At 55.3% G+C, this 57,671-nt stretch carries 49 protein-coding genes and 6 pseudogenes (2 of these 55 only partly in view); 25 read left to right on the top strand and 30 right to left on the bottom strand.

What is annotated here, in order from left to right:
- From P9292_RS03515 to P9292_RS03490, 6 genes and pseudogenes are all read left to right on the top strand, one after another.
- On the top strand, positions 1-571 hold the 3' end of the coding sequence (locus tag P9292_RS03515) for a flavin monoamine oxidase family protein (RefSeq protein ID WP_244797653.1). It extends 791 nt beyond the left edge of the window; 571 of the gene's 1,362 nt are visible here — the last part of the coding sequence; its start codon lies beyond the left edge, outside the window; the stop codon is at positions 569-571.
- Between the two features lie 275 nt (positions 572-846).
- Complete coding sequence (locus P9292_RS03510; RefSeq protein ID WP_244797654.1) at positions 847-1,995, top strand: porin; 1,149 nt, start codon at positions 847-849, stop codon at positions 1,993-1,995.
- Positions 1,996-2,124: 129 nt separating this feature from the next.
- Positions 2,125-2,511, top strand: coding sequence for a nuclear transport factor 2 family protein (locus tag P9292_RS03505; protein WP_244797655.1), 387 nt, complete (start codon positions 2,125-2,127; stop codon positions 2,509-2,511).
- Between the two features lie 80 nt (positions 2,512-2,591).
- Positions 2,592-3,344: an SDR family NAD(P)-dependent oxidoreductase gene (locus tag P9292_RS03500; protein ID WP_244797656.1), complete on the top strand. Its 753-nt coding sequence runs from the start codon at positions 2,592-2,594 to the stop codon at positions 3,342-3,344.
- Positions 3,345-3,407: 63 nt separating this feature from the next.
- A complete protein-coding gene (locus P9292_RS03495; RefSeq protein WP_244797657.1) occupies positions 3,408-4,874 on the top strand; it encodes an NAD-dependent succinate-semialdehyde dehydrogenase in 1,467 nt (488 codons plus the stop codon).
- 206 nt (positions 4,875-5,080) lie between these two features.
- Positions 5,081-5,516 (top strand): annotated as a pseudogene (locus tag P9292_RS03490) (IS110 family transposase); the annotation flags it as partial.
- Positions 5,517-5,614: 98 nt separating this feature from the next.
- Here the strand turns inward: P9292_RS03490 and P9292_RS03485 are convergent.
- Positions 5,615-5,842 (bottom strand): annotated as a pseudogene (locus tag P9292_RS03485) (transposase domain-containing protein); the annotation flags it as partial.
- 178 nt (positions 5,843-6,020) lie between these two features.
- Here P9292_RS03485 and P9292_RS03480 point away from each other — a divergent pair.
- The 3 genes from P9292_RS03480 to P9292_RS03470 are packed head-to-tail and all read left to right on the top strand — an operon-like array spanning position 6,021 to position 7,500.
- Positions 6,021-6,953: a hypothetical protein gene (locus P9292_RS03480; RefSeq protein ID WP_309958040.1), complete on the top strand. Its 933-nt coding sequence runs from the start codon at positions 6,021-6,023 to the stop codon at positions 6,951-6,953.
- Entirely contained in the window at positions 6,896-7,114 is a 219-nt protein-coding gene (locus tag P9292_RS03475) for a tyrosine-type recombinase/integrase (protein ID WP_244797659.1), read from the top strand. The genes P9292_RS03480 and P9292_RS03475 overlap by 58 nt, the downstream gene beginning before the upstream one ends.
- Positions 7,111-7,500 (top strand): hypothetical protein, encoded by a 390-nt coding sequence (locus tag P9292_RS03470; RefSeq protein ID WP_244797660.1) that lies wholly within the window; start codon positions 7,111-7,113, stop codon positions 7,498-7,500. Before P9292_RS03475 ends, P9292_RS03470 begins: the two co-directional genes overlap by 4 nt.
- 27 nt (positions 7,501-7,527) lie before the next feature.
- Here P9292_RS03470 and P9292_RS03465 read toward each other — a convergent pair whose 3' ends face one another.
- The 3 genes from P9292_RS03465 to istA all read right to left on the bottom strand — a co-directional run bounded on the left by P9292_RS03465 (position 7,528) and on the right by istA (position 11,269).
- Complete coding sequence (locus P9292_RS03465; protein ID WP_244797661.1) at positions 7,528-8,838, bottom strand: IS256 family transposase; 1,311 nt, start codon at positions 8,836-8,838, stop codon at positions 7,528-7,530.
- 113 nt (positions 8,839-8,951) lie between these two features.
- Positions 8,952-9,740 carry an IS21-like element helper ATPase IstB gene (gene istB, locus P9292_RS03460; protein ID WP_244797622.1) on the bottom strand — a complete coding sequence of 263 codons (789 nt, stop codon included), beginning with the start codon at positions 9,738-9,740 and terminating at the stop codon, positions 8,952-8,954.
- A gap of 2 nt (positions 9,741-9,742) precedes the next feature.
- Complete coding sequence (istA, locus tag P9292_RS03455) at positions 9,743-11,269, bottom strand: IS21 family transposase (protein ID WP_244797695.1); 1,527 nt, start codon at positions 11,267-11,269, stop codon at positions 9,743-9,745.
- Between the two features lie 730 nt (positions 11,270-11,999).
- On the opposite strand from istA, the gene P9292_RS03450 reads away from it, so the two are divergent.
- Complete coding sequence (locus P9292_RS03450; protein WP_244797663.1) at positions 12,000-12,152, top strand: hypothetical protein; 153 nt, start codon at positions 12,000-12,002, stop codon at positions 12,150-12,152.
- Entirely contained in the window at positions 12,145-13,152 is a 1,008-nt protein-coding gene (locus P9292_RS03445; protein WP_244797664.1) for a tyrosine-type recombinase/integrase, read from the top strand. The genes P9292_RS03450 and P9292_RS03445 overlap by 8 nt, the downstream gene beginning before the upstream one ends.
- A 100-nt stretch (positions 13,153-13,252) precedes the next feature.
- Here P9292_RS03445 and P9292_RS03440 read toward each other — a convergent pair.
- A pseudogene (locus P9292_RS03440) lies at positions 13,253-13,675 on the bottom strand (transposase); the annotation flags it as partial.
- Between the two features lie 7 nt (positions 13,676-13,682).
- Here P9292_RS03440 and P9292_RS03435 point away from each other — a divergent pair.
- From P9292_RS03435 to P9292_RS03415, 5 genes and pseudogenes are all read left to right on the top strand, one after another.
- Positions 13,683-14,048, top strand: a pseudogene (locus P9292_RS03435) (transposase); the annotation flags it as partial.
- 373 nt (positions 14,049-14,421) lie between these two features.
- Entirely contained in the window at positions 14,422-15,444 is a 1,023-nt protein-coding gene (locus P9292_RS03430) for a site-specific integrase (RefSeq protein ID WP_244797665.1), read from the top strand.
- Positions 15,441-16,388, top strand: coding sequence for a tyrosine-type recombinase/integrase (locus tag P9292_RS03425; protein ID WP_244797666.1), 948 nt, complete (start codon positions 15,441-15,443; stop codon positions 16,386-16,388). Before P9292_RS03430 ends, P9292_RS03425 begins: the two co-directional genes overlap by 4 nt.
- On the top strand, positions 16,385-17,380 hold the full coding sequence (locus tag P9292_RS03420) for a tyrosine-type recombinase/integrase (protein WP_244797667.1): 996 nt from the start codon (positions 16,385-16,387) through the stop codon (positions 17,378-17,380). The genes P9292_RS03425 and P9292_RS03420 overlap by 4 nt, the downstream gene beginning before the upstream one ends.
- 88 nt (positions 17,381-17,468) lie before the next feature.
- Positions 17,469-17,717 (top strand): annotated as a pseudogene (locus P9292_RS03415) (transposase domain-containing protein); the annotation flags it as partial.
- Here the strand turns inward: P9292_RS03415 and P9292_RS03410 are convergent.
- Complete coding sequence (locus tag P9292_RS03410) at positions 17,706-18,014, bottom strand: hypothetical protein (protein WP_244797668.1); 309 nt, start codon at positions 18,012-18,014, stop codon at positions 17,706-17,708. The pseudogene P9292_RS03415 and the gene P9292_RS03410 overlap by 12 nt on opposite strands.
- 142 nt (positions 18,015-18,156) lie before the next feature.
- Between P9292_RS03410 and P9292_RS03405 the strand changes: the two genes are divergently transcribed.
- A complete protein-coding gene (locus P9292_RS03405; protein ID WP_244797669.1) occupies positions 18,157-19,203 on the top strand; it encodes an IS110 family transposase in 1,047 nt (348 codons plus the stop codon).
- 310 nt (positions 19,204-19,513) lie between these two features.
- Here the strand turns inward: P9292_RS03405 and P9292_RS03400 are convergent, their stop codons facing one another.
- From P9292_RS03400 to P9292_RS03395, 3 genes are all read right to left on the bottom strand, one after another.
- A complete protein-coding gene (locus P9292_RS03400) occupies positions 19,514-19,690 on the bottom strand; it encodes a hypothetical protein (RefSeq protein ID WP_309958034.1) in 177 nt (58 codons plus the stop codon).
- Positions 19,691-20,196: 506 nt separating this feature from the next.
- Positions 20,197-20,346: an IS66 family insertion sequence element accessory protein TnpB gene (gene tnpB / locus P9292_RS43100; RefSeq protein ID WP_409015118.1), complete on the bottom strand. Its 150-nt coding sequence runs from the start codon at positions 20,344-20,346 to the stop codon at positions 20,197-20,199.
- Between the two features lie 265 nt (positions 20,347-20,611).
- The gene (locus P9292_RS03395) at positions 20,612-21,928 is read right to left on the bottom strand and encodes a cytosine permease (protein ID WP_244797670.1); all 1,317 of its coding nucleotides are present in this window, start codon (positions 21,926-21,928) and stop codon (positions 20,612-20,614) included.
- Between the two features lie 356 nt (positions 21,929-22,284).
- On the opposite strand from P9292_RS03395, the gene P9292_RS43095 reads away from it, so the two are divergent.
- Positions 22,285-22,647, top strand: coding sequence for an acyl-CoA thioesterase (locus P9292_RS43095; protein ID WP_409015121.1), 363 nt, complete (start codon positions 22,285-22,287; stop codon positions 22,645-22,647).
- A gap of 201 nt (positions 22,648-22,848) precedes the next feature.
- Here the strand turns inward: P9292_RS43095 and P9292_RS03390 are convergent, their stop codons facing one another.
- Complete coding sequence (locus P9292_RS03390) at positions 22,849-23,538, bottom strand: TetR/AcrR family transcriptional regulator (protein WP_244797671.1); 690 nt, start codon at positions 23,536-23,538, stop codon at positions 22,849-22,851.
- Positions 23,539-23,698: 160 nt separating this feature from the next.
- On the opposite strand from P9292_RS03390, the gene P9292_RS03385 reads away from it, so the two are divergent.
- Positions 23,699-24,460: a TetR/AcrR family transcriptional regulator gene (locus tag P9292_RS03385; RefSeq protein ID WP_244797672.1), complete on the top strand. Its 762-nt coding sequence runs from the start codon at positions 23,699-23,701 to the stop codon at positions 24,458-24,460.
- A 742-nt stretch (positions 24,461-25,202) separates the two neighbouring features.
- Here the strand turns inward: P9292_RS03385 and P9292_RS03380 are convergent.
- The 12 genes from P9292_RS03380 to P9292_RS03325 all read right to left on the bottom strand — a co-directional run bounded on the left by P9292_RS03380 (position 25,203) and on the right by P9292_RS03325 (position 42,203).
- Positions 25,203-25,934 (bottom strand): SDR family oxidoreductase, encoded by a 732-nt coding sequence (locus P9292_RS03380; RefSeq protein WP_244797673.1) that lies wholly within the window; start codon positions 25,932-25,934, stop codon positions 25,203-25,205.
- A 359-nt stretch (positions 25,935-26,293) separates the two neighbouring features.
- Positions 26,294-26,701, bottom strand: coding sequence for a nuclear transport factor 2 family protein (locus P9292_RS03375; protein ID WP_244797674.1), 408 nt, complete (start codon positions 26,699-26,701; stop codon positions 26,294-26,296).
- Positions 26,702-26,750: 49 nt separating this feature from the next.
- On the bottom strand, positions 26,751-27,938 hold the full coding sequence (locus P9292_RS03370) for a porin (RefSeq protein ID WP_244797675.1): 1,188 nt from the start codon (positions 27,936-27,938) through the stop codon (positions 26,751-26,753).
- A gap of 49 nt (positions 27,939-27,987) precedes the next feature.
- Complete coding sequence (locus P9292_RS03365) at positions 27,988-29,490, bottom strand: APC family permease (RefSeq protein WP_244797676.1); 1,503 nt, start codon at positions 29,488-29,490, stop codon at positions 27,988-27,990.
- A gap of 413 nt (positions 29,491-29,903) precedes the next feature.
- Positions 29,904-31,214, bottom strand: coding sequence for an IS256 family transposase (locus P9292_RS03360; RefSeq protein WP_244797661.1), 1,311 nt, complete (start codon positions 31,212-31,214; stop codon positions 29,904-29,906).
- 193 nt (positions 31,215-31,407) lie between these two features.
- Positions 31,408-32,565: an iron-containing alcohol dehydrogenase gene (locus tag P9292_RS03355; RefSeq protein ID WP_244797677.1), complete on the bottom strand. Its 1,158-nt coding sequence runs from the start codon at positions 32,563-32,565 to the stop codon at positions 31,408-31,410.
- 425 nt (positions 32,566-32,990) lie between these two features.
- Positions 32,991-34,520, bottom strand: a complete 1,530-nt coding sequence (locus P9292_RS03350; protein WP_244797678.1) for an NAD(P)/FAD-dependent oxidoreductase — start codon at positions 34,518-34,520, stop codon at positions 32,991-32,993.
- A gap of 7 nt (positions 34,521-34,527) precedes the next feature.
- Positions 34,528-35,409 carry an alpha/beta fold hydrolase gene (locus P9292_RS03345; protein WP_244797679.1) on the bottom strand — a complete coding sequence of 294 codons (882 nt, stop codon included), beginning with the start codon at positions 35,407-35,409 and terminating at the stop codon, positions 34,528-34,530.
- Between the two features lie 352 nt (positions 35,410-35,761).
- On the bottom strand, positions 35,762-37,552 hold the full coding sequence (locus tag P9292_RS03340; RefSeq protein WP_244797680.1) for a hydantoinase B/oxoprolinase family protein: 1,791 nt from the start codon (positions 37,550-37,552) through the stop codon (positions 35,762-35,764).
- Between the two features lie 2 nt (positions 37,553-37,554).
- Complete coding sequence (locus tag P9292_RS03335) at positions 37,555-39,627, bottom strand: hydantoinase/oxoprolinase family protein (protein WP_244797681.1); 2,073 nt, start codon at positions 39,625-39,627, stop codon at positions 37,555-37,557.
- A gap of 326 nt (positions 39,628-39,953) precedes the next feature.
- Positions 39,954-41,282: an aspartate aminotransferase family protein gene (locus P9292_RS03330; protein WP_244797682.1), complete on the bottom strand. Its 1,329-nt coding sequence runs from the start codon at positions 41,280-41,282 to the stop codon at positions 39,954-39,956.
- A gap of 144 nt (positions 41,283-41,426) precedes the next feature.
- A complete protein-coding gene (locus P9292_RS03325) occupies positions 41,427-42,203 on the bottom strand; it encodes an SDR family NAD(P)-dependent oxidoreductase (protein WP_244797683.1) in 777 nt (258 codons plus the stop codon).
- 306 nt (positions 42,204-42,509) lie between these two features.
- On the opposite strand from P9292_RS03325, the gene P9292_RS03320 reads away from it, so the two are divergent.
- Together P9292_RS03320 and P9292_RS03315 are read left to right on the top strand one after the other, a co-directional pair.
- Positions 42,510-43,445, top strand: coding sequence for a phytanoyl-CoA dioxygenase family protein (locus P9292_RS03320; protein WP_244797684.1), 936 nt, complete (start codon positions 42,510-42,512; stop codon positions 43,443-43,445).
- 105 nt (positions 43,446-43,550) lie between these two features.
- A complete protein-coding gene (locus P9292_RS03315; protein ID WP_244797685.1) occupies positions 43,551-43,979 on the top strand; it encodes a hypothetical protein in 429 nt (142 codons plus the stop codon).
- Between the two features lie 379 nt (positions 43,980-44,358).
- Here P9292_RS03315 and P9292_RS03310 read toward each other — a convergent pair.
- The 6 genes and pseudogenes from P9292_RS03310 to P9292_RS03285 form a co-directional block, all read right to left on the bottom strand.
- Positions 44,359-44,866 (bottom strand): annotated as a pseudogene (locus P9292_RS03310) (transposase); the annotation flags it as partial.
- Positions 44,867-45,741: 875 nt separating this feature from the next.
- Positions 45,742-46,143, bottom strand: coding sequence for a nuclear transport factor 2 family protein (locus tag P9292_RS03305; protein ID WP_244797686.1), 402 nt, complete (start codon positions 46,141-46,143; stop codon positions 45,742-45,744).
- Positions 46,144-46,185: 42 nt separating this feature from the next.
- A complete protein-coding gene (locus P9292_RS03300) occupies positions 46,186-47,409 on the bottom strand; it encodes an acyl-CoA dehydrogenase family protein (protein ID WP_244797687.1) in 1,224 nt (407 codons plus the stop codon).
- Positions 47,410-47,428: 19 nt separating this feature from the next.
- Positions 47,429-48,088: a hypothetical protein gene (locus P9292_RS03295; protein ID WP_244797322.1), complete on the bottom strand. Its 660-nt coding sequence runs from the start codon at positions 48,086-48,088 to the stop codon at positions 47,429-47,431.
- Positions 48,052-48,561 carry a flavin reductase family protein gene (locus P9292_RS03290; RefSeq protein ID WP_244797323.1) on the bottom strand — a complete coding sequence of 170 codons (510 nt, stop codon included), beginning with the start codon at positions 48,559-48,561 and terminating at the stop codon, positions 48,052-48,054. The genes P9292_RS03295 and P9292_RS03290 overlap by 37 nt, the downstream gene beginning before the upstream one ends.
- A 63-nt stretch (positions 48,562-48,624) precedes the next feature.
- Positions 48,625-50,112, bottom strand: a complete 1,488-nt coding sequence (locus P9292_RS03285; protein ID WP_244797324.1) for an APC family permease — start codon at positions 50,110-50,112, stop codon at positions 48,625-48,627.
- An 867-nt stretch (positions 50,113-50,979) separates the two neighbouring features.
- Between P9292_RS03285 and P9292_RS03280 the strand changes: the two genes are divergently transcribed.
- Together P9292_RS03280 and P9292_RS03275 are read left to right on the top strand one after the other, a co-directional pair.
- On the top strand, positions 50,980-52,086 hold the full coding sequence (locus tag P9292_RS03280; RefSeq protein WP_244797325.1) for an S-(hydroxymethyl)glutathione dehydrogenase/class III alcohol dehydrogenase: 1,107 nt from the start codon (positions 50,980-50,982) through the stop codon (positions 52,084-52,086).
- A gap of 84 nt (positions 52,087-52,170) precedes the next feature.
- Positions 52,171-52,554 (top strand): VOC family protein, encoded by a 384-nt coding sequence (locus P9292_RS03275; protein ID WP_244797326.1) that lies wholly within the window; start codon positions 52,171-52,173, stop codon positions 52,552-52,554.
- 33 nt (positions 52,555-52,587) lie between these two features.
- Here P9292_RS03275 and P9292_RS03270 read toward each other — a convergent pair whose 3' ends face one another.
- A complete protein-coding gene (locus P9292_RS03270) occupies positions 52,588-53,580 on the bottom strand; it encodes a GlxA family transcriptional regulator (RefSeq protein WP_244797327.1) in 993 nt (330 codons plus the stop codon).
- 657 nt (positions 53,581-54,237) lie between these two features.
- On the opposite strand from P9292_RS03270, the gene P9292_RS03265 reads away from it, so the two are divergent.
- Positions 54,238-55,941 carry a site-specific integrase gene (locus tag P9292_RS03265; RefSeq protein WP_244797701.1) on the top strand — a complete coding sequence of 568 codons (1,704 nt, stop codon included), beginning with the start codon at positions 54,238-54,240 and terminating at the stop codon, positions 55,939-55,941.
- A gap of 265 nt (positions 55,942-56,206) precedes the next feature.
- Here the strand turns inward: P9292_RS03265 and P9292_RS03260 are convergent, their stop codons facing one another.
- Positions 56,207-56,584, bottom strand: a complete 378-nt coding sequence (locus P9292_RS03260; RefSeq protein ID WP_244797328.1) for a hypothetical protein — start codon at positions 56,582-56,584, stop codon at positions 56,207-56,209.
- A gap of 538 nt (positions 56,585-57,122) precedes the next feature.
- Here P9292_RS03260 and P9292_RS03255 point away from each other — a divergent pair.
- A protein-coding gene (locus P9292_RS03255) for a ParA family protein (RefSeq protein ID WP_309958024.1) crosses the window boundary here: on the top strand, positions 57,123-57,671 show its start. 567 nt of this gene lie beyond the right edge of the window; the window shows 549 of its 1,116 coding nt (coding positions 1-549); its start codon is at positions 57,123-57,125; its stop codon lies off the right edge, out of view.

The following is a 57,671-nucleotide window of genomic DNA, read 5'->3' as shown; positions in this document are numbered from 1 at the left end:
GCCGACGCTTACGGGACGCATCCGCTATGTACCTGCACTTCCCGCATCGCGCGACTCCCTCACTCAGCGTATGCCGATGGGAACAGCATTGAAGACAATGGTTCGTTACAGGACGCCATTTTGGCGAGCCGATGGCCTGAGTGGTCTTGTCTTCACCGATCACGACACTCCGCAACTGGTCTACGATAACTCGCCGGACGACGGTTCATGCGGAATCCTCCTTCTCTTCACGGAAGGCATCGCGGCTCGAAAATGGAGCGAGAAAACTGCAGAGGAACGCGAAGCAGCTGCTATCGAGGTGCTTGTGAAGTGTTTCGGGGCGAAAGCAACAGAATACGAAGAATTTATCGAAAAATACTGGGTAGACGAGGAGTTTTCGCGCGGATGCTACGCAGGAACCATGCCGGCGGGCGCATGGACAAGTTTTGGGCCGGTTTTGTCTAGACCTGTTGGTCATATTCATTGGGCGGGAACCGAGACTGCCACCTGCTGGAATGGCTATATTGAGGGGGCAATTCAAGCCGGCGAGCGCGCATCGCTAGAAGCTATAACTTCAATTGATGACGCTTGATCCACCGCGTCTACCCATCGATGCACTCGGTCCGCCTGTCGATCAACGCGCGGGCCGATAGCGTTTCCCCTGGCATGCCACGAAGTGAAACTGCTGTTGGCCTCATTTAACCGGTCGCGCGTCCTTTCGTAACATTTCGTCATCCCGATTACGACGTTACCATTTGACGTCAGGTCATAGAGATGCGGCGCTGCCACCCGTTGTTTTTTTAGCTGGACTCCCCCGCAAACGATCGCAGACGGTGATCACCGATCCACCTTATTAAACAGGGCGTTATGAAAACTCAGGCTTGCTTGATCGCTGCGATGCTCGGAGTATCTGTCCAAGCGTCGGCGCAAAGTAGTGTCACCCTCTTCGGCGTCTTGGACGAAGGGGTGAACTACACGAACAACGCGGGGGGCAAGTCAGCATGGCAGACGTCGAGTATCGATCTGACGACGAGCCGGTGGGGCTTGAGGGGTGTAGAAGACCTTGGCGGGGACCTGCACGCCGTTTTCGATGTTGAAAGCGGAGTAAGCTTGGATAGTGGTCAAGCATTATATGGCGGCCGTCTTTTCGGCTACCAATCGTACGTAGGCTTGCAGTCCGATTCTTTGGGTAGTGTAACTGTCGGGCGGCAATATGATTCGGTCACTGACGTAATAGGGCTGGCCACAGCTAACGGCAATTGGGGCGGCTATCTTTTCTCCCACCCCCTGGACAACGACAACACGGATGCAACGTTCCACGCGAACAACTCCGTCAAATATCAAAGCCCCGTCATTGCGGGATTCTCTGCTACCGGGCTCTACGCGTTAAGCAATCTGGCGGGCGGGTTCGCGACAAACCGCATGTACAGCGCTGGAATCAAGTACGCCACTGATACGCTTACGATCGGAGCAGTCTTTGAGAATCTTTCAGCTCCTGGCAGTACAACGGTCGGTGCCGTGCCGTCTGATGATTATGTGACGTTTGCGGCAAACAACCAGAAGATCTATGGTATCGGGGCAACCTACGGATTAGGTCAGTCGAGCTTCGGCCTTGTCTACACTCACGTCGTTCTTCAACAACCGACGTCGTCTGTCTTCATCGGGTCACTCGGAACACCAACGGCCAATCCCGATAGCCTGCGGTTCGACAACGTGGAGATAAACTGGAAATACAATATTCGCCCGGATCTAGCGGTCGGCGCGATGTATACGTACAGCTTAGCTCATCTAGCGTTGGGTGAATCTCGTGCATCTCTGCATTGGCATCAAGCCGGGCTTCTTGGTCAATACCTTCTTTCCAAACGAACCGCGGTTTACTCTCAGGTTGTCTACCAGCAAGTGAGTGGCGGAAATACGGGAACTTCACTGGACCACGCATATATTCCTGGTTCGGCGGGACCGTCGTCTAACTCACATCAGGTGGTGGCTCGGATAGGTATCAACCATTCGTTCTGATTGACGCGTTTTGTTATGTTTCCAATTTTGCAAGTTGGCCTACGGGCACCTCTACGGCGCCGGAAGGTTCACTTATCTTTGTTCGCGCTCGGCCAGACGACCGACGCTATCATCTTTTAGGATTCTTTTATGCAGACCTCTGAACACTTTTCCCGCCAAGAGCTCCTCAACAACCTGACTGATGCATGGAACACGCAGGACGTCGATAAGGTGATGAACTGCTTCGTCGATCACGCGACGTACCACATCGCGTTTGGTCCCGAAGCGCTCGGCCAGTCGTACGAAGGAAAGACTGCGATTCGGAGCGCGGTAGCCCAAGGTTTTGCTTCCTATAAGGACGGCAAGCTTAGCGTTACGTCGATGTTCGTCGCCGGCGAGCAAGGGGCAGCGCGTTGGCTCTTTTCCTATACAGGCGTCGATGGCAAGCCTGCTGTCATTCATGGAGTCGACGTCTATGAATTTTCAGGCGACAAGCTTAAGAGCAAAGACGTTTATGTGAAGTACTTTGTTGCCTGAGGCATCGCAAGGCTGCAATTGCCTGGTGGCCGCATCGTAAGCGCCACCGGATCCAATGAACGAATCCGAGAGCGAAAAACATGCTTGAGTTCGCCGATTTCAACTCGAAAGTTGCCGTTGTTACGGGCGCCGCAGGGGCGATTGGACAGTCTGTTGTGAAGCTGCTTGCGTCAAATGGAGCCTCCGTCGTCGCAACCGACTTGCACGAGGCGCAACTCCGCGAGACCTATGAGCATCTACTTGGCTCAGTCGACATTCGTTGCCTTGACGTGACAAACGCCGAGGACTCGCGGCGTCTTGCCGCCGACATACAAGCGCAGTATGGGCGACTGGACGTGTGGATCAACAACGCTGGAATTCTCGAACGGCAAGCTGCTCTCGAAATCAGCGCCGACGATTGGCGTAGACATATCGAAATCAACCTCAACGGAACGTTTTTTGGCTCACAAGCTGCGGCCAGTGTCATGGCGAAAAATGGCGGAGGCTCCATCGTGAACCTGAGTAGCTTTGCCGGAACTCGCGCCCGACCTGGTGTGCCCCACTATGCTACAGCCAAGGCAGCGGTCGCACACCTGACACAGTGTCTTGCGCTTGAGTGGGGCAAAGTCAAGATCCGGGTAAACGCAATCGCACCGGGTTATATACAGACGCCAATGACGAGCTGGCTCCATTCTGATCCGGCTTACGCAGCACCGTTTCTTGAGAAAACTCCGCTGGGACGACTTGGTCAACCAGACGAAATCGCTGAGCATATCCTTTATCTGGCGTCCGATGTGTCGTCGTTCATGACCGGCAACATCCTCGTCGTTGATGGCGGCGTAAGACTTAGCTAGCGCTCGCGCCGTCAGCAATATGTAGCATTGCGGCTTCGGTCGCCAACAACGTGTCAAAAAATTATGACTGTACTAGACCTGCGCGACCCATCATTGCTTCGTCGACAATGCTTTCTGAACGGACAGTGGTTAAACGCCGACGACGAAAAAACCATCGCGGTCGTGAACCCGGCCACGGGCGCCGTTATCGGAAACGTCCCGAGCATGGGAGCAGCGGAAACAAGAGAGGCAATAGACGCCGCTAATGCGGCGTGGCCTGCATGGCGAGCACTCACCGCAAAGAGCCGTGCTGTAATCATTAGATCATGGTTTGAATTAATGATTGAGCATCGCGATGACCTCGCTTTGATACTCACTTCCGAGCAAGGTAAGCCCCTCACTGAGGCTAAAGGAGAGATCGAGTACGCTGCGTCCTTCCTGGAATGGTTCGCCGAAGAAGGAAAGCGCGTCTATGGCGATGTAGTACCGACAGTGGCCAGTGACAAACGCATAATCGTCACAAAAGAGCCAGTCGGTGTGTGCGCGGCTATCACGCCGTGGAACTTCCCCGCTGCGATGATCACCCGGAAGGCCGGCCCGGCATTGGCGGCGGGCTGTCCGATCATTGTTAAACCTGCGGCCCTAACGCCGCTAACGGCCCTCGCCATCGCAGTGCTTGCAGAACGCGCCGGAGTGCCGAAGGGCGTCTTTCAGGTCATCACTGGAAAGTCGAGCGAGATCGGATCTGTATTGACGTCGAGCGACGTCGTTAGGAAAATGTCATTTACGGGTTCGACAAATGTTGGTGCAGCACTCATGGCCCAATGCGCTCCGACGATTAAGAAGCTCTCACTCGAGCTGGGCGGTAACGCTCCATTCATCGTTTTCGATGACGCCGACATTGATGCGGCAGTTGAGGGAGCGATCGCTTCAAAGTATCGCAATGCGGGACAGACTTGCGTTTGCACCAACCGCATGTATGTGCACGACGCAATCTACGATGCATTTGTTGAGCAGCTCGCGAGGGCTGTCGCAGGCTTGCGGGTAGGAAACGGGTTGGAGGATGGAGTCACTCAAGGGCCGTTGATCGACGAGGCCGCTGTGCAGAAGGTGGAAGCGCACATCGCTGACGCGGTTTCTAACGGCGCTCGACTGATCACTGGTGGACGGCGTCACAACTTAGGACATAGCTTCTTCGAGCCGACGATCTTGGCGGATGTGACCGCATCAATGTTAGTCGCCCGCGAGGAAACATTTGGCCCTGTCGCTCCCGTCTTCCGTTTCCATAGCGAAGATGAAGTGATCCACTTCGCTAACGACACCGAGTTTGGCTTAGCGGCCTACTTCTTCAGCCGCGATGTTAGGCGGGTGTGGCGTGTCGCTGAGCGATTGGAATATGGAATGGTTGGTGTTAACACTGGCCTGATTTCTAACGAGGTCGCACCCTTCGGTGGCGTGAAGCAATCTGGCGTAGGAAGAGAAGGATCGCATTTCGGAATTGACGAGTATCTTGTGATCAAGTATCTCTGTCTCGGTGGAATGGGCGCCTGACGATACCTAGTGACGTCAATCGGAGGTACAGACGCAATCCTTGCACTGTCGCCCGGTTGTAAACGGGTAAGAATTTATAAGCGATGCACCTGAGAGCGCGAAGCTTGAGCCCGGCCCCCGCCGGGCTTTAATGAGATGGTCAGCCTGACCGAAATGTCCCGATCGGCTTACGCTGATCGGGCCATTTCCTCTTTCCGGAGGCCATCATGACGGACGCGACGCTCATCGGTATCGATCTGGGCAAGCATTGCTTCTTCGTGCACGCGCAGGACGCACGCGGTACGCAGATTTGGCGCAAGAAGATGACGCGCAAAGCTCTGCACATGCCTGGCCACCTGTCCGGTCGCCGTTCTAGCGATGGAAGCTTGCGCAGGCGCGCATTGGCTGGCGCGCAAGGGCCAGTCGTATGGACATCAGGTTCGCTTGATTGCGCCGCAGTTCGTCAGGCCGTTCGTCAAGGGCAACAAGACTGACTTCGCCGACGCCGAAGCCATTTGCGAAGCCGCCTCGCGCCCCTCTATGCGCTTTGTCGCAGTCAAGACAGCCGAGCAGCAGACGCTGCTCGCGTTACATCGGGTGCGCGAATCGCTTGTCGGCGAACGCACGGCAACCAGCAATCAGATTCACGCTTTTCTGCTCGAATGTAAGCGCCTCGCGTCGGCCGTTCACGATGCATCGCGCACGTATGGCACGCTAGTGGCAGTGCGGTGACTAAAGGCGAATGGGAGGCGTTGCGGAGATCAGCTTGTCGCTGACGGCGGCGTAAATTGCGTGGGCAGTTTGCTTTTCACATTCCAAGGCAGCAGCTCGTCAATGTGACTGATTTTGTGGTCTGCGATGTGAGTCAGGACGTATTCGAGGTAGGCGAGCGGGTTGATGTCGTTCAGTTTGCACGAGCCGATTAAGCCGTACATTGCGGCGGCCCGCTCACCTCCGTTATCAGAGCCTGCGAACAGGAAGTTCTTCCTGCAATGCACATAATTGCATTGCAGGAATAATGCGCAGCCAGAAATTATGCGGAGTTTGCATGGTTCGGCTCGTCACGGGCGTCAGTGCGACGCGCCTTGCCTGGATCGTTGGGTAGCAGCAAACTACACATAAAAAGTGCTTTCCTGTTTGGGTTGTAACCCATTCAGGAGAAACATCATGATCGGCTTGGTTCCTCTACGACCGCAGCCTCAGGCGTGGTTATGGCGCAGCGTCCTTTCTCCTTTCGCGGAGCGCTACTGCGAATATCTCGTTGAGGCCGGCTACGCGGCTTGCACCGTCAACCGTTACGTGAGGTGCGTCGCGCACTTTGCGTACTGGCTCACAACACACCGCATAGCCTTAGCTCGCGTCGACAATCGACTCGCCTGCGGCTTCGTGAATGACCATTTGCCTCGATGCACCTGCCCCGATCCGATTCCGAGATGTCGGACAGACGTCAACGCGGCACTTCAGCATTTGCTGGTCGTCCTGGGCGCGTGCGCTGTCCTCCGGTATCTTTGGGCAGAACCGGATTCGGTACAACAGGAGGTGTGTCGATTCACTGAGTACCTCAAGGACGTTTGCGGCCTTGCCGAGTGCACGCGATATCAGCGTGGCCGAATCATTCGCGATTTCTTGCATCAACGCTTTGGTCGCGGACCCATCGATATGAAGCGGCTAACGATTCGGGATCTCCGTCGATTCGTGACACGTTACCCTGACGGGTGCAAAGCCGGAACAGCTCACGTAGCAGGCATAACGTTGCGCAGTTATCTGCGATTCAGGAGCATGCAATATAACGAGCAGGTCGCAGAGTTGATCGCGGCGGTGCTGAACGTAGCAGGATGGAGGTTGGCGGCATTACCTCAAACGCTTTCGGACGCAGCGATCGGACAGCTCCTGAATTCCTTCCATCACGAAACGGCGGCCGACCTGCGTGATTACGCAATGGTACGTTGTCTGGCAGATATTGGATTGCGTGCTGCGGAAGTCGTGCAAATACAGCTCGACGATTTAAACTGGCGCGACGGCACGCTGCAAGCCATCAGGCGGTGCATGCCGCATATGTTCGCTGCGGCTGGACTGAACAATCTGGAACTCATCTTCTGAGGCACAGCGTGGCTCGACGGCTGCTTCGTTCCGGCTCGTCGTTGAAGGAAGTGGCCGACGTACTGCGCCATCAAAGCATCGACACCACCGCGATTTACACGAAGATCGACCTGCAAAGTATGGAGGCTGTCGCGCTCCCCTGGCCGGGGAGCAAATCATGAAACGCTTCGTCAACTCGGCAGACACTATGGTATCGCTGGCGCAGGCATATCTCGCCGAACGACGCTGTCTTGGCTTCGACCTCAAGATCTCTGGGCACGTATTGATGAACTTTGCCCGCTTCGCGGACGCGCTGGGGCATCGTGGTCCGATCACGGAAGATCTGACTCTCAGCTGGGCGCACTCGACACCGAGCGAAAGGGCCATTACATGGGCGCGTCGGATCGAGGTAATCCGCCCCTTCGCGAAGTATCTCAAGCAGTTCTATCCCGATACAGTTGTTCCGCGACGCGACTTGTGCGGGCGGGCCCATCGTCGTCTGGCGCCGCACATCTACACGGAGCAGGAACTCGGCGAACTCCTCAGGCGATGTCCCGAAGACAGTTGAAGGTTGGGACGGCGGGTGCGGCATAGGTTAGGCAACCTTCCGATCATGGTCAATTGATTTCGAGCTTGACCGTTTCAAGGCCGCAGCGAGAATCCAGAGTTCATTCACGCCGAGGATCTTTCGGAAGTGCTTCTCAGCTTCTAGGAAGCCCGCGGCTGTCCAGCGCAACGCCGTGTCGGCGTCGCGATAGCGCTTCACGCGCCCCGCGACACGGCGCACCGCGCCGTTGGGATTCTCGATGATGTTGGTCGTCGACAGCCCGCGCATCAGCGCCGGCGTCAGGCCCAGCTTGTTCACCGTGAAGGTTTCCTCCAGCCCCTCGAGCAGTGCGGCCGAGGCGTCCGGATGGTCGGCCTTGAGCCACGCCGCGTGCGTCTTGAGCTTGGCGATGCCATCGTCGGTCGACAACTTGTAGGCGGCCTTCATGATCGCGGCGGTTTGCGAAACGCTCTCCTTGGGCAGGCGCTCGAGGACGTTGCGCTGCTTGTGCAGACGGCAGCGCTGCACGTGGGCGCGTTCGCCGAAGAACTCCTCGATGGCCGAGCGCAGCGCTCTGGAACCATCGATCACGAACAGGTATTCGCGATCCGCAGGCAGGCCGCGCTCGATCAGTCCGCGCAACAGATCCTTGACGACCTGGGCGTTCTCACTCGACCCGCTCGCGAGACCCAGGAGGTGTTTCTCGCCGGGGCTGTCCACGCCGATAGCGGCGATGATGTGACGTGAGTCGACGATGATGCCGTCCAGGTAGATCGCCAGGAAGTCCTTGTCATCGAAGCGCCGCCCCATCAGCTCCGTGAGCGCCGTCTGGCTGGCCTTGATGAACTCGCGGGAGACGCTGCTCTTGGAGATGCCAACGGTGCCGGCCATCTCGGGCAGGACCTTGGCATATTTGCGCGTCGACACGCCCGTGACCATGATCTCGTGCACGCGCTCGGCGAGCCGCGGATTCGCGTTCAATTGCTCGTAGGCGGGGACCGGCACTTCGCCGCCGCCACGACGCCGAAGGCGCGGCCGCTTCACGTTCAACTTGCGTTCGTCCATCACAATCTGGCCTTGCTGCGAGCCGTGCCAGCGGATCTCGCCGCCTCTGCGGCCCGGATGCTTCTCGCCGGCGACTTCCGTCGCCGAGATCACCAGCAGTTGCTCGACAAGGCTACGGCCGGCTTCGTGCATCAACTCGTCGATGCTCGCGCGGGTGTTCTGAATCAGATCGAGCATGGGCAACAGGAGCTGACTGTTCTCGGCAAAACAGGCACGCAGTCCTTCCGGGTCCTGCTTGGGCACCACGTGCAACGGCGCGCTGGCGCTTTGGGGCTTCTTCTTGGTACGCTTCATTTGGCGGTTCTCCTTGGTTCCCTGTCCGTTGTTGCTTTTCGCCGTAAAGGAGCCGGGTGTTTTCGGCGTAATGGCGCCAGCGAAAGGCGCCTGATTCGGGGCTCGAACGGGGATCAAGAATCCTTGTTTTTACCTCCTTTCGCAAGTGTTGATTTGTTGCTCTCGGGCATCGGGCGTGGAACACGGTAGCTCTCGCCGTCGAGCACGACGCGGTATGCCGCGTGTCGCAGGCGATCAAGCGTTGCGGCGCCGAGCATTTTGTTGGTCGCGAATGCGTCACCCCATTCCGTAAAATCCAAATTACTCGTTAAGACAGTCGATGTACGCTCGTACCTCTCGGCAATCAGATCGTGGAAGTCTTCGTCTTCGGGCGTGCGCATGGGTTTCAGTCCAAAGTCGTCAATGATGAGCAACGGCACCTTGGCAAGCGCCTGGAATCGCCGTTCAAAGGAGCCCACGGCTTGCGCGTTGCGTAGCGTGCTGAGAAGCCGGGTCTGAGTCACGAACAGGACATCGTGACCTTGCCGGGCAGCGGAGTGGCCCAGTGCCTGCGCCAGATGGCTTTTGCCCGTTCCGCAAGGACCGGCGATTAGCACGCTGACCTTCTCATCGATAAAGCGACAGGTCGCGAGATCATGGACGACGGCGCGATTAAGATTGGGTAGACGGTCGAAGTCGAAACCTTCCAGTGTCTTCTGTCCACGGAAGTTCGCGCGGCGCATGCGGGCGTCGAGCTTTCGGTGATCGCGCCGTGCGATCTCGTCCTGGATAAGCAACGTCAGGAAATCGGTATAGGCGAGCTTACGGTCGATGGCTTCACGGTTGCGTGCTTCGAGCGTGTCGAGGATGCCGGACAGTCGCAATTGCTTAAGAGAAGACGTGAGTTCGGGAATTGGATTCATGTTCAATGGATCAGGAGAGTCTGAGTATCGCGGCAGAAGCGGCCGCCGTGGGTGTAGGTGGTCGCGCCTGATTCAACAGGTTCAATCGACAGCCAGGTCTGATCGAGGCCTTTCTGCAAGATCAGCTTGACGGCTTTGTAGCTCGGCGTGCCGAAGTGATTCGCGCGACGGCAGGCCGCCTCCAGGCGCGATGCGCCGAACTGCTGAGCGAAGCGCAGCACGCCCTGGACGGCGCGCAGCTTGATGAGAACCTGATCGCCGAAGAGCGCGTGAACAAGCGCGTGGCATGATGGCCCGATACGTTGTGCTTCTCTCAGGCACCATTGAGTGTCGTGCATTTGCCAGGCCTGTGCTGCTGGCGGCATGTGATCGGCCACGGTGATACGCGTTCCCGGCGTAGTCTGGCGGACATGCGATGCCGACAGTTCGTGCTCGTAGTAGAGCTGCACCATGTTGGCGGTCGCCTTGAGCCACAGATCTTTACTGGCAAGCCGGAACGGCACAGAATAGTAGGCGCGCTCGAATTGCACATGGGCGTCGCGATGGACCTTCACGCGCGCCCAGGTTGCCAGCTCGGGCGGCACATCGGGAAGCGGCTGCAACAGCGCCTGTTCGACATCCTCGAAACGCTTGAGCGGCACTTCGCGCGTCGTGCCATGCGTCCGGGTGCTGGCCTCGTGCATCACCCAGGCTCGTGCTTGCCGGTTGGCGTCGTCAAGGTCACGGAATTCGCGAAGAGGAAGGAAGCTCGACTTCACGTATTTGACGCCCGACTCGACAATTCCTTTTTTAGCCGGGTCCCTCGGCGGACACGGATCGATCTTGAACGAATACCCTTCGGCGCATTGCGCATAGGCCCGCTGGACTTCGGGTTCGTAGATACAGGCCTTGACGATGGCACACTTGGGGTTATCGATGATGACGCGCCCCACTACGCCGTTGAACCATTCGAAGGCGTGACGGTGACATAGCAACCATGTGTCGACGCTCTGATCGCGGACAAACTCAACGTATTGATGCCGCGACCAGCACAACGTCATCACGAAGAACCACGTCTTGTGGACCTCGCCGGTGTGTGCATCGATGATGGTCGGACCTGCGCCGAAATCAACTTGCGCGGCTTCTGCAGGTTTGAACTCAAGCCGCATCGGAACATCCGGCGTGAGCTCCGCCTTCAATTGCTGAAGTAGCCTGTAGACGGATGAGTAGCTTCCCGCGTAGCCGTGGTTGCGCACCAGCGCGCTGTGAATCGTCGTGCCGGGGACGCCCGCGTCGTGCCACTGGGCAATCTGTTCGCGCCACGGTTCGGCCGACGAGATACAGCTCGCGGGCAGGAACTCCTTGTGGCTGAACGCTGTAGCAAGCTGCGCGTCATCCGGCAGAGCGTTGTTCGGAGAAAGCCACCCGCGCTCGGTTGCGATCTCCCGCACGGCTGCCAGCTTCTTACGGCCCATGATCTTCGATCGGTCGATATCCCGGTCGGAGTCACCCTGGCGCATTCGCACCAGAACCTGTCGATATTGGTACATCTCGAACTTCCTCTTCAAGCCACCCTCCGGAGCAAATGCGTGCCGGGAGGGTAGCGGTTGGCGGAGTTCGAGCGCCCGACTCAGACGCCAGTGGCGCCTTTACGGCGAAAATCTACTGGCGCCTATATGCCGAAAAACTTGCGGCGCCTAAACGCCGAAAACTCCCTGGCGCCTTTATGCCGAAAACGGTTTGGCTCCTTAACGGCGAAAGTTCACATCCGGGAAGTTGGTCGTCGAAACCCGATTCTCTCGGATTTCCAACGGGGAACCGCCGCCTTCAACCTTCAACTACGCCCGGGACATTGCCACTCCTCACGGCGTCGGTGGCAATGTTACCCGTCGGTTCGATCAGACCGCTTACATATGAAGCGCTGTTTGGATTGATTGCCGCAACCGGCTTGCGTATCTCGGAAGCCATCAATCTCTCTCGAGACGACGTGAATCTTGCCGAGGGCACGCTTACGTGCGCTGGTCGTCGCCGCAGAGCCGTGCGTTTCGTTCTTTGTGAATCTTGATGGCAGGAAGTTGCAGGCCCGAACGGTGCATTGGGTGTTCGGTCGGCTTCGCGAGCAACTCGGGTGGACTTCTCGGTAGACAGCGTCAAGCGGCACGGCCGGTCGGCCAAAACAATTGTCGCTGCCCATCTCGGGGTGACCACGCGTTGCCCCGAATCCATGATCTTCGCCATACGTTTGTGTGCCGGTGCATTCTCAAGTGGTATCGGGACGGCGTGAACGTCGACAACCGGATGATTGCGCTGTCGACATATCTGGGGCACGTGAAGCCGAGCGATACCTACTGGTATTTGACTGCGGTTCCCGATCTCATGGAAATCGTGAGCCAGAAATTTGCGCGCTTTGCTGAGGGGGTACGTCATGACTAAAACCTGCGTGGCTCCTTCCTTTGCGACTCTCCTGCAGGACTTCTTCGTCGAACGGTTGATGCATCAACGCGCGGTGAGCCCGGAGACGATATCGAGCTATCGCGATTCGTTTCGTCTGTTTCTTCAGTTCGCATCGGATCGCCTCGGGAGGTGTCCAACTGATTTGACGCTGTCGGACATGGATGCACCTCTGATCCTCGCGTTTCTGCGACACCTCGAAGTTGAGCGGCGCAACAGCACGCGGACCCGCAACGTTCGACTCGCAGCGTTGCGCTCGTTCCTGAAGTACGCAGCACACCGTGACGTCGCGTCGTTGGCCGTTATACAGCGTGCACTCTCCGTGCCGATGAAGCGTTGCGACAAACCTATGGTCGGATTCCTGTCACGCGAAGAGATTCAGCAACTGTTGACGGCGCCTGACCCGGACACTTGGGCGGGTCAACGCGACACGGTTCTGCTGGCAACGATGTATAACACGGGGGCGCGCGTCTCGGAGATCCTGGCACTACGCGTCAGTGATGTCGTTCTGGGTACATCACCCTTCGTTCATATTCTTGGCAAAGGACGCAAGGAACGAACGGTGCCTTTATGGCGATCCACAGCAAAGCTCCTCAAGGGGTGGTTGCCGCAGATCCAGGATGCATCAAGTCAGAGGCTCTTTCCAAATCGATCGGGAAACGCGATGACACGCTCCAATGTCGCCGATCGGATGAGAATTGCCGTAACGCGCGCGAAGGACCAATGTCCGCAACTCGCCAAGCGACGTGTTTCTCCGCACCTGGTTAGACACGCGACAGCCATGCATCTACTTCAATTAGGGGTCGACCTGTCGGTCATCGCCTTATGGCTGGGACACGAAAGCCCATCGACAACACATGGCTATATGGAAGCTGATCTGACAATGAAGGAGCGAGCGTTGAACAGGATTCAACCGCCGCAAGTAAAGAATCGTCGATATCGACCACCGGACCGCATCCTTCAGTTCCTGGAGTCGTTGTAATTATGCGTAGCTCGCCGAACCGCGAATCCTTGCGGATCGCTTCGGCGACTCGCATGGCACTATTCGACAGTGACGGACTCAACATAATTTCTGGCTGCGCATTATTCCTCCCCAGACTTACGCAGCGCAGAGCGTTTTCGGCGAGGGCGTTGCTGATCTCGACGCGACCGTCTTCGCAGTACAGAACGAGCGCGTCCCATTGATTGAGCGAGTAGCGGATTGCCTTGGCCAGCTCGGATTTCGCCGACAAAGTCGCGATCTTGTCGGTCATCCATGACTTGATGGTCGCCAGCACCGCGAGGCTCGTGTGCTGTCGCACGCACAACCGTTCGGCTGCGGGCTTGCCCCGGATATGCACCTCAATGCCATAGAGTTCGCCGATCAGTTCGAGTACATACCTTGTCGACTCAGTTGGCGTGCGCACATGAACGTCGTATATATACCGTCTCGCGTGATCCCAGCAAGCCGCCTCACGGATCTTGCCGCCCGCATACAACTCATCGAAGCCGCCGAAATGTTGCGCATAACATTTCGGCGGTTATAACGCGATCTACGAAGTCGGTGACGTGCGCGAGGCGGGATGCATGGCACACGCACGCCGCAAATTCCATGATCTGTTCGTCGCACGCAAGAACGAGGTCAATACCGAAGCGTTGCGACGGATCGGCGAACTGTATGCAATCGAGGCTGCGATTCGCGGCAAGCCACCCGACGAACGTAAACGTGTCAGGCAGGAGCAAGCACGTCCGCTGCTAGATTCGTTCGAGACTTGGCTGCGCTCGACATTGAGCACGGTGTCGCAAAAAGGAGATACCGCAAAAGCCATCAACTACGCGCTGAATCAATGGGCGGCGCTCGAGCTGTATGTCGATGATGGTCGTGTTGAAATCGACAACAACCCGTGTCATGCCGCTAGCGGCATGACACGGGTTATGCCGACTCCCCGATTATGCCGCGTCATGCATGCGCGCGACGGTGGATAGGGTCGTTCGTGATTGCTGTGTCGGCATAACCGTATGATTTCTCAGGCTGGCTATCTTGCTGGCCAGGAGAGATCAAATGAAGGTGACACGCAGAGTCAGCGAATCCGGCGGGCTGCCGGCCCGTCACATTGATGCATTTCTTGACCGTCTACGCGCGGCACACTATTCCGAGGTAACGCTTCGCAAGAAACGGAGTGTCCTGTGTACATTCTCTGGGTGGATGAGGAACAGGAGCATCGACCTGATTAGTCTCGATGAGTCTGTCACGGCTCGCTTTATGAGGCGCATGATCGACGCATCACAAGACCGTGTCCAGCGTGCGCGTCCCACTTTACGGCAGTTTCTCGCCTACCTGCGCGCCGAAGCCATTCTGTGCCCGCCGACGTTAAGTGGCCAGTCGGAGATTAAGAACATCCATTGGCGATACCTGGATTATCTAAGGCAGGATTGCGGACTAGCGAAGAACTCGCTGCTTGTCTATGGGCCTTTCATTCGCGACTTTCTCGACAGCCACGCGGCCCGCGACGGAAGCAAATTGCCCGATGCATTTGACGCGGTAACGATCCGGAATCATCTTCTTGCGCGCAGCAAAGGTCGATCGGCAGAGTACACGCGGCTGATGGCAGCTGCGCTTCGCTCGTTCTGCCATTTCCTCTTTCTGCGTGGGGAAACGGCCCGAGACCTGTATGAGTCGGTGCCCTCGGTTCGTAAGTGGCGACAGTCGACTGTGCCGACGTTCCTCACGCCTGAGCAGCAAGAAGCGCTCATTGCATCTGCAGACCGCTCGACTCCGACTGGGCGTCGGGACTATGCAATGCTGCTTTTGTTGGCGCGACTCGGCTTACGTGCCGGAGAAATCGTCGCAATCGAGCTCGACGACATTCACTGGCGTTCGGGGGAGCTCGTCGTTCATGGCAAGGGGAAGGTGGTCGAGCACGTCCCGCTGCCATCGGAGGTCGGAGAGGCAATCGCAACATATCTTCGCGATGGTCGTGGAGCGAGTGCATCGCGGCGCGTCTTCCTTCGCAGATTGGCACCTCGGGTTGGTTTGGCGGGGCCGGCGGCGATTGGCAAGATTGTTTGTCAGGCCTTCGCACGTGCCGGTTTCCGCCCCGCGTGCCGGGGCGCCGCACATCTGTTCCGTCACGGTCTGGCGACGACAATGATTTGCCACGGGGCCTCGATGGCAGAAATAGCCGAGGTCTTGCGGCACCGCTCACCGGACAGTACCGCGATCTATGCAAAGGTCGCGTTTGAGGACCTGCGCAAGGTCGCGCGCTCGTGGCCCACGGCTGGAGGTGCAATATGACTGCGATCCGCGACTCTCTCGCGCGGTACGTGGCGGCCCGCCGTGTTCTCGGGGCGTCATTCTATGAACCCGCCTTGGCACTCGGTCATTTCGTTGATCTTCTGGAAAGCGAAGGCGCCGAGTTCATCACCACCGATCTGGCTCTGCGCTGGTCGACCGCGTCCGTAAATGTCGAACGTGGCACTTGGGGACGGCGCCTTTCGCAGGTAAGAGGATTCGCCAGATGGATGAACGTCATTGACAGTCGAAACCAAGTCCCACCAGCAGGACTCCTGAGCGTCCGCAGACGTCGCAATGCTCCGCATATTTACACTGAGCGTGAGATTGCCTTGCTTATGACTCAGGCCGCCCAACTGCGCTCCCGGACCGGCATGCGAGCACTGACCTATTCGACGCTCATAGGTCTGCTTGCAGCTACGGGCCTCAGGCCAGGCGAAGCGCTTCGACTCGACCGGTCTGACGTTGACCTCGTTAGCGGGATACTCTCCATCCGGGAATCGAAGTTCGGCAAGTCGCGCTTTGTTCCTGTAGCAGAGTCGACCCGGGCGGCACTCGAACATTATGCCCAGAAACGCGATCAACTCTGTCCTTTACGATTGAGCGAGGCGTTTCTGATCAGTGAGCGCGGCAACAGACTGAAGGCCTGCAGTGCGCGAAGCATGTTCGTCAGAATGTCGCGCGCCATTGGTCTGCGACTGGCGACGGAGGATGGGCGCGATGGTTACGGCCCGCGCCTCCAGGACTTCCGGCATAGCTTCGCGACTGGGAGGCTGGTCGAGTGGTATCGCGCCGGTCTGGACGTCAGTCGGGAATTGCCGAAACTCGCCACCTACCTCGGGCATGTCAACATCGGTCTTACGTACTGGTACATCGAAGCGGTTCCTGAGTTGCTTGAACTCGCTGCAGGCTATCTCAACAAGAATTGTCCGGGAGAACGGCCGTGAGCGCGGCCAGTCTTCCCTCCCTCGTTCAAAGGTTCTTTACCCAACGCCTGCTCGAGCAGCATGGTCTGAGTTCGAATACGGTTGCAAGTTACCGTGACACGTTCCGGCTGCTGCTAGCGTTCGCCACGAAGCATATCGGGCGCGCGCCGTCAAAGCTGCGAATCGAAGACTTCGACGTGTCGTTGATCGAGAAATTCCTACAGCACCTCGAACATGGCAGAGGCAATTCGGTGCGGACACGTAATACGCGGCTTGCAGCGGTGCATGCATTCTTCCGGTTCGTCGCGGTCAGCGAACCAGCGTTGTTTCTGCAGTGTCAGCGCATTCTTGCAATTCCATCTAAACGCTGCGAACACGGCCCTGTTGAGTTTCTTACTGAGAGCGAGGCCGCCGCTCTGGTAGAGGCGCCTGACGTACGAACATGGATCGGTAACCGCGATCGAACACTGCTTCTTGTAGCGGTTCAAACGGGTCTGCGCAACAGCGAATTGACTGCGCTCCGGCGTCAGGATGTGATGCTCGGCACAGGCGCCCACGTTCGTTGCCTTGGCAAAGGCAGAAAGATGAGATGCACGCCGCTGCGACAGGACGTCATTGCCGTCCTGAAAGGATGGCTGTTGTATCAACCAGGCGAACCAGGTGATCCGGTCTTCCCCAGTTCGCGCGGCGGACATCTCAGTGCCGATGCCCTTCAGCGACTCGTGTCGCGCAACGCCGAAATCGCGCGTCTCTCGTGTCCCTCGCTGAAGAAAAAATCCGTAACGCCCCACACGCTTCGACACGCGGCGGCGATGAGCTTGTTGCATCACGGCGTAGACCTATCCGTGATCGCGCTCTGGCTCGGGCACGAATCCTCTGAGACTACTCAGATCTATTTGCACGCCGACATGCAACTCAAGGAACGCGCGCTCGCGCATGCAACAGCGAGCGGCATCGCGCCAACACGCTACAAACCCCCAGACCCGTTGCTCGCCTTCCTGGAGGCTCTCTGATAATGCCGACAATCCGACCAAACCGGAACCGGGATCCGCCCAATCGTTATGGAAGTTGATTCATGACGCGGCATAAACGGGGAGTCGGCATAACGCGGCCGAACGCGCCTTGCGCGCTATTGCCCTCGGGCGCAAGAACTTCCTGCACTTCGGTTCCGATAGCGGCGGCGAGCGAGGTGCCGCTGTTTACACCCTGGTTGGCACCGCAAAACTGAATGGCCTGGATCCGGAGGCCTATTTACGCCATGTCATCGCTCGAATTGCGGAGCATCCAGTCAATCGCGTTGCCGAGTTGTTGCCGTGGGTCGTTGCCGATCAAATCAGGTTAGTCCCTTGATTGCTCGAGCGAAGGAGTTCGAACAGCCTTACGCATTTCCTCCACAACGCAATACGACCACTTCGCGCCGTAGTCTATCGACCCAGCCGCATAGCGTTCCGCACTGACGACTTCATCCATTGTTGGAACACGCAGGCCGAGCTTCTGCGCTTGGTGCGTTGCTTCGCGAAACACGGCATCGCATTCTGCAGCCTGCCACTGGTCGATGCTGCGACCTTGGCGTTTCGTCGCTTCAGCCTGGAACGCGTGGTAGATGCTACGAGCAGGTTCGTGGCGGGGTTCAAAAATGTCTTGCATGATGTCGTGTCTTGTAAGCAATGATATGAACGCGTCCCACCCGTGAGTGTGGGAACAGAGGATAGTGGATCCTCACGGGCCAACGGCATCGATGTGCCCAGGTGGAAAATGCTCGCATTTCCCGGCAACCGGAGGATCCAAAATGAATGTTACGCCAGTTGGAATTGACATTGCGAAAAGCGTGTTTCAGGTGCATTACGTCGACCCGGAAACGGGCGAGGTAGTGAACAAAGCTGTCAAACGGGCACAGCTGCTTGGGCATTTTGCAAACCGGGCGCCATGTCTGATCGGGATGGAGGCGTGCAGCAGTGCTCATCACTGGGCCCGGCAGCTTTTACAGATGGGTCATCAGGTCAGGCTGATGCCGGCACAGTTTGTAAAGGCGTTCAACATCCGCAACAAAAGCGACGCGGCCGACGCGAAGGCGATCTGGCTTGCGGTGCAGCAGCCATGCAAGGCCGTAGCGGTGAAAACCGAAATGCAACAGGCGGTGCTGATGATGCACCGGCAACGGGAGCAACTGGTGAAGTTCCGCACGATGCAGATCAACGGTCTGCGGGGAATGCTAGCTGAGTTCGGGGAAGCGATGGGAAAAGGCCGGCTTGCACTGACGAAGGCAATCGCCGACGCGTTCATTCGCATCGAGGAGCGACTGCCGAAGGTGTTGATCGATTCACTGCGTGAGCAGTGGGCGCGAATTGAAAAGCTGGACGAAGAAATCGCGAGAATCGAAAGACGATTGCGCGAATGGAAGAAGGAAGACAGGGCCGTGAAGGCGATCAGTGAAATTCCAGGCGTGGGCTTGCTGACAGCAACAGCGGCTGTCGCAATGATTGGCGATCCGAAAGCGTTCACCTCTGGGCGTGAATTTGCAGCTTGGGTCGGACTTGTACCAAAGCAGACGGGATCAGGCGGCAAGGTGAATCTTCACGGGATAAGCAAGAGAGGCGACGCCTATCTGCGCAAATTGCTGATCCACGGTGCGCGATCAGTATTGACCCATGCAAAGGAGCCCGGTCCGTGGATCCTCCAAATACAGGCGCGGCGACCGTCGAATGTGGTAGTCGTAGCGTTAGCCAACAAAATGGCGCGAACAATATGGGCGATGCTTGCCCATGACCGACCGTACAAGAAGGATTACGTGAGTGCAAAACCAGCCCAAGCCGGCTACGCACATTCCGAAAACTAACATTCAACACGGGAAACACCCAAAGGTTGCGTTGGCGAGTGTGAGATGACAAGACAGGTCGGACCGGGACTTGCTAAACCTGAGTGGACCGCCGAGCCTTGAGCTCGCGTAAGCAATGAGGTGCAAGTCAGCGGATTTCATCGGGGGCCGCAGCGTCTATGGCTGCAACAAGCCCGGATATACGACTGCAACCCATCCTGTCCAGGTCGAATCACACAAAAACTGGCGCAAGCGGGACGCGTTCATATATGCGGTCCAAGGGTAGAGCACGCACCGCGTTGATTTACTTACAGCTTCGGCAGCGAAATCGCTATCCGACCTGGCGATAGATGGCCGGACCGTCGATCAACCCAATCGCGATGATTTCGGTGCGACCGTAATTGCGTGACTCCTTGCGGACCTCGTATCCATCTTCATCCCCGTGCAGTCGAGCCAAATGCTCCGCAACCGTAGCAACTTCATTCCGCACTGCCGCGAGATCACGCATCACCAGATCACCTGGAAGCGACCCGAGGCATTCCAATAACGTTGGCACGTCAATTCCCGATATCCGTGATTCAAGCCCGGCGCTTGACTAATACGCGTCATCTTACACGGTGCCGTAGCGCGTCAAGTCCGGCGACCCGCAGTGCGATCAGGAGAGACGTCTATGACGAAGCGGAGCCTCGGTCAATACGTCGTTGGTCGGACGCTTACAGCGTGCACTTCTCCTTTAGAAAAGGGAGGCGTTCATATATTGCGCATGTTCACCCGGTGCGCGGGCATGCTCTCTCCGGCAAAAGCCGGCGAGCATAGCTCGCGTGGTTGATGTCATGCGCAACGCCAGTCCTGCCGTCCGGGCCGTTCGGTCACGTTCCCGAAACGGCCGGTCACGATCCCGAAACGGCCGGTCACCTTCGTCCGAAATACACATGCGCCAACGTCTGCCAGGGCAGCGCGATCACAAGTGCGTGGAGTTGCTCGAGATTTAGTGTCTCAGCGACATCGCCATGATCACTGGCCCAAACGAAATGACCCTTGTTTCAAGCGTCGCGCAGCAAGCCAGACACCAAATCCGTCGCAGACCAGGACCTTCATGCGCGTCGAGCGCTGATTGGCAAATAAACATGCGGGGTGTGGCCGTGCGGACCCCAAAACCTTCACCACGCGTGCGAGGGACTATGGCACTCGTTTTCTCACTGTTAGCACGCAACGTGTGCCCGTTCAGGTAGCAGTGCTCCCGGGAATAGCCCCTTATCATCTAAATTTTTGATATTCATAGTTGATAGCATCATGTTGATTCAAGCAAGTGGATGACGACGATTTTTTGAACTCACGAAGCTAAACGCTAAACGCTGACTTACTTAACAAACTCCGGGGCTCATAGGATGCTAATAATGGCCAGATGACAATTCATACGATCACTTCCTTAATCTAATAATTCAGTGCGTCGCGCTGGTGATTTCAGAAGACAACTTCCGACGTACCAAAACAGCGGTGCCGCAATGGTCGTTGGAATCGCCAGCGCACTGAGGCTCGGTCCCAACACTCCACGATCTACCGCTATGCCGATACCAGTCGCGACGATGACCGAGAGCAGGTTGCTCCAGTGACATGGCTCGATCATACCTTCAAAATTCGGACTTGCCGCACGGTATCTCGATGTGTTTGGTAGATACGACTCGATGAGAAGTACGCACACAAAGGCTGCGGTGAAGATGCCAAGTACTCCTAGCGTTTTCTGCAACAACTCGGTCGCGTCTGATACCAGTATCAAAGATGCCACTGCTGCAAACAGTACGGTTACCAGGCGACGACTCATCCTGATATTTAGCGCTCTCTCAAATGCGTTCACAAAGGCTAAAGTGCCAGAATACATATTGCTAATGTTCGTTCGGAGCTGGGTAGCACATGTGAATACAATACCGCCTACGCTACCGAGTATCTGAACAAAATAGACGCCTGGATTCGACTCGCCAAGTTGTGCGGCAAACCAGATGCCGGCTATCCCAGTAACACCATAGCAAAACGCGGGGAATACAATGCCAATGGCTATGGTACCCGCAGATAGCTGGTCTCGCTTTATGAATCGAGCATAGTCAGCGGTTAAAAGACCAACGACAAACGCCACTCCGTTCATCATTGAAATTGCCGACGCAAGGCCGACGATAGTATCCCCCCTGAAGATCCCAACGCTCGGGCTGCCGCTGTGTCCTCCAACAGTTACATAAATCGCAGCTGTAAGCAGCCCGCCATAAATGATGATCGAGAACTTCTGGAATGCGCTAATTGCCCTCATGCCGACCCACACCAGTGGCAACATGCAAAGCACAACACTAGGCAACAGAACGGTATTACTTATCTGAGGTAACAGTGACCGCAGCGATGCACCGATGATGCCGGCTTCTGCCACAAAGTACGTTAGGCAAGCGGTTCCATAAAGAATACTAAAGAGAGCTGCACCCCGATGTCCCAGAGCGGCTTTAGCAAGAATATTCGTGCCACATCCACTTTTAATAGAGAGGCGTGAAATAAGCACACCGATAAACGCCGACACGACGAACCCATACACGACACTCAAAAGCGCGACGCCAACACCTGACTGACGTGTGATGATTGACGTAATCTGAGCAAAAAATAGCGCCGTGCCCACGCCGAGCGTTGCGGCAAAAATACTTTGCCATGACCTTCGCTGGCTTTCTGGGACCAATGTCCCGGCAAAATCATCGTCCGAAAAGTTCGCCATCTTGAGTCTCCAGAAAACTGCGCATCAAAGCCATGCCAAATAAATGTGCGGTGCCGAAACGTACGAATCACTCGCTTGCGAATGAACATTCATTTACTATAGTGTAGATATCGGATCGCAACGTCAAGTGCGAAAAGAGGATTCGCCGTCAAGGAGGGATTCAGAGCAGCCTGCGCGCCATAGCCCGGCGCCGCCCGCAAAAGGCAATCCGTGAAAACACCTATATAGATGGATGACGGACTGGAACTTTGAGCTCTTCTTGAATAGCTACGATTCGTTCGCCACGGTTAATCGCCCGGCACTGCCGCGAGTCGGCAATATTTTCGTAAAACAGGAGGTTAGAAAATGTCTCCCAAATCACGCAAGTATTGATTAAACCGCGTTTCAGCGAGACTGACCAGAACGGTCATATCAGCCACACAGTTATACCTGTTTGGATGGAGGAAGGTCGGGTTGCACTACTCGATCACCATCAAATCAGGGAACTAAAGCTGGTCGTGGTCAATTTGACAATTGATTACCGAGCGGAAATGAAATTCGGCCAAGCCGTAAGCGTTAGTAGTCGAGTAACAAAAGTTGGTAGAACATCGATCACGGTTGCCCAAAGCCTGAAGCAAGGTCGGACTGTTTGCGCGAGTGGTTCCACCATTCTGTGCAACATCGACGTCGTCTCCGGAATGCCTTCTCCTATCTCGGAAGATCTGCGGGCCTTACTATAGCCGTCTCAAATTAGCTTGCGAAGCAGCGTTGATATCGTGCTTCGGGCCTAACCCAACGCGCAAGGTGAGCAGGCACCCGTGGCGCAAAATCAGCGCGGCCGATGACCGGCGCTCTTATCGGGGACCGCGTGAAGGGTCGCCGAACCTAACATTTTTTCATAAACGAAAAATTCGCATTCGAGACATTGCCTAACTGTCCTCTCATGGAGCACAGATTACTCGACGGGCTAATTCGCAACACTGCCTTGCAACCTCTTCCGGCGAGGAACCGCGTTTTGGATCGAAACGCTCACCAGAATGATCAGCGATCTGATAAACCATGAAAGCGCGCGTTTCTGAGTCGATTAGAGGGTCCTTCCCTACCTGAGCGTCGATGAGTTCCTCAATGATTTTGATGTACTCTCTCACCGCCGTCTCGAATCGTTTCTTCACGTCTGCTGGCAGGGTTCGACTCATGAACTCATCGTTGAGCAACGCGACCGCTGCTCGATCCCAAGTTCTTTGGGTGGTGCAAAATAAGCAATGGCGCCGCAAAATTTCGAACAAGATATCTTTCGCCGACGATTGCTCCAGGTCCCCAAGCACGCTCTTGAAGAAGACGCTGAGAACATGATCAGTCGCAGCTATCAGTAGCTCAACTTTTGAGCCGAAATGATTGTAGATCGCTGGCGCACCAACGTGTACGGCCTTTGCCAGATCACGCATCGAGCAAGCATCGTAGCCCAACGACGCGAAGACCTTGATCGCCTCAACCATGAGCTGGCCCCGCGTGCCATCAGGCACCGAGTAGTCCGCGTTCTCCAGACTATCAAGGTGGATTCTTCGCAAGAAGAAGTCAGGATCGACCGGACGCTCTTTCGAGCGAGAAAGCGACTCGATATTTGATTTCACGACGTATTTCTCTGAGCTAAAACACCATCTTAACAGAAATGACCGTTCATTAGCTAACCGTGCTCGCCAACCGTGCTGCTGTCAGAAGAGCTCCCTAACATGGCCGGACCGGGCATAAACACTCCTTGACTAAACAGCCGTCTGTCTATAAGTTGAGTGAATGAACATTCATGTACACGCTGCAGGTGCTTTTCTGCGGCCACGCATCGCTGAGGACGCAGCCTTGTTAGAACCAATCGAGTTTCTTTTACCAAGCGCCGAGAAGTTTCCGCGTAACAGATACCTGTTACGAATCCAACTGGACGGCCTGCAGCAGGACTATCGCCTCGGCGACCCCACCACGCGAACACGCATCCTCAGAGAAACCGCCCGGCTGTTTTGTGTTCGGGGTTATCATGGATGCTCTATGCGCGACATAGCAAAGTCCGTGAAGTTAGGCGCACCTGCAATTTACAATCATTTCGAATCCAAAAACGAATTGTTGGTTGATACTTTGGATTTTTTACTATCGCGATTTTATCGGGCTGTATTGGGAGAAGTAAAGGCGATCACTGCTCAAGGTGCACTGCTCGAGATTCTTAGAAATCACGCGCGATTTTGTATCGTCGAACGCAACGATGAGAAGACTGCGGATGCACTGCTGAATATTGATTTTATGAGTCGGGAATTACCCGTTGACGACAATGTGAGGCTGCGAAATGCAATGCGTGAGTATCGGAGGATAATCGGTGAATTATTAGACGAATGCTGCGGACAGGATGACACGCTAGAGTCTGATTTGCGGACATATTACGTTTTCAAGATCATCGACAGGGCAGGAGAAGCTTATGAGTTCAGCACACGGTCTGATCCAGACCTCGTTATCGATCAATGTATCAACGCGGCCTGTCGCCTAGTACGCCTTCCGTGCTCGGTCGAATAGTCTTTCGACAGCGCTCTACGGCTTGTCTCGTTAACAACGAGAAGATTTAAGTGCATTGAGCTCGTAGGGCGAGAGTACCCGGGTGGGCCAGAGTATGGCCTATCGTACGTTCAACATGGCGTAGAGAGCAAGCGGCCGTACGCTACAGGCGCGAATGGCTGGCCAATCAACGGACTTGTGAACGTTACGCCTAAAAACCATAACGACGGCTCCCTGATCGCGGTCATACATACGATACGTCTTGGTTTTCATATCGCGGATAGTATGAGAAATATATTGTTCGGTCGTTCCCCGTCCTCTACCCTATCGCTCCAACGATTCCTTGGCGGTAACAATAACCCCGTCGTCACCGTCTTGAATCGTCTCAGATTGATTCAATAGATCCTAATGATTTAAGTCATTTTCAGGAGCGCTCAGGTCCAACGATTGTCGAAATCGCAAAGACAACTGTTTTTTCCTGCAAAAACGCTATTGACCGGTTTGAATTGAAAAAGAATCTCTTGACAAAAAGCTTCCGCCGGCCTTGAAGTCGCCTTCCTCTCCGTAGCGAATTAAATTAATTGTTGGGTTTCTCAACCGCCTCTTGCTCAGCCTGGAGGCTCAACGTGCGTATGCTAGCGCCCCAAAACAGTCTAGCGGGTTTGACCGATTCGGATCGGGTCGACCCGCCATGCTCGTGTACTCATACCAGAGCCTTCAGTGTGTGAGATCCCCGAAGATCCCTGGATGGATGTTACTCGACTTACTGAACGGAGAAACCACCATCGATCACGTGCTCAGCGCCGGTGGTATAACGCGACTCATCCGATGCCAAATACGTTACCAGCGCCGATATTTCATCAACTGATGCATTCCTGCGAAGCGGCACGTCCGCTACCGAATATCCTTTGTTCTCGATCATCGGCGTGTCCGTATTACCAGGATGTATGCTATTCACTCGTATGCGAGCTTCCGCAAGATCAAGGGCGGCCGCCTTTGTCATTCCTCGTACAGCCCATTTCGCAGTTGTATAGGCAAAGATTCCTGCGTAACCAACAATACCGGCCGTCGACGAAACATTGATGATGGATCCACCGCCGGCCCGCCGCATAGAGGGCGCCACCGAACGCATTCCGAGGAATACCCCAGTCTGCATAATCTCCGTGCACAATCGATATTCCGACAAGGTGGTCTCTTCCAAACTCGCTTCGCGCAGAATCCCCGCGTTATTCACAAGGATGTCAATCGGGCCACCTAAAAGGTTCTCCGAGTGTTCTACGACCTGTGTCCAGTTCGTCTCGTCGGTTACATTTAATCGTTCGAACCACACACAGTTGTCGAACTGCCGAGCCAGTTCCTGGCCCCTCTCCGCGTCAACATCGGCGATCACTACGACAGCGCCTTCGCGGGCGAACCAATGAACCTGAGAGGCACCCATACCGCTCGCGCCACCCGTGATGATTGCTCTCTTCCCTGCCAATCGTCCTACTGTCACCTGAGTTCTCCTGAGAAACACCCACACTCGTACATCGAAGCTTCAACGGACCTGAAAAGAGGGCTAATATTCTCGCCAGCTCAACAGCAAGTTCTGCGCAGCGCATCAGGATTGCGTTGCAACTGCCTTCAATCTTCCTTGCGCTCCAATGTACGAGTACCATACCTTAGCGCTGACCCCACTCGTGCCTAAAACATGCCTTCGTCCCCGTTTCGTCAGTCCCATCGCTATGTCAAGCACCCATAGCGGCATCTAGGGACCGTTGCCTTCATCGCGTCAAGCAACGGCGTCTAGCTTCCGACGAGAAACACTCCAGCAGGACGGGGCGAATAGCAGCCGAAGGAACGGCCTTCCAACCATCAAGCCCAGAAATCATCGATAGCGCCTTGATCGCCGTCATACATACGACACGTCCTAATTTTCTTATCGCGGATAGTATAAACAACGAGTTTTTCGGTATCTATCCGTCCTTTACCCTCGCGCTCCATCGATTCTTTGACGATAACAACAACGCCGTCGTCCCCGGACAGAATAATCTCAGGTTGGTTCGAGACGTACCAACGATTATCAGTCATTTTCAGCAGCGGCTGGATCCAACGATTGTCGAAATCGCGTGGACCATCATATTTTCCCGCAAGCGCGCTATGGCCGGCTTGAAACGAAACAAAATCATCCGCCCAAAAGCTTTCGCCGGCCTTGACGTCGCCCCGCTCCCACGCGGCGAAGTAGTCCATAATCAACTGTCTGTTTTCAGCTGCGTTGCTCATGTGTCGTTTCTCCCGTTAAAAAATACATCACGTTGACGTCTTTGACTAACTAGAATTTGTGGCGAAGTCCAAGTGTCACTAAGCCTTGAGAGCTCTTTCCCGAATCAACGACTAATGAGCCGATCACAGCCTGCGCTGGCCCCTGACCGTTTTCACCGCTTGCTCTCTGATACGCCAACTGACAGTACACATCGGTTCTTTTACTAAAAAAATAGTCGGCGCCGGCCGCAACTTGGTGATAGCGCGCGGACGAGTCACCGCCTGACGCGGTGAATGTATATCCGGCCTGCAGCGAGAGATCGGGACTTGGCTGCCAATTGGCGAACGTTGATACAGTCTGGTAACGTTCAGCAGAACTAAACGTTGAATAGCCGTCGACCGAGTAGCGCGCGTAACCATAGTATCCGCCTACGGTGACGCTTCCTAGAACATAAGCGAGCCCTGCGCGAGCAATGTCGATCGCCCTTGCCGATGCGTATGCCGCATTGACAGAACCATTGAATAGAGAATCTGCGCTGGAAACTCCGCGAGTCGAGAATTTCGGATTGCCATTGTCAATGTGCAGATAGCCCGCTGCGGCAGTGAGGTTCCCGACTACGTAGGCGAGTGCTCCACTGTACACCTGCCCAGAAGACACTGAACCAGCGACCCCGCCGAAGGAGTACATGGCTTCCACATTGAGCCCTCCCCAAGTCGGGCTTGCCCACTTTACCGAATTGCTAAACAAGGCAATGTCGTCGGCGTTATCTACATCTCCCGGTGTTGTGAATACTGCTCCGAGCCGATAGTCGCCTTGCGTCTGTTGAACTAAGTCTGTCAGCGGATCAAATTGTCGCCCCACTGTCACCGTGCCGAAGCTTGGCGTCGTCAAACCAACCCATGACTGCACCCCGAAAATCTTGTCCGGTCTCACCAGTTCCCCGTTGGCCACGCTGAAGAAACTCTCGAGTTGGAAGACGGCTTTCACGCCTCCGCCAAGGTCTTCATTTCCTTTGAAACCGAAGATGTTGTACGAAAGGTTACTTGTCGTCATGCTCAATCGCGTGCTCTCGCCCGCCACGTTGTGCATGTATGTCAGTCCCGCGTCGATAGCTCCGTATAGTGTTACGCTACTTTGAGCTTTTGCATCCTGGCCGCTCAGCAGATATGCAACAAGTGCAAGCGATGCCGTACACCTGAACCAGTCCACGGGTCGCACTCGGTCTTCGGTGACCGATTCAAGTTGTTCTTCGTGCATATGTCTCCCGATTTTTGTGCGCCAGCACAATTAGAAAAGTGAGTAATGGTTAGAGCACCTGGTGCTCGGGAGCTTCTCCGGCTCCAATCATTCTATAAACTCTTGGCTTCCGAGCCCTGTAGTACAGGGCGGTGCAAACGCCGACAACAAAGATCGCCCCAGTGAGTATCTCCAGCTCAATTGCCTCCTGCGGAGATCCCCCAATCAACGTGTCAAAATTTTTGATTGCCAATATCAACACAGCGGTCAAACTAACAGCGGAGAGAATCGGGAGAATCACGGTCCTGAGTACACTTACATTACGAATATGTTTAGCGCGCCCAAAAAACACGACAACCGCGATACTTGTCATTGCCATCAAAACGAGTACAACAAAAGCGCCGACACCGGCCACTCGTGCATACAGCATAGTGGGGTCTGTCTTAGCTAAAGTGAAGATAACGCCTAGCACTAACCAAACAAGACTGACCGTAAAGGATGCGACATACGGTGACTTGTGCTTGGGATGCACCGCGCCTAAGAATCGTGGCAGGACGCCGTCTGCACCAAGCTTGAAGACGTATCTCGATACGACGCTTTGCGTCGAGATAGTTGATGCAAATATTGACGTTACAACAAGAACGCGCGCGCAATCGACCCCGACCTTACCGACATATTGCGACATCGATGTCGCGAACATACCAGCAGCGTCCTTATTTGCTGCGGCTCCAACTCCATGAACGCCAAAGCCGATCACGAGTGCCCAGGCAGAGATTGCGTAGAAACCTCCGATTAACAGCACAGCCGAATAAGCCGCTAAGGGAACGGTCTTATCAGGATTGCGCACTTCATCCCGAAATACCGCAGTTGCCTCAAAACCAAGAAAGCAGGTGATTGCGAAGAGTATGGCGATGCCGAGCGATCCGCTACCGATGTTGAGGAATGAGAAAGGGGCAAGACTCAATCCTTCCGGCCCCCCATTGAACCCTACTGCGACATCGTAGACCGCCACAATAACCACTTCTAACGTCATTGCGACGGTCAGCACCTTTGCTGATAGATCGATGCGAAAATATGACAAAATTGTGCTTAACAGCCAAAACAAAAGCCCATACCAGTACCAAGCAATCTCACGGCCGCCGAATGTACCCGTTATCAGCATATTGCTGTTCACCGCGTTGAAAGGCAACGTCGTGAACCCCAGTAACATGTAGCCGAACATTGCCAGGAAGGCAGCGCCCAAGCCTACCGTTCTCCCGAGGCCCGATGTAATAAAGGCGTAAAACGCACCGGGATTCGGGACGTATTTCGCCATGGTGGTAAATCCAACGGTGAAGGGCAAAAGTATCAACGTTGCTATTAGGAAGACCGCGGGCGCCCCGCTGCCATCAAAATAGATTACAAACGGGATGAACCCGGACACTACGGCCACGGGTGCCGAGTAAGCGAGAACGGTACACAGGAGTTCAAATAATCCTATGCGGCCGGTCAAACGTCGCGACGGGTGCAACTCTTCGGCAGCCGCGCCGCTTCGCTCGGTCACGGGGCTATTGACGATAGTGTGTTGAGGCATACATATGTCCCTGGAAGCTCACAAGCTACTTGATTACTGTCTGCTAACGACTTAGAAATGAACGTTCATTTACCGATGAGCTTAGCGCAATTTCGTGCTGTGTCAAAAATCAATTATGGTTGGGACATACCCTGAGACCACTGTTTGCCGAAGGGCAAGCCGTTCTTTGAGGCAAGACCCAACACTCTCGAGGAAGAGTCGGTGCGGCATAGACCGTCATGCAGAGATGGTCGAAACTAGCGTGTTCGTGCTCGTAGCCGACCATCCAAAAATCCAGCGCGTGTTGGTGACGCGCCGGGTGCATCGTCCCTGCGAACCAGCAGTTACTTGAAACCCGGCGATACGTAAACGTTCTTTTGCCAAGGCGATGTCCCGAAGACAGTTGAAGGTTGGGACGGCGGGTGCGGCATAGGTTAGGCAACCTTCCGATCATGGTCAATTGATTTCGAGCTTGACCGTTTCAAGGCCGCAGCGAGAATCCAGAGTTCATTCACGCCGAGGATCTTTCGGAAGTGCTTCTCAGCTTCTAGGAAGCCCGCGGCTGTCCAGCGCAACGCCGTGTCGGCGTCGCGATAGCGCTTCACGCGCCCCGCGACACGGCGCACCGCGCCGTTGGGATTCTCGATGATGTTGGTCGTCGACAGCCCGCGCATCAGCGCCGGCGTCAGGCCCAGCTTGTTCACCGTGAAGGTTTCCTCCAGCCCCTCGAGCAGTGCGGCCGAGGCGTCCGGATGGTCGGCCTTGAGCCACGCCGCGTGCGTCTTGAGCTTGGCGATGCCATCGTCGGTCGACAACTTGTAGGCGGCCTTCATGATCGCGGCGGTTTGCGAAACGCTCTCCTTGGGCAGGCGCTCGAGGACGTTGCGCTGCTTGTGCAGACGGCAGCGCTGCACGTGGGCGCGTTCGCCGAAGAACTCCTCGATGGCCGAGCGCAGCGCTCTGGAACCATCGATCACGAACAGGTATTCGCGATCCGCAGGCAGGCCGCGCTCGATCAGTCCGCGCAACAGATCCTTGACGACCTGGGCGTTCTCACTCGACCCGCTCGCGAGACCCAGGAGGTGTTTCTCGCCGGGGCTGTCCACGCCGATAGCGGCGATGATGTGACGTGAGTCGACGATGATGCCGTCCAGGTAGATCGCCAGGAAGTCCTTGTCATCGAAGCGCCGCCCCATCAGCTCCGTGAGCGCCGTCTGGCTGGCCTTGATGAACTCGCGGGAGACGCTGCTCTTGGAGATGCCAACGGTGCCGGCCATCTCGGGCAGGACCTTGGCATATTTGCGCGTCGACACGCCCGTGACCATGATCTCGTGCACGCGCTCGGCGAGCCGCGGATTCGCGTTCAATTGCTCGTAGGCGGGGACCGGCACTTCGCCGCCGCCACGACGCCGAAGGCGCGGCCGCTTCACGTTCAACTTGCGTTCGTCCATCACAATCTGGCCTTGCTGCGAGCCGTGCCAGCGGATCTCGCCGCCTCTGCGGCCCGGATGCTTCTCGCCGGCGACTTCCGTCGCCGAGATCACCAGCAGTTGCTCGACAAGGCTACGGCCGGCTTCGTGCATCAACTCGTCGATGCTCGCGCGGGTGTTCTGAATCAGATCGAGCATGGGCAACAGGAGCTGACTGTTCTCGGCAAAACAGGCACGCAGTCCTTCCGGGTCCTGCTTGGGCACCACGTGCAACGGCGCGCTGGCGCTTTGGGGCTTCTTCTTGGTACGCTTCATTTGGCGGTTCTCCTTGGTTCCCTGTCCGGGAAGTTGGTCGTCGAAACCCGATTCTCTCGGATTTCCAACGGGGAACCGCCGCCTTCAACCTTCAACTACGCCCGGGACATTGCCTTTTGCCAAAGACGGACTTCAGCGGATCTGCGTATCACCTCAAGCAAGACCCGGTTATCGAGCGACCGATCTGCGCTAGTTAGAACGCACTTTGGTAGATCGCGAGCGCATCTTGTTCGGTGACTTCTCTCGGGTTGTTAACTAGCAACCTCGTCTGCTTCATCGCGTCACTCGCTAGCATCGGCAGCGAATCTTCCGGAATCCCGACATCACGCAGACGGGTCGGAAGGCCGAGCTCGGATGTCAAGGCAGCCAATTCCCTCACAAAACTTCGCGCGCGCGAGCCTTCGTCTTGTTCGGCGAGGAAAGGGAAGACGTCTGCTGCGATGTCTGCGTAGCTTCTCGTCGCGCGTTCAAGGTTGAAGGTTAGCACGTGCGGAAGCACTAACGCGTTTGACAGTCCGTGCGACACGTGGAATCGCGCCCCTATTGGATAGGCTAAAGCGTGCACGGCAGCAACGGGAGAGTTAGCGAACGCTTGGCCCGCTAACATCGAACCAAGAAGCATTGCTTCGCGCGCAGAAGCATTTGACCCATTGCGCGTAGCTTCCCTGATGTTTGCAGACAACAGCTGAAGTGCTTGCCGGGCCAGGCCGCGCGAGATCGGATTATTGGCCTGAGACATTGATGCATACGCTTCCACGGCGTGCACCATTGCGTCTATGCCCGTCGATGCAGTCACCGCGGATGGAAGCCCAAGCGTAAGGGCTCCGTCAAGGACGGCGACGTCTGGGAGCAACCAAGGAGAGACTACTCCCATCTTGGCCGCTTCGCCGGTGGTAACGATAGATATCGGGGTCACTTCTGATCCAGTGCCGGCGGTGGTCGGCACGAGTGCGAGCGGCAGGCGTGGCCCAGTCGCCTGCCCCACGCCATACACTTGCTTTAAGGTCTGCTTGCTGCCAACTAGAAGCGCTATGAGCTTCGCCACATCCATAGGGGAGCCGCCGCCGATCCCAACAATGCCCGTCGCGCCGAACGTTGTCGCCGCATGAATCCCAGACATTATGTTTGACTCTGGGGGGTCTGCGATTACATCGTCAAAAACACTGACTTCAACCCCGCAATTAATTAAGCTTTCTATAATCGGGGCGATCAATCCCAGCCGGGTGAGTGACTTGTCCGACACAACCAAGATCCGATTTCCGAGGCGGTGGTTTAGAACCGCTCCAAGATGTTGGGATACGCCGTATTTGCAGACAATCGACGGTGTCGTATTGAAAATAAAGCCGTCCATGATTTTCTTTCCGTTGCAATCCGGTCAACAATACCAAACGTAGCGTTTTACAGAAGTGCAGGCACCAAGGCGCTGGCAAATCGCTACGTACCTATGAAATTTCGATTAGTGGCGCCTAAAGTGAACACCTTCCTTCAACGGGCCCGCTTTGGGTCATCGATAAAGAATCGTCTCACCGAACGCGCTAGCTGACGAGTTCGCGGACTCACGATGACCGCGTGTCTCGACGTCAATAGACGCAATTCGCTGCGCGCGTTGTTGTCACAGTTGATTACAATTCTTGGCGGAGCGACATCTGCATTTCGTATCGCTCCACGGTCCCTTTTCTTGAGACTAAACCGTCACCATGTCAACCAAAAGACTTACCTCCTTCAACTACCTAGGCCTACAATTCTCAAGGCCTTTTCAACTACGATACTGATAAATCACTTTCGCAACGCAGATTCGCTGATCGCTTCCGAAAGAGGCATCTTTGGGGCGCCGTAAATGTAGTCAGCTTCGCTGAACGGCGAGATTTCTTCCTGAAAAACATGAGAATAGTCGGGCCATAGGGTGGTGAGGCGACCACTTCGCGGATCGACATACCAAGTCGCGCAGCCGCCCGTCATCCATACTGTGGTCGACGCACGCTTTTCAATACCGTTCCTGAATCGGTCCTCCGCCGCTGGGGAAACCTCGAGGACGTTGGACCCTTTCTGCCGCATCGAATCCATTGCGCGAAGGACATGCTGCATCTGCGCTTCGAACATATACACCTGCGAATTGTGTCCGATCCCCGTGTTGGGACCACCTAACACAAAGAAGTTGGGAAAGCCGCTGACAGACGTTGTCGCGAATGCCTCTGCGCCGTCGGACCAGCGTGACGAAAGAGACTGTCCGTTCCTGCCAAAGATTCTGCGGGATATTGGCAACTCGGTTGCTTCGAAACCGGTGCTGAGAACAAGCGCATCGAGCTCAAAACGCTCACCGCTCCTTGTGATCACGTCCCGGCCATCGATCTTTGCTATACCATCCGTCACCAATTCCACATTACTGCGAACAAGTGCTGGATAGTAGTCACTGGACTTCAGAATTCGCTTACAGCCGATCTCGTAGTTGGGAGTCAGTTTGTTCCTCAAGACCGGGTCGGGAACTTGCCGTTCAAGATGTGCGAGCGCGATATCCGTCGCTTTTTTGAGCAGCGATGGAACTGCGGCACGCTGCGCAAATCGCTCTTCATTTTCCCAAAAAATCGACGTACGCAACTCCTGCATTTTTCCTGGCACTTTGCGAAACATGCCCTTTTCGGCTTCCGTGTAGTCTCGATCGGGGCGGGGCACAATCCACGGAGCCGTCCGCTGAAACACGGTAAGCTTTGACGCGACCTTTGCGACTTCTGGAATGATCTGAATTGCTGAGGCTCCAGTTCCGATCACGCCCACGCGCTTGTTCTCAAGCGTACTATCATGATTCCATCTCGCCGAATGAAACATCTCGCCACTGAAGCTTTCAAGCCCCGGGATGTCAGGAAGCTTAGGGTCTGAAAGAAGGCCGGCTGCACTGATCAGCAGTTTTCCGCGAAACGATTTACTCCCGCTTCGAACGACCCAGCAATGCTCTTTGCCGTCCCAGCGCGCGTCCTCCATGTCCGAATTAAACCGGATAAAAGGCAGCAATCCTTCTTCGTTTGCTGCAGTCCTAAGGTATTGCCAGATTGCCGGCTGCGATGAAAACACGCTGGGCCATTCCGGATTGAGTCGGAAGGAAAACGAATAAAGGTGCGATGGTTGATCGCATGCCGCACCAGGATACTGGTTGTCCCGCCAAGCACCGCCAACATCGCCGGCGCGCTCGAGGATGATCATCGACGTGATGCCGCGCCGCTTAAGTTGGCTCGCAATTCCGATCCCGCAAAATCCGGTACCTACGATAATCACGTCAAGGACGTCGGTGTCTGCAGTTTTAAAGTTGTCCATTGCTCGATTACTCCGAGAAAACGTTCAATTGATTCAGACTGTTGTCGCTGAAATATGCCTGAGCACGCGCAATCGACATATCTCGCGAGAACTTGTCAATTAGGCGAAAAATCTCAGCAGGCCTCTCTGTCACCGAACCATGACCGCAATGCACTTCCGCAAAAGCAGCGTCCCTGATGCCGCCGGCCAACTCCTGGCTATACGAGAGCGGGATCAGCTGGTCGTAGGTGCTGCCAATTACCAACGCTGGACATGCGACGTTTTCTAAGTGTTTTGATACGTCAAGGACCTTGTTCAAGGCCATCTGGCGATCGCTTCCGGGGCCAACAGCATAGACCTCGCACATCTGCTCGACATCAGTCCAAGAGCGAGCCGATAAGAATGCACGACTGTACACGTTCAAAATCATCGTTTCCGCGAGAGCAGACATGTTGCCGCTGGCACGCAAGGTTTGCCATTGGCTAATTCTGAGACGAAGCAAATTGTCGGACTTCGCCCAACCATTCATTAACACAAGCCCCGCTACGCTGGCAGGGCTTCGACTAGCGGCTGAAACGGCAACTGCAGCACCTAAAGAATAACCAACGAGAAGTGCGGGCTTGCTCGCGCACGCACTATCCAAACAGGCGAGCACCTGACTCGAAAGACTTTCGATAGTCAGCTCATTTTGACCATCGGGATCCACGTCAGACAGATCGATGCCGATAACCCTATGTCGCGACGCGAGCATCGGATACAAGGTGAAGAAATGAGTACTGCATCTCCCGCCGGTACCGTGGATCAGTACAATTGGTGCTCCGTCGCACCGATCGCTACCGCCATCGAAGTAACTCACTTCACAGCGGCCAACGTTAAGAGTCTTCGCTACCACTCCGGGATAAATACTCATTCGAACAACTCCAAATCGACCATTGGGACGGTCTATAACGTTTTGATGACTTCGGCAGTGAGCTTTGCGCCCAACTCGTTGGATGGCCAGACTGCAGTGATCCGTTCACGAACCATTGCACAGCGGTTGCAGGTGCTCGCCTCCGAAGAATTCCGCCTACCGGTCAGTTATAGAAACAAGCACCACTTTCGTTAAGTCAAAGGTTACCTTGCGAATCGCCTCAAGACCGTGACAACGATATCCTTTCGGTTTTGGGGCTCGTCTTACTTAGCGCGTCTGCAAGACGTCTCGTCATCTTTAGGATAAGCCGCGTTCACTGCGCGCCACGCAAGAGACCGCAGCCCTTCCATAGTTACTGCTTCATGCGTTGTCGTCGGGAACGCGTGCCACTAGCGTCAATACTGAAACTTTCGTTAAAAGGGTCTCCGCTGAATTCAACGCCGTACACGTCTGCCGCCTGCTTAATCGACACGTAGCCCTCCAGAACGTCTTTCAATACACGTTCTTCGTCTCGTTCTGTTGGATTACCAAACCCACCACCGCCCGCGTCGATACCAACCAACCGCTGCTTGTTGTCAACCGTCAACTGGCCGATAGGGGCGATCTCCTCCTCCCTGCCTGACTTTAAATCGAGGACAGCGACGTACGCTCGTTGCCCTGCCGCACCTCCTTGCGCTCCTCGCGCCGGGTTGGTAGCAGAGTCAGCGAAGACGGCTACGCTCATGTCGTGAAACCTCGGCCCATATTGCACTCTAGTGCTTGCTCCGCCGCGGTAAGTCCCAGCCCCACCCGAGTCCGGTACGACTTCAAGCGAATCGAACAAAATCGGGTATTTCTGCTCGTCGACTTCGATCGAGTCTCGTTGCAGCAGCCCGCCAGTCACAGGAATCCCCATCGTAAGCCATCCGTCGCTCACGGCCGATGCGGCTCCGCCCATCGCGGTAGCGACAAGCTGATTGACATACGGCGTGTCGTTCTTTCTCGCATCCTTACCGGCAATGACGGCGGTGCCGGAAGCGAGCGATGCCCCACCTTCTGCAAGTCCGAACGCGCTGGCTCCGGACAAAGCGGACTGCGTTGCATTAATCACTCGGTCTGCGAGGTTGGTCGTGGCCATCGAACAGGATGTGGGGTGAATTGGATAGCCGACAATGCAATTTTCCCGAATGGCGACCTTGACCCGAGCCAGCGCCCCGTGGTTATGAGGCATATCGGGGTCGAGCACGTTGAAAAGTCCCGTCAGAGCACTGTTTGTGGAGGTAGCTCGTGAAAGGTTGATGCCGGCTGCGAGGCAGTCTCGGTTATTACGCAAGTCGATCACCACCCGTCCTTCGTCTGCATCAACAGTCGCGGTGACACTCACAGGAATACTCTCCTCAGAGATGCCCGGCAGCGGGTCGTGAGAACTGACTGCTGCGTAGGTGCCGCTGCGAAGCTTCTTAATCGCCTGCACCATTCGGCGCTCGGAATAAGAGAACCATTCCTCAATGAAGCGGTCGATCACGTCCGCGCTGTACTTTTCCACAAGCTCTGTCAGCCTTTTTTCCCCAATGCGAGCCGACCCGAGACATGCGAGATAATCGCCGTACCATTGATCCGGAACTCGAATACGAAGTCGACACATGCGGATGATGTCGGCGACGTCCTCATAGTTCCGCTGGATGCGCGTCGCCGGGAAGAAGAGCGCGCCCTCCTCGTAAATGTCCTTGGCGTAGGGCATATACGTTGTTGGATAACTGTTTCCGATGTCAGCCTGGTGCGCCTTAGCTACCGCGGTGAACATGTGCTTTCCGCCGATAAACACCGGAACCAGAATCGTATGATCGGCAGCGTGAGTGTTGCCACTGTACGGATCGTTGTGCAGGAACGCGTCGCCTTGCGCAAGGTCGGCGTGGAGTTCCGACATCGTCTCTGTCTGCAAATGAGAACCAAAGATATGGACAGGCAACCCTTCGGCGGTCGCCAACAAACGATTGTCAGCGGTCACAATTGAACACGAAAAGTCTCGTGCGGTGGTAAGGATCGCCGAACGACCGCTGCGAAGCAGCGTGTTCGTCATCTCCCGCAGGATCGCGTTTATCCGATTGGAGATGACTGCCAACGTTGCGGGGTCGAATGTGTCTTTGCTCTTAACGGTGGACATTCTCATGCTCCCAAATCGATCAGATAGTTCTTGTATTGAGTGACGTTAGCCACCATCCCCGGGTAGACAACGACGGTGGTCGTAGGCTCTTCGATAATTGCAGGGCCTTCAATCCTCGTACCGATCTTCAAGCGAGGACCGTCATAACAAGGAGTGTCGACCGTACCTGTGTCGAAAAAGTGCGCTTTTCGGATATCGCGCGGCGTTGCCACGTCGCCGGATGACTGAGGCACGAGCTGCGGCTTGTCAACCGTTGCTGTCATTCGCGCTTTCCACGAGACAGCTTCGACATTCGATCCGCGATCGACTACAGCGAATACTCGCTGATGGGTCGCATGAAAATCTTCAACGAACGCACCCAGTTGTTCCTCGCTCTCAATTCGGCTGCCGTTCAAGGGCACTTCCAGCTCCCAGGCTTGACCCTCATACCTTGCTTCTGCGTAATAGGTACGCTTCACTCCGTGGATACCTTTCTTCGCCAGCTCTTTCTCGACCGCATCAATTTTGGCGTCGAAGCCGGCCAATACTTCATTGACCTGCCGAAGGTCTGGCGCACGAGTGCTGAAAAGCGATGCCGCAGAGAACTCTGAGATGATGTCTGAGAACTGAGCCCCACACGCGCTCAGCCCCCCTGCCGTTCTTGGAATGAGCACTTGCTTAGCGCCGGTTTCTTTGACGATCGTTGCGATGTTCAGACCAGCCGCTCCGCCACCCGCGACCATCAAGCACGATCGTGGATCAACACCCTCGTTCACCGTAATTTCCTGCACGGCCTGAACCATGTGTTCGCTTGCGATGCGCATGATTGCGACGGCGGCTTCTTCGGTGGACAGGTTCAGTTTCTCCCCTACCGTGGATACTGCGCGGCGCGCGGCAGCGACGTCCAACGTCAAGCGGCCGCCGAGAAAGTTTGCAGGATTGAGATAGCCGAGCACAGTCGCCGCGTCCGTGACGGTCGGCCGGTCTCCACCGCGTCCATAGGCGGCAGGGCCGGGTTCACTACCTGCGCTCTCGGGACCTACACGAAGCAGACCTCCCTCGTCGACCCACGCGATCGACCCTCCCCCAGCACCAATACTACGAGCATCGACCGAAGAAAGGCCGGTCAAATGTCCAATGAATCGCCCCCCCAGCCATGTCTCGCCGGTAAACACGACGTTCCCGTCCCGGACCATGCTAACGTCAAAACTCGTTCCGCCGGTATCGCAGATAATCACGTCCCGCGCGCCAAGCTCAGCGCTTCCATACGTCCTTCCTGAGATAGGTGCCATCGAAGGACCGCTTCGAGTCGAATAGATGGGCCGATTGACCAAGTCCTCTACCCGCATGACGCCACCGAAAGACGTGGCCGTGAATAGCTCGCCTACAAACCCTGCCTTGACAAGGTCTTCCTCAAGGTTGCGTAGATGTTGCTGCATCAGCGGCTTAAGAGATGCGTCGATCACGGCTGAGGATGCACGACGATATTCCCGTATCACAGGATTGATGTCATGTGACAACGTGTACGGAACGCCGGGAAGCGACTCCTCAATAAGTTTTCCAATGCGCAACTCGTGCTCGGGATTCACAATCGACCACAGAAGTGAAACGCCAACGGCTTCCACTCCCGCCGCCTTGATTCTCGCGAGCACTGACCTGACCTGGTCGTCATCGAGCGGCTTGACTACATTGCCCTCTGCATCAATCCGCTCATCGACCTCGAAAGAGAACCGACGAGGCACGTACGGATCGGGATAGTCTTTCGAAAAGTCAAAGGCATTCGGCCGCCCCCCCTCTCGAAGCAAGAGGGTGTCCTTAAAGCCCTTCGTCGTAAGAAAAGCGGTTTTTGCGGTTTTTCCTTCGAGGATCGCGTTAGTAGCCCGGGTTGTCGCATAGATGAAAATCGTCGTCTCAGCGATAAGTGCATCAACCGTGATGCCTAACGATTTCGCCGTTACGCCCAATGCCTCTTTGATTCCATTAAAGACGCGACTATGGTCCGTAAGCGCCTTATTCACAATGAGATTGTGCTTTGAATCGGCGACCACGACGTCGGTGAACGTACCGCCCGTGTCAATTGCAATACGATAGGTCATACGACACTGCTCCGCTAAGAAGATATCTAATCATCCATTTACAAACGCTCGGTGCTAACGTTGTTACGCACCTGTTATTAAATGAACGTTCATTCATATGCCATATTAGGCGGTCCGTTCGATAAGTCAACGAGAACAAAGTCAGTGTTCACCCTAACTTTTTTGCGACAATCTCACCCTATGCGCGGCGACGACACTAATGACGAGCCCCTTCGGCCGCCACGAGCGCATCACAACGCAGAAGCCGCATCGTGGACCGGCAAACTCTGCAAGACCCGCGCTATTTTTGGCGGGCTGAACCGCGACTGGATGAATCTAAAGTCGCATCACGCACGTAGCGCCTCGTTCATAGCCGGAACAATGGCACGGAATCCTTCAATTGTATGATCAATTACGTCATCGTTCATCGCAGTTGATACATAGATCGTCCCTCGAGGTGAAAGGAAGATTCCATTGTTAAGTAAGGCCAGGTGCTGCACTGTGTACAGTCTTGCCGCGGTCGTTCCAGGCGCCACATATTCTGTCGGCCGATCCTGGACGAAGTGCACATGCAACATCGAACCTGCGGTGGTCACGCAGGCGGGATGGTCTAGATTTTTAAACGCATCGGCAATGCCTGCCTCTAGCCGTGATGCTAAGCGATTGAGCTCCTCAATCGCATGTGTGTCGAGCAACTCAAGCGCCTTCATTCCCGCGGCGAGAGAAATGTTATTGCCGCTAAACGTGCCGCCATGCTTTACGACGTTGTCGCTGCGTGGGTCGAACATCCGCATAACGGCTCGCTTGCCGCAGACTGCCCCTACAGGAAAACCACCGCCGATCACCTTTGCGATTGTGGTGAGGTCCGGCGTGACCGAATACAGCTGTTGCGCTCCCCCTAGGCTCATTCGAAGAGTCTGGATCTCGTCGAACACGAGTACGCATCCGTATTCATCAGCAAGCCGTCGCAGGCCTTCGAGATAGTTAGGCTTGGGTAAGATCATGCCTGCTGCACCCATCACCGGTTCCACCATGATGGTTCCCACTACATCAGCATGCGCGCGTAGTACGTCCGAAACCGACTCGAGATCGTTGAAGGGCACGACAAACACCTCGGTGGCGGCTCCCTTCGACATTCCAGCAGAATTAGGCTGAGCGCCTCGCCCGTTGCGAGTGTCAGAGAATTCGACGGCGTCGTGAAGTCCGTGGTAACCGCCCTGAGTCTTGATAAAGCCTGTCTTTCCGGTGTATGCCCGCGCGGCTCGCAGCGCAAACATCGTGGCTTCTAGGCCCGAGTTACAGAATCTAACCATCTCCGCGCTAGGAATGCGGGAAGAAAGCATCTCGGCGAACTGCACGTGTTCAGGGATTGATGCGGCAATGGCCGTTCCGTGCCGCAACCGCTTTTGCACTACCTCAATAATTTCCGCGCGAGTATGACCGTGGATTAGTGATCCATAGTTGCAGACGTAGTCGATATAGCGATGACCGTCAGCGTCAACCATATAGCAGCCTTCTCCGCTGGTGACCGTTAACGGATAAGGCTCATAAAAATTTGTAAATCTCGTTACGCCTCCCGGGAGGAAGCGCTGCGCTTCCTCGTACATCTTCTTAGACTTCGGAGTACGAAGTTCATATTCTTGCTTTACTTTTGTAAGAGAATCGTCGCCAGACATAATTTCCTCATCGCTGTGCAATCAAGACCGCATTTTCCGAGCGCAAATACAGGATTTTCAGTAAACGCAAAGTGAGGTTCGGCTTGCTCAAAGCCGTATGCAGTAGGGCCTTTCCTAGACGGTTCAGCACACGGCTCCACTCCGTCACTGCGCTGTCAACCCACCGTCGACAAGAATTGAGGTTCCGGTAATCAGACTAGACTCGTCTGACGCGAGGAATACAGCGGCGGCGGCCACTTGCTCAGGTTTTCCGGTTCCGAGAGGCTGCACCGTTTCAAGCATCTTCTCAACCGCATCCAACCCGCCGAGGTTTTCGATGTATTGGGTGTTCATCGGCGTGTCAATCCAGCCGGGACACACCGCGTTGGCGCGAATCTTGTCTTTGGCATATTCAATGGCGATACATTTTGTCACCAACAAGACGCCACCTTTAGAAGCGCAATAAGCGACGTGAAGCGGTTCTCCTACAAAGCTATTTACGGAGCCGAGATTGATGATGGAGCCTCCCCCGGCGCGTTTCATCGCTGGAATAGCATACTTAGCGCCGAGAAACGTGCCCTTAAGGTTGACATCGATGGTCCGGTCCCAATCCTCTTCAGAGGTTTCTTCGATAGTTGCATCGGTAAGAATGCCAGCATTACAACAAAGAATGTTCAATTTACCGAACTTCCGCTCCGCCAAATCGACGAGTTCCTTCACATCGGCTGCTTTGGACGAGTCAGCGTTGACTGCTTCAATCGTTCCCTCTGCTGCCATCGATTTCGTCTCAAAGAGGCCGTCCATGTTGCGGCTCGTAGAAGCGATCACTTGCGCGCCCTCGCGAGCGTACGCCAGAGCAATTGCTCTTCCGATCCCGCCGGCGGCGCCGGTAACGATCGCAACCTTTCCCGCCAGTCTGCCATTTTCTAAAACCGATGCCATGATGTTTCTCCGTCATGTGAATGAACAGTTGTTCACATGCAGTGTGCCACATGTTCTCCTTGGGTCAAAATTAAATTCGAGGTTCGCCACTCCGTGTTTCCCCCTACTGCCAACAACGGGTAAACCCCTTTATTTTAGGCTTGGAAATGAGCGTTCATTCATATAAAGTTCTCGTGTACAGACGTTGGCGCGCTAAGGGGTATGCGCCGTTGGCTGTATCTCGTTCGTCCCAATAGAAATCGCCGTCGACTCGGCTATTGAATATCCACACGCCCCCTGCGGGTGTGCTCCGCATAGGAACCAGACATGTCAACGAAGGAACTGAATCGTCTCCCCCGTACTGCCAGCGTTGAAGAGGTGATGGCGCGGATTCGCGACGATGGTTATTGCATCATCGAGGATCTTGCCGGTAACGCGCTGATGGACAAGATCGCCGCAGAAATGGACCCGTGGATCGACCGCACCTGCTACGGCCGGGATCAGCTTAATGGCTTTTGCACGCGCCGCACGGGAGCCTTGATTGCTCGATCGACGTATGCGCGAAAGCTGGTTACTGATCCGCTTGTGCTTGGATGCGTTGAACAGTGGCTGTCTCATGCTTTCTCATTCCAGCTAAATCAGGCGCAAATTTTGTCAGTCGGTCCGGGTGCGCGATCGCAACCTGTGCATGTTGACGAGGTAGCCTGGGACTTCTACGAATTCCCTGGCGATTATCATATTCAATGCAATACGATCTGGGCGATGACGGATTTCACCGAAGAGAATGGCGCGACGCGCATCGTTCCGGGTAGTCATAAGCTGCCCCTTGGGCTGAAATACAAGTTTGAAGACACGGTGCCTGTTGTGATGAAACGTGGAGATGCTTTTATTTACTCTGGCAAGCTTTACCACGGCGCCGGGCCCAATACAACCGAAGATTTCGTTCGCAAGGGCATTAATATTACCTATTCAGTTGGTTGGGTGAAGCAAGAAGAAAATCAGTTCCTGAGTGTTCCTATGGAGATCGCCAAAACGTTGCCAGATGACCTTTTGCGACTCATGGGCTATCAGCTCGGCGCGCCTGGGATCGGTATCTATCGTGATTCCGAAGATCCCATTGCAGCCGTGCGCTCAGTGCCGTACGAGCAATACCACTACGCGCAGTCTGTCAAGAAAAGTTCCGCTGCAAAGAGTACGAGCTACAAAGACGACTTCCTGAAAGAAATCGAGGAACTCACTGCAGATAGCGAACAGCGTTCCTAACTTTGAGGTCCGTCATCGGAGCAGCCTGCTAAGCCTGCAATACCACCCTAATTGCATGCAGGCTGCCCGCTCCGGACCTAACATATACAACAGGTCAGAGCCAACATGAGTCTCGATGCAGTTATTGTTATCGTTGATGCGGCGCTCGAGCAATATCGAAGATCCGATTCGGGGGACGCGTTTGCGCAGGCGCGCACAGCCTTCCCCGCCACACTTCGATCATTGACGCAGAACGGCTATCGTCTGGCACTCGTCAGCTCGCTTGAGTCTCGTACGCTTGAACCACTTTTCTTAGAATGTTTCGGAATGGCGATCGACTGCTTCACCACCGTGGTCGCGGGAAATCCCTTTTCACTGTCAGGAAACTGCCTCGACCCTATCGATCTCGCGCTTCACACAATGGCAGTCACGCCGGACTTCGCGGCATCGTTGACCACATCACCGCATGAACAACGGCAAGCGACACTTCGCGGTATTTTGAAAGCCGTCACGGTCGAGCAGACCGCGTCTGCCCCGGAAGCCTTGTTAGCTTAAGACGGTTACCGATCCGCATCATTAAGTTGCGCGTGAAGGAAGATACCCGTACATCTTTTCGCCGCGAACGATCATCGCCGACGCCCGCATTGTAGCAATCGCTTTAAGCCCTATGTGGGTGGTGTTTATTTATCATTCGCAGCCGCAGGCGGATCCGCGAGCGCTGTTCGCTTATCAGGCTTATGCGTGAAGGCACAGAATAGTACTTAATTGTCTTCAAAATGAACTCTGCCATTTTATTAAGTGGCGTCGAACGAACGGGGGCGGCAGCGGCTCCTCAATCAACTCGCGATCGAAACTACGCATTCGCTGGTCGGTATTGACCAATACTCACCTAGCTAACCGCTATTCAATGGTTTCCCCGAAGGGGCGAAGCGTTGCCCGGCATCCTGGTCGCGCGAGCACGACAGCCATTGCGCCAGTCAGCCGGCCGCACCCGCTTCACCGCCACACAAGAGCGTGCACGCCGACGACTTCAGACCGTTTTCATCGGTCGTCCCCCGGGCGCGAGGGCGGGCGCGCACTCAGGTTTTTTGAGCGGCCGCAATCTACGGCTTCTTTAAGAATTTTCACCTCCAGCATCTTCTTTCCGAGGAGCCGTTGCAGTTCCATGATTTCTTTGATAGCGGCGGATAGCTCCAGATGCGGGTACAGCAAATTCACCTGCCTTGACCGTTGCCAGACTGCCCTCCTGGTATTGCTAGCGCTACGCGAACATTTGGTTAGCGTTGACGCCATACCGACGCGCCACAGCCGATACCGAAGCTCCCAATTCCAGCGTTTCGAGCACGGTGAAGATTTTCCCTGCGCGGTGCGCCGACGATGGCGTCCGGCCGGGTCGGAATATCGGCGCATTCCATGTCATAACCAGGCTTACCGATAGGCACAAGACTACCTCTTAATTAAGAGTGTCCTCGTGTTCTCAGATAGGTGGGGCTGCTCCAGTGACATCGTTGCAGGTGCGAAGGCGAGCGCTATGATCTATAGCCTGATGCTAACTCGCCGGGCTTGCAACGTCGAACCTTATTCATAACTCTTCTACACCCTTCACACGCAGGATCCGTGACATTAAGCCGCCCGTCTGGCGACGGATCCACCTCGACGGCAATATCAGCTTGCGCAAGCTGCATCACATTCCCTGCAAGCCACCTCGGGGTCGACCGACTCGCATTTGCATGACTTCGAGATCGACGGGCGGATGTATCCGCCCGAGGACGTCGGTGGCAGCTACGGATATGCAGAGGTGTTTCGCATTCTATGCCTGGAGCCAGACAGCGACGAAACAAAGCGTTATGGAAAATGGGCTGTCGACCTTTGTTGCCGAACTCTCGACCAACGGGCAGCCAACTGGACGCTTCTAGGCATGGCAACTGCGGCAAAAAGTAGACAGGCCTGAACCCCGTTCTCCGATGCCTCTGGCAATCGAGTGTGCTTTAGCTATCGCTTACGGATGACGATTCATGCTAACGCTTGAGGTCACGTGTTGATCGACAGCTTTGCCATGACTCTAAAGGTCGAACGGAAGGATCCGATGGACTACGAAACGCGCGTCCCATCTTAATCGATATCATCGACTGAATTGAGCGTCACTACAATCGGCAACGCCCGCACGCCTCTATCGTCTTCTCTCTAGTTGCTGTCGAAAAAGCAGTTTGATCGGATGCAGCAATTTGCGGTACGGCAAACCGAAGCAGAATTATCAATAGCGTGGTAAGAAAACGAGATAGGCTATGATCAACTGCCGACCATAGCCTCCGCTTTCCTAGCTTCCTTGACTCTGTGTCCCGAGTTTCCCGTCGACATACATCTGGATTCCCGCGCGCCAGGTTTCTCCCACCTTTTGCCATACAAATAAAAGCTTGAAGTGGTGGCTGTCGCTTTCGTGCTTCGAACGAATTGATGCTTCTGCCAAATCCCACGCCATTGCGTCTGTAACCTTCGTTACATTTGGCGATGACGTCCAGTTGTACGCCGTCACAAAGGAACTAAACACTTTCTCGATCGCAGCTCGACCGTGAAAGTTGTTTTCAGCGGCACCGATGCACCAGCCGTCTTCGCTGAACACCTGATTTGCGATAATCGATGCATCTTCACGGCGGAATGCCTCCGCGATGAGAGCATGCTTCTCTTCAATAATCTTTTTAACTTCATTTTCATCAGACATTTTTCTTCGTCTCTACGTTGAGTTAAGCCATGGGTCAATCTTTCAAAGAAGCGGCGCGATCTGCGTACCACCTAGAAGGTGCGCACCATAAATTTGCGCGTTGGTGGTATTAAGTAGATAGCCGTGTCGACTTGCTACCGAAAGGTCTCTCCAAGCGCGTTGGATTTGGTTTGAACGCAAGAACACGCCGGCCCCTGATGCATCGAGAACAAAATCCACGGCATCTCGGCTCTCCTCACCCATGACGCCGGTAGCCATACGTACTCGTGCGAAGTCTTCGACACTCAATTCCTTCCCGCTCGTTACAGCACTATCAATGCCGTCAGCTGCTGCGCGCATATGCATGAGCGCCGTATCGATCTTTGAACTGGCCCGAGCGATGCCAATCTGGATTGTCGGCGCGTCTTTGCCCTTTGTGTAGGTGGTGTACGTGACGGGCTTTTCGCCGACATTTTTGATAGCAGAGTCCAGCGCATGTTGCGCAAGGCCTGGCATCGGGGACGCAGTCATCAGGTTCAGCGAAGCAGTGAAGGCCGACTGATAAAGCGAACCTTCATAAGCAGATGTCCTGTTACCTTGAGCGGCAGCCATGATGTCCAACACCATGTAGTTTGGAACAAACACCTCTTCTGCGCTTACATGATGGCTCGAAGAGGCACGCAAGCCCGCTGCATCCCAGGTACGCTCGATTCTACACTTGCTCATAGGAAGTAAAGCCTGACCGTAGCCTGCGATTCCACCGTTTTCGTCCGGGATCGGAATTCCCATGAAAGCCCAATCAGCGTGCTCGCTATTGGAAGACCAACCCCATCGCCCGGATACAATAATTCCACCGTCAACACGGCGAGTTTTTGAAGTAGGGGCAAACGTGCCACAGAAGCGAGGGTTCGTGCTTACCGAATAAATATCATCTTGTGCATTGCCGTTCAGAAAGCAGACTACAAATTGTTCGACGGTGGATATCATCATCGCCCATGCCGTCGATCCACATCCCGATGCGATCTCCCTAATCACCTCGACGGTCGTCCGGACATTAGTTTGGTAACCGCCCCGGGCACTTGGTCGTGTAAGACCCCACAGCCCAGCCTCGGACAAGGCTGCGATGTTTTCGTCCGGGATCACGCCATCTCGATCTGCCTGCTCCGAATTTTTACGGAGAAGCGGAACCAACGCAGTCGCCTTGGACAAGATGTCGGTGTCAACTCCGACAAAACCGTCTGTCGGATATTGATATTTCAGGTAAGGCACCTCATTCTGGACTGTCATATTTTCCTCACTAGGAAGGTCAGTGTTCGATGGTCGTGAAATCAACTTCGAGCGCAATGCAAGCATCGTTGATGCTTCCATTGCGACGAATTGATTCACAGCATTTTGCGATTACATCTTCGTGCTTAACGAGTAGGCCAGCCAGTGCCCGATCGTTCGGATTGGAACTCATGTCGAGCATAGATGCGAACCCTTTAACGGCCTTTTTTACCTCGGGCTCTAACCATTCGAAATAAGTGTCCACCGAAGTCCCTTCGAACAAGGCTGCAACTCTGTATCCTTCGCGCGCAAATATCTCCCGGTCGGGCGGTGGCACGCCATATTTTTTCATATAAGCACTCACCTGCTCCAGCGTGACCGTTTCGATTTTTGCGAGTGCATCCCACAGTCTCCGCTCCTCCCGGTTTTTTGCGAACGTGTATAGACCGCGAAACATTGCCTGGCCGAAAATTTCCCCAGCCGCTGATGAACGCACTGCAGCGTCGAATTTAGTCGCACCGTCTAGAGCGAACAATCTCTCAAGTTCAGCATTTATGACCGCATAATCTGGCTTATTCACACTTTCCCCTTCGCGTGGCACTCTCGTTAAATACCCGTTTTTTCCACCGCACCTCGGAGGTGCCACGGCAAATGTCTTGAAAATCAGGCGAATGTTGCCAACGGCAACAGCCTCGCGCATTCGCCCTCGAGCCAACCCAAAGGTTGACTATCCGGCTTTGTCTTCACGTCTGTAACGCGCCCGATAAACAACTCGTGCGTGCCAAACGTGGTACTGCCCTCCACGTCACAGAATATGTTGCTCAAGGCATCCCTTAAAAAGGGAAGTTCATCCTGAGTAGACCAGTCCTTCCCCGAAAAGCGCTCTGCGCGCCGTGAAGGGTCGGAGAATAGTCGCACTAAGTCGGAATGCGTATCAGTGAGCATGTTTACGCAAAAACGCCGGTGACGCGTTAACACAGGATGTAGGCTGGTTGAATGATTGATCGAGATCAACATTGACGGTGGATCCATTGCAACTGGGATGACCGCCGAAACAGCCATCCCCACCGGCCGACCTTGTTCGACGTCTAAAGCGGTAATCAGGGATACCGCCGAAGGCATCTTTCTCATGGCGATCTTTAGGCTTGCTGCCAATAATTGGTCGTCCGTCATCACATCACCTTTTTCTTGAACTTTGAAGTCAATTGAACTTCGTTGACCATTTAGCGTTTAAAACTAAATCTGCTGACCGCCAATCCGTGCATACACATTCGGCTTCGTCGTTTTATAAAGCCGTGCAAGCAAAACGCCTGATACAAACGTAATCCAAACAAGCGCTTGCATCACCTCTGATAGAGTATCCGAGCCGCCAATAAGGAGAGAAAAATTCTTTACCGCGAGAACAAGGATGGCAGCGAGGCCAACCGATGCGATAGCAGGAGCAATCAACGTATGCCACAAGGTAGAATCTTGTACATGCGACGAGCGCCTGAAGAAGATCACGACAGCAACACTTGTTAGAGTCATCAAAATCATGATGGCAAAGGCGCCGACGCCCGCCACGCAGCCGTATGTTACGGCCGGATCTGCACCCGAAGCAGCAATTCCGATAAGCATAACCAGCCAGACCGCACTTACAACGATCGCCGCCACGAATGGCGACTGATGCTTGTTATGCACCTTACCGAGTACGGCGGGCAAAACCTTATCCGCGCCCAAGTTAAAAAGATACCGAGCAATGATATTTTGACCGGACAAGGCAGCAGCAAAAATCGAAGTGACGACCAACAAACGTGCAGCATCCGATGCGGCTTTGCTTACATAACGAGTCATCGCAGTCGCAAACATGCCCGCCGGGTCCTTGTTCGCAATATCCACTACATGATCTACTCCGAAAGCAGCGACAAGGGCCCACGCAGACATCGCATAGAAGACGCCAATAAGAATTACAGCGATATAAGATGCTAAAGGCACCGTCCTTTTTGCGTCTTTCACCTCGTCGCGGAAGACAGCGGTCGCCTCGAAACCGAGAAAACAAGCGACCGCAAACAGCATCGATACACCGATTGCCCCGGAAGAGGCAGCATGGAACGTCCAGGGTTCAAAAGGAACTCCCGCGCTACCGCCATGCGCGAACACTGCACCGTCAAAGAGAAGTACGACGATTACTTCAAGCGACATTGCAACGGTCAAAACTTTTGCGGAAAGATCAATTCGAAGATACGAAAGCACCGCGCACAGCCCCCAGCTAAGTAGTGCGTACCAATACCATGAAATGTTGGGTCCTCCGAGCGTATCCGCGACCAACATTTTTAGGTTAATTCCAAAAAATGGAAGGGCCGAGAAGCTAGCGAGAAAGTAACCGATGATCGCAAGGAACGCTGCGCCCAAGCCAATCGATTTACCGAGGCCAGCGGTGACATAAGCGTAAAAGGCACCGGGCTTTGCGACGTATCGCGTCATTGTCGTGAAGCCGACTGTGAAAAGCAGCAGAAGTACTGCGCACAAGGCGTAAACGGCGGGAGCGCCAATGCCGTCGAATACAATAACGAATGGCACATATCCGGACACAACTGCAACCGGCGCGCAGTATGCGAGAACTGTACATAGGAGTTCGAATAACCCGATTCTCCCTTTCAGACGATGCGCCTCCCCGTCTGAACTATCGAAATTGATAGTATTTGCTTCACCTAGCTCCGCACTGGAGGATCGGATGTCACTCATGTTCAATCCTTCGAAAAGATCACCACTTCCTTACGATTGAGGGGATAGCGTTCGACGTGTTCCGCTACCTAGCGATTTCACTTCAAATGAACGTTCATTAATGCGCAGCTTAGCGCAGGTTCACCTTGAGACAAAAACAAATATTTGGTGGGACTTTCCCTAGGGCTTCAGTGATGAGTGCCGGCGCGACGCGGGCTATGTCTCTGTGGGTGAGGTAGAAGAGGGAGTAGCGTACGCGGGCGCAAAGCCACGTGCTGAAGCTCACGCAACATGACGAAATGCAGCCGTCCGACATGCTCATGGACGAGATATCGCGCCCTCTCTAACGCCAGGGAAGCTTCGTGTTTTCGTGACTTCGCAGGGTCGGAGGCCGTGTTTAAGCACTCTGGGACAAGCGTAACAGCCGAACGAGCGCGTGCGTTGTGGAACGCTATCAGCTTTATCGAACCATTCGGGGGCCCGCCGGCGCCTGCGCTAATGTAGTAAGCGTTTTGCGCACATAACAACGCTCAAACTGCCGCCTTGCTCAAGAACGTGAACTTTTCGAGCCGAGGCACATGCTGGTCGCCCCACAGGAAGGTCACCGCGAGGACGGCGACGATACCACTGGCCGGCGCATTAACTCATCGCTTTGTGAGTCCGTACCTACCAAGCGGGTCGCGAAGACTTTTTTGAAACGACCAGTAGCGACGGCCTCGCAGCGCCCGTTTGCTTGTTCCGATGGCTGACAGGCCCGGGGCAACCAACGGCGGGCATTGGACTGTTTGGCCAACCTGCACTGAGTTTAGGCCAGATTTCGTGTTTTTGAACCGGTTCAAGTCGCTCGGTCAGACATCATGTCCAAACACATTTGCATGGGATCTGACAATGAGAACGAAAGCCGCTGTCGCGTGGAAAGCAGGCGCTCCGCTGACGATTGAAGAAGTTGAGCTCGAAGGCCCTCGCGCTGGTGAGGTGCTCGTTGAGGTGAAAGCCACCGGCATCTGCCACACCGACTACTACACTCTCTCGGGTGCCGACCCAGAGGGTATCTTCCCCGCGATTCTTGGTCACGAAGGTGCTGGCGTGGTTGTCGATGTCGGGCCGGGCGTTGGTACTCTCAGAAAGGACGACCACGTCATTCCTCTATACACGCCCGAATGCCGTCAGTGCAAGTTTTGTCTCTCGCGCAAGACCAATCTCTGCCAAGCGATTCGCACCACGCAAGGCAAGGGATTGATGCCAGATGCAACGTCGCGCTTTTCCATCGACGGAAAGCCCCTCTTCCATTACATGGGGACGTCAACGTTTTCGAACTACATCGTCGTACCGGAAATCGCGCTTGCCAAAGTGCGAGAAGATGCGCCGTTCGACAAGATTTGTTATATCGGCTGCGGCGTAACGACTGGCATCGGCGCGGTCTTGTTCTCGGCGAAGGTAGAGGCCGGAGCGAATGTTGTCGTGTTTGGACTTGGTGGCATTGGTCTGAATGTCATTCAGGGCGCAAAGATGGTCGGCGCCGACAAAATCATTGGCGTCGACATCAACCCGGGCCGCGTCGCACTCGCAAAGAAGTTCGGCATGACGCACTTCATCAACCCAAAGGAGGTGAAGAACGTCGTGGACCATATTGTCCAGCTTACCGACGGCGGCGCCGATTACTCGTTCGAGTGCGTGGGCAACACAGAGCTGATGCGCCAGGCTCTGGAATGCACGCACAAGGGATGGGGACAGTCGTTCATCATCGGTGTGGCCGCTGCCGGTCAGGAGGTCAGCACCCGCCCGTTCCAACTCGTGACAGGTCGCGAATGGAAGGGCTCCGCGTTCGGTGGTGCTCGGGGTCGCACCGATGTACCTAAAATCGTCGACTGGTACATGGAAAGAAAAATTAACATCGACGACCTTATCACGCACCACCTCAAGCTCGACGAGATTAATGAAGGCTTCGACCTCATGAAAAAGGGCGAATCCATCCGCAGCGTCGTCATCTATTAAGGATGCTCGCTGCGTCTCAATCGACGTGGCGACGTCTTTTCGTGCGGTTTCATCTCACCAGTATTACTGACTTCAAGGAATAACATGGCCGTCTACACTCACGTCACTGTTGGCACGAACGACTTGGACAAAGCACGCTCCTTCTACGACATCGTACTGGGCGAAATTGGCCTGAAACGCGTTGCCGACCTCGATAACAACGGCTCGATTTGGGGCGAGAGCGCACCGTCGTTTTTTGTTCTGAAGCCCGCGAACGGGCAGCCCGCAACTGTAGGCAATGGCGTAACCATTTCCTTCGAAGCACCCAATCGCGCGTCGGTTGACTCGTTCCACGAGCAGGCTTTGGCTCAGGGTGGCAAGTGCGAAGGTGCCGCTGGCCCGCGTGGCTGGGCGCCGAACGCGTACGCTGCATACGCTCGTGATCTCGATGGCAACAAGCTGGCCGTGTACTGCTTCACGCCGGAATAAACAAGCATGTCGTAGGCATACGCCTTCGCTGCCTTACCCCTCGGCGCTGCTTCCCGCAGTGGCGCCGAAGCGGTCACGATAGGCAATTGGCGTCACGCCAAGCACCGTTTGAAACGCCTTACGCATCGCGTCGTAGGTCTTAAATCCCGAACTTGCGGCTATCGTCTTCGCTGGTAGGTCGCCTGCCTCCAACATTCGCCTGGCCGCTTCGATTCGAGCATGTAACAGGAAGGCTGTTGGAGTCGTCCCCGTTGCCTTCTTAAAGCATCGATTGAAACTACGGACGCTCATTGCAACTTGAGAGGCCATCTCGGGAATCGCGAGATCCTTAGCCAAATTTCCAAGCATCCAGTTCTGCAGGTCACGAATGCTTACATTCTGAGTCGCATTGCAATCAAGATGTACACTAAACTGAGACTGGCCGCCTTCGCGTCGCAGGAACACGACCAGGTCTCGTGCGACATCTAGTGCGATGTCCGCACCAAAGTCCTGTTCTACGACCGCCAGAGCCAAGTCGAGCCCCGCTGTTACCCCTGCCGACGTCCAGACCTTGCCTTGCTGAATGAAGATACAGTCCGAATCCAGTTCCACGGCCGGATAGCTCAACTGCAGCATATCGGCGACTGCCCAATGTGTCGTGGCGCGTTTTCCGTTCAGCATCCCAGCTTGCGCGAGAAAGAAGGCGCCCGAGCACAGGGCGATGGTCCGTTGCAACTGCGACGTACACGCTCTGAACCATTCGACGATATCGGACGCGTTGTTCACGGCGCCTTCAATGTTCCAAGCTCCGACTATAATTGCAGTATGAGGGACGTTGAGAGATGAGAGCTTCTTTTCCGCAAACAGCGGAATCTCAGTTTCCGACAAGACCGGTCCGACGGACATCGAGGTCAATTTGACGTCGTACCCGCCCGGGCGACCGCGCTGTTTCAAATGAGCATTGGCATATTTGAAGACGCTGAGTGCGCCTACTGCTTCCAGCGCCTTAAACCCTGGATAAATGATGACGTCGACTGTGATGTTCATGTGCCGTTCCCGTTTTCTTCCGCAGGCCGCGTGGGGTTAGCCCCGCGCTGAAGCGTGGCCCCAGAACGCAACTCGATTTTAGTCTCTCGGCGCAAAGAGGCCTAGCCGACCAAACGGCTGTCGGAGTTCTCCGTCGGGCGCAAGCGACCGTGACTCGCTCTTACTGCAAGATTCATCCGCAGCTTTAGCCGCGTGATCCATACGTCAGTGTGACTATCCGTGACAGCAAGAGTTGGCGTGGCGTGTGGCATCAATGTGGCCAAACACCACTGCCAGAGCCGCATGGGTGGGGCTGGTTGCACCCTTGCAGCTTTCTCACTGAGGTACAGAATTGCTACTCGACGTTATGGAAATGGTGACGTCACTGGTTGGCCGTGTACATCTTTCTTCCTGGATTCGAAGACTTGCGCGCGCCCCTATTCATGCGACCATTTCATCCTCAGCGCTTGTAGCTGGCACTGGTGGAGAAGCCGCTTGAATGGAGCATCGCCATTGTACTTGCGATCAGAAGTCGCACTCCATAAGATCAAACGTTCCTTGCCTGCGGTAAGCCTGCACCCGCGAGGATCATGTTCGACGCTTTCGCAACACAAAACGCAGCTATTAGGATAACTCTTCTTATCTTAATGGCTCCATTTTTGCGCTAAACTCATGATGATGAAAACGCGTCACACCCTGCCGCTGCAATCCAGCGATGAAGTGCCCGGAGATTTTCCCGGTGCCGACGAGCTTGCCGCGCTGCGCGCCTGGTATGCCGGCCTGTCCACGCGGGAGGCTGTGCTTCGCTATCTACCATTAGCGCTCGGTGAAGGGAGATCGGCCCGTGGTGTGCTGGGCCAGATAAGGCGAAGACTCGTGGCCATCGCTGAGGCTGCGCAACGCGACGACCTTGTCGAACTGCTTGTTCATCCGGCGCATACTCGCGACCAACATGCTAAAGCCGTCGCGCTGGCGATTGAGGCGCTCCGAACAGCGCGCCCGCCCGAACCCGGAATCGCCGACGATGTTGCGCGATGGTTCGCGCCTCGAGTCGTGCGGGTACTTCGCGCTCACGGGATCGAGACACTCGCCGACCTGACTGTCCGAATCCCGCGCCGTCGTCAATGGTGGAAGGCAGTGTCTGGGTTGGGCGCAGCGAGCGCACATTCAATAGAGGCGTTCTTTGCTGCCTGGCCCGCTTTGACGGACAGAGCTCGTGCACTTATCGCAGCGAGCCAGCACAACGACATAGTGCCGTGGGAAGCCATCAGGCTGCCGCATGAGGTTGACGGCTCCGAAGGCAAGTTCCGGGCGCCACGCGCAACCTGCACGCTCGACGCGTCGAACGACTACGCAGCAGTCCAGACCTGGCTCGCCTTGCACGAGTCGCCGTCAACACAGCGGACCTACAGGAAGGAAGCCGAGCGACTTATCCTGTGGTCGATTGTCGAACGTGGCCGCGCGCTTTCGTCTCTCACGACCGAGGACGCGATCGCTTACCGCACGTTTCTACGGCACCCGACGCCGCGTGAGCGCTGGATCGGTCCGGTCCGTCCACGCAGCTCCCCTGACTGGCGACCGTTCAACGGTAATCTCTCCGCCCGCTCGGTCTCGCATGCACTGTCGATCGTGGGCGCGCTGTTTCGCTGGCTCGTCGAGCAGCGCTATGTCCTCGCCAATCCGTTTTCCGGGGTGAAAGCACGAGGTGGCGGCGCAGTGACGCTTGATGCTTCACGCGCCCTCACGGAAGGAGAATGGGCGCTCGTTCGAACCATCGCCGATGGGCTCGAATGGTCGAACGGCTGGACGGCACCCGCCGCGCAGCGTCTGCGCTTCCTGCTCGACTTCGGCTATTCGACTGGATTGCGCGCGAGCGAATTGGTTGGTTCGACGCTCGGCCAAATGGAAACGGACGCACGTGGCGATCATTGGCTCCGTGTAAGGGGCAAAGGAAATAAGCTGGCAAGGGTCGTCGTGCCCCCGCTAGCATGGGATGCTCTGGCTCGCTACTTGTCCGAACGAGGTCTTCCAGTCGTGCCCGTTCGCTGGCACCCGGAAACACCGATCATCGGGAGCCTGGAAGCAGACACTGGCTCAGCGATCAGTAGCGTTCGACTGTGGATGGTCATGCGCCGGTTCTTCCTGCTCGCCGCCCAAGCGATCGAGGCGGATCGCGCGCCACTCGCTGACAAACTGCGTCGAGCCAGCCCGCACTGGATGAGGCATACGCACGCCACACACGCATTAAGTCGCGGAGCGGAATTGACAGCCGTACGTGACAACCTCCGCCATGCGTCGGTATCGACGACTTCGATTTACCTTCACAGTGACGAGGTCAAGCGAGCGCGTCAAATGGCAGATGCTTTTACCGCACGCAAGTAATTGTTTTGGAAGTCGCTACATATTACGTATCGTTTGTTACGCCGATTCGAAGAGTTGTCACGCGGGCCTACTTGCCTCGCAGTTGAGCCATTTTTCTACGCGGAAAAACAAATGTCACCGTGAAACATTCTGTGCAAATCCGGCTTAGACGCCCGTGCATCAACATGTTTCAAGGAATCGACAGCGTACGCGCGATGTTTCACGAAATGCCACTGGAAGAACTGCGACGACGTAATTTTCGTTCACGAATGCGCCGTCGTCGGACCTAACCAACTTGTTCGGCAGCTCCCGTTTTGACTGGCCCCGTCTCGTGCAGCGCCATGTGCACAATGGCAAAAAAAGAAGATATCCCGGCCAACGGCAAAACGATATGGTCGTGATGGACAAGATTTGTTAGCAGCCGCTCTGAGAAAAAGGACGCCGCCAGGGCGAGAAGCGGAAACAGTCCCCCACCCGTGACGAAATCTGTCCCGGTAGTCATGGACCAGAACCCAGTGTCGGTTGCAGCCCTAAAACGCCGTCGCCTTCTCCGGGCGATGATAACGAAGGCAACGGCGACAATCAGCGATACCGTGTCGACGAAATCCGCATGAAAGATGATGCCTTCGATGAACTCGACCTGCTTGTCGCCGAGCAAGCCCATTTAATTTCCCCTCTGATACAGGAGGAGGAAGCCTACGGCGAAACAGATCCCCAGTATGCACCAGTAGGCGATCCGCACTTCGGCCCAAAATTCCTGCGGAATGTCTATATGCCTGAGAATCAGGTTCGTGATCAGCGCGCCGACTAGGGCAGCTCCGAATCCGTTCCGCAATCTCCGCACTATTTGCGCAGCCCCTGTTCCCGGCGGGGCCTTGATTGAGCCCGCCTGCGAGTCCGCAAAGATGTCCATTAAAAACTCCCCATTTTGGGACGATTTCTACTCACCTTAGTAAAAAAAATGAAGGACGCAAGCAGCGAAACCGTAGGTGTTTATGCCCTTGCCCAACGCGACGCCCAGAATACCCTACGGGACAGGATACGAACTCCGCGTCCTCTAAAGCTGATGGCTATACGGTAAAACGTCGCTTTTATGGCGAAAACTATATAGCGATCCCCGTTTTCCCTTGCTCCTCTACCGTCTAGCGCCTAGAATCTGCCGGAATTGATTTTTCACCCGGTTCGTGCTTATAGGGTTGCCCATGACGGTCACTGAACTCGAAGTAGATGCGTATACAGATTTTGCCAGTCTGTCTTTTCCTCCCCAGTTCGCGGCAGACGCGTTGCGGATTAGCCCGCAGACCCTCAAGATCATTGAACGCGACAACCAACTGAAGATCTCCCGGGTCTCACGCGGCTCAGTCGAGGTCCGCAGCTACTCCCTTGCAGATATCTTCCAGATCGCACGCATTCGTCGCGATAATAAAAGCACCAAGGCGTTCTCCCGGCCTATCACCGTCGCCAACTTCGTTCCGAAAGGCGGCACTGGCAAAACAACCACCACGTGCGACTTCGCGATCCAGTTCGCATACATGGGTCTGAAGGTGCTGGTGATCGATAACGACCAGCAAGCCGACGCGTCGACCATGCTCGGATACGATCCCGACTTGACGGCCGAGGAACTGATCGAATTGGGCGTGCCGGCGGATCGTGGTATCTCCGGACACATTGGCAACCTGATGCGCATCGGCAACTTTTATCAACCGATGACGTTGGACGAAGTGATCAAGAAGCCGTTCGGGGAGCTTGGC

Source organism: Caballeronia sp. LZ001 (genome assembly GCF_031450875.1).
In the GTDB taxonomy this organism is placed as follows: Bacteria; Pseudomonadota; Gammaproteobacteria; order Burkholderiales; family Burkholderiaceae; genus Caballeronia.
Note: the sequence above shows the minus strand (reverse complement) of the source record. Positions and strands in the feature narration are given on the sequence as shown.

Excerpts from the sequence above, each read along its gene's own strand:
- P9292_RS03510 (WP_244797654.1), top strand. The coding sequence starts at position 847 with ATGAAAACTCAGGCTTGCTTGATCGCTGCGATGCTCGGAGTATCTGTC.
- P9292_RS03505 (WP_244797655.1), top strand. The coding sequence starts at position 2,125 with ATGCAGACCTCTGAACACTTTTCCCGCCAAGAGCTCCTCAACAACCTG.
- P9292_RS03500 (WP_244797656.1), top strand. The coding sequence starts at position 2,592 with ATGCTTGAGTTCGCCGATTTCAACTCGAAAGTTGCCGTTGTTACGGGC.
- P9292_RS03495 (WP_244797657.1), top strand. The coding sequence starts at position 3,408 with ATGACTGTACTAGACCTGCGCGACCCATCATTGCTTCGTCGACAATGC.
- P9292_RS03480 (WP_309958040.1), top strand. The coding sequence starts at position 6,021 with ATGATCGGCTTGGTTCCTCTACGACCGCAGCCTCAGGCGTGGTTATGG.
- P9292_RS03470 (WP_244797660.1), top strand. The coding sequence starts at position 7,111 with ATGAAACGCTTCGTCAACTCGGCAGACACTATGGTATCGCTGGCGCAG.
- P9292_RS03465 (WP_244797661.1), bottom strand. The coding sequence starts at position 8,838 with ATGAAGCGTACCAAGAAGAAGCCCCAAAGCGCCAGCGCGCCGTTGCAC.
- istB (WP_244797622.1), bottom strand. The coding sequence starts at position 9,740 with ATGAATCCAATTCCCGAACTCACGTCTTCTCTTAAGCAATTGCGACTG.
- istA (WP_244797695.1), bottom strand. The coding sequence starts at position 11,269 with ATGTACCAATATCGACAGGTTCTGGTGCGAATGCGCCAGGGTGACTCC.
- P9292_RS03445 (WP_244797664.1), top strand. The coding sequence starts at position 12,145 with ATGACTAAAACCTGCGTGGCTCCTTCCTTTGCGACTCTCCTGCAGGAC.
- P9292_RS03430 (WP_244797665.1), top strand. The coding sequence starts at position 14,422 with ATGATCGACGCATCACAAGACCGTGTCCAGCGTGCGCGTCCCACTTTA.
- P9292_RS03425 (WP_244797666.1), top strand. The coding sequence starts at position 15,441 with ATGACTGCGATCCGCGACTCTCTCGCGCGGTACGTGGCGGCCCGCCGT.
- P9292_RS03410 (WP_244797668.1), bottom strand. The coding sequence starts at position 18,014 with ATGCAAGACATTTTTGAACCCCGCCACGAACCTGCTCGTAGCATCTAC.
- P9292_RS03405 (WP_244797669.1), top strand. The coding sequence starts at position 18,157 with ATGAATGTTACGCCAGTTGGAATTGACATTGCGAAAAGCGTGTTTCAG.
- P9292_RS03400 (WP_309958034.1), bottom strand. The coding sequence starts at position 19,690 with ATGCGTGATCTCGCGGCAGTGCGGAATGAAGTTGCTACGGTTGCGGAG.
- P9292_RS03395 (WP_244797670.1), bottom strand. The coding sequence starts at position 21,928 with ATGGCGAACTTTTCGGACGATGATTTTGCCGGGACATTGGTCCCAGAA.
- P9292_RS03385 (WP_244797672.1), top strand. The coding sequence starts at position 23,699 with ATGAACATTCATGTACACGCTGCAGGTGCTTTTCTGCGGCCACGCATC.
- P9292_RS03375 (WP_244797674.1), bottom strand. The coding sequence starts at position 26,701 with ATGAGCAACGCAGCTGAAAACAGACAGTTGATTATGGACTACTTCGCC.
- P9292_RS03370 (WP_244797675.1), bottom strand. The coding sequence starts at position 27,938 with ATGCACGAAGAACAACTTGAATCGGTCACCGAAGACCGAGTGCGACCC.
- P9292_RS03365 (WP_244797676.1), bottom strand. The coding sequence starts at position 29,490 with ATGCCTCAACACACTATCGTCAATAGCCCCGTGACCGAGCGAAGCGGC.
- P9292_RS03360 (WP_244797661.1), bottom strand. The coding sequence starts at position 31,214 with ATGAAGCGTACCAAGAAGAAGCCCCAAAGCGCCAGCGCGCCGTTGCAC.
- P9292_RS03355 (WP_244797677.1), bottom strand. The coding sequence starts at position 32,565 with ATGGACGGCTTTATTTTCAATACGACACCGTCGATTGTCTGCAAATAC.
- P9292_RS03350 (WP_244797678.1), bottom strand. The coding sequence starts at position 34,520 with ATGGACAACTTTAAAACTGCAGACACCGACGTCCTTGACGTGATTATC.
- P9292_RS03345 (WP_244797679.1), bottom strand. The coding sequence starts at position 35,409 with ATGAGTATTTATCCCGGAGTGGTAGCGAAGACTCTTAACGTTGGCCGC.
- P9292_RS03340 (WP_244797680.1), bottom strand. The coding sequence starts at position 37,552 with ATGTCCACCGTTAAGAGCAAAGACACATTCGACCCCGCAACGTTGGCA.
- P9292_RS03335 (WP_244797681.1), bottom strand. The coding sequence starts at position 39,627 with ATGACCTATCGTATTGCAATTGACACGGGCGGTACGTTCACCGACGTC.
- P9292_RS03330 (WP_244797682.1), bottom strand. The coding sequence starts at position 41,282 with ATGTCTGGCGACGATTCTCTTACAAAAGTAAAGCAAGAATATGAACTT.
- P9292_RS03325 (WP_244797683.1), bottom strand. The coding sequence starts at position 42,203 with ATGGCATCGGTTTTAGAAAATGGCAGACTGGCGGGAAAGGTTGCGATC.
- P9292_RS03320 (WP_244797684.1), top strand. The coding sequence starts at position 42,510 with ATGTCAACGAAGGAACTGAATCGTCTCCCCCGTACTGCCAGCGTTGAA.
- P9292_RS03315 (WP_244797685.1), top strand. The coding sequence starts at position 43,551 with ATGAGTCTCGATGCAGTTATTGTTATCGTTGATGCGGCGCTCGAGCAA.
- P9292_RS03305 (WP_244797686.1), bottom strand. The coding sequence starts at position 46,143 with ATGTCTGATGAAAATGAAGTTAAAAAGATTATTGAAGAGAAGCATGCT.
- P9292_RS03300 (WP_244797687.1), bottom strand. The coding sequence starts at position 47,409 with ATGACAGTCCAGAATGAGGTGCCTTACCTGAAATATCAATATCCGACA.
- P9292_RS03295 (WP_244797322.1), bottom strand. The coding sequence starts at position 48,088 with ATGCGCGAGGCTGTTGCCGTTGGCAACATTCGCCTGATTTTCAAGACA.
- P9292_RS03290 (WP_244797323.1), bottom strand. The coding sequence starts at position 48,561 with ATGACGGACGACCAATTATTGGCAGCAAGCCTAAAGATCGCCATGAGA.
- P9292_RS03285 (WP_244797324.1), bottom strand. The coding sequence starts at position 50,112 with ATGAGTGACATCCGATCCTCCAGTGCGGAGCTAGGTGAAGCAAATACT.
- P9292_RS03280 (WP_244797325.1), top strand. The coding sequence starts at position 50,980 with ATGAGAACGAAAGCCGCTGTCGCGTGGAAAGCAGGCGCTCCGCTGACG.
- P9292_RS03275 (WP_244797326.1), top strand. The coding sequence starts at position 52,171 with ATGGCCGTCTACACTCACGTCACTGTTGGCACGAACGACTTGGACAAA.
- P9292_RS03270 (WP_244797327.1), bottom strand. The coding sequence starts at position 53,580 with ATGAACATCACAGTCGACGTCATCATTTATCCAGGGTTTAAGGCGCTG.
- P9292_RS03265 (WP_244797701.1), top strand. The coding sequence starts at position 54,238 with ATGAAAACGCGTCACACCCTGCCGCTGCAATCCAGCGATGAAGTGCCC.
- P9292_RS03260 (WP_244797328.1), bottom strand. The coding sequence starts at position 56,584 with ATGGGCTTGCTCGGCGACAAGCAGGTCGAGTTCATCGAAGGCATCATC.